The 56,571-nt window shown below is 66.9% G+C and carries 57 protein-coding genes and 3 pseudogenes (1 of these 60 cut by a window edge); 34 read left to right on the top strand and 26 right to left on the bottom strand.

The features are described from left to right. Window positions 1-5 carry the start of a GbsR/MarR family transcriptional regulator gene (locus IEY60_RS13870; protein ID WP_189028008.1) on the bottom strand. Its footprint begins 463 nt before the window's first position, so only the first 5 of its 468 coding nucleotides appear in the window; it begins with the start codon at window positions 3-5; the stop codon falls past the left edge of the window. 73 nt (window positions 6-78) lie between these two features. Between IEY60_RS13870 and IEY60_RS13865 the strand changes: the two genes are divergently transcribed. After that, a complete protein-coding gene (locus IEY60_RS13865; protein WP_189028006.1) occupies window positions 79-987 on the top strand; it encodes an ABC transporter ATP-binding protein in 909 nt (302 codons plus the stop codon). A 9-nt stretch (window positions 988-996) separates the two neighbouring features. Beyond that, complete coding sequence (locus IEY60_RS13860; protein WP_189028004.1) at window positions 997-1,833, top strand: ABC transporter permease; 837 nt, start codon at window positions 997-999, stop codon at window positions 1,831-1,833. A 380-nt stretch (window positions 1,834-2,213) separates the two neighbouring features. Here the strand turns inward: IEY60_RS13860 and IEY60_RS36515 are convergent, their stop codons facing one another. Further along, entirely contained in the window at window positions 2,214-2,813 is a 600-nt protein-coding gene (locus tag IEY60_RS36515; RefSeq protein WP_373291714.1) for an NAD-binding protein, read from the bottom strand. Here IEY60_RS36515 and IEY60_RS13850 point away from each other — a divergent pair. Together IEY60_RS13850 and IEY60_RS13845 are read left to right on the top strand one after the other, a co-directional pair. Further along, a complete protein-coding gene (locus tag IEY60_RS13850) occupies window positions 2,748-4,133 on the top strand; it encodes a TrkH family potassium uptake protein (protein ID WP_189028000.1) in 1,386 nt (461 codons plus the stop codon). The genes IEY60_RS36515 and IEY60_RS13850 overlap by 66 nt on opposite strands. Further along, window positions 4,123-4,797, top strand: a complete 675-nt coding sequence (locus IEY60_RS13845; protein ID WP_229739814.1) for a potassium channel family protein — start codon at window positions 4,123-4,125, stop codon at window positions 4,795-4,797. Before IEY60_RS13850 ends, IEY60_RS13845 begins: the two co-directional genes overlap by 11 nt. Here IEY60_RS13845 and IEY60_RS13840 read toward each other — a convergent pair. Both IEY60_RS13840 and IEY60_RS13835 read right to left on the bottom strand, forming a co-directional pair. Further along, window positions 4,745-5,185: an alpha/beta hydrolase family protein gene (locus tag IEY60_RS13840; protein ID WP_189027998.1), complete on the bottom strand. Its 441-nt coding sequence runs from the start codon at window positions 5,183-5,185 to the stop codon at window positions 4,745-4,747. The genes IEY60_RS13845 and IEY60_RS13840 overlap by 53 nt on opposite strands. Before the next feature lie 104 nt (window positions 5,186-5,289). Then, the gene (locus IEY60_RS13835) at window positions 5,290-7,392 is read right to left on the bottom strand and encodes an acyltransferase family protein (RefSeq protein ID WP_189027996.1); all 2,103 of its coding nucleotides are present in this window, start codon (window positions 7,390-7,392) and stop codon (window positions 5,290-5,292) included. Window positions 7,393-7,704: 312 nt separating this feature from the next. Here IEY60_RS13835 and nhaA point away from each other — a divergent pair, with 312 nt between their 5' ends. From nhaA to IEY60_RS13820, 3 genes are read left to right on the top strand one after another with little or no spacing between them, the layout of a single operon-like run. Beyond that, entirely contained in the window at window positions 7,705-9,012 is a 1,308-nt protein-coding gene (gene nhaA / locus IEY60_RS13830; RefSeq protein WP_189027994.1) for a Na+/H+ antiporter NhaA, read from the top strand. Between the two features lie 50 nt (window positions 9,013-9,062). Next, window positions 9,063-9,614: a TerD family protein gene (locus IEY60_RS13825; protein WP_189027992.1), complete on the top strand. Its 552-nt coding sequence runs from the start codon at window positions 9,063-9,065 to the stop codon at window positions 9,612-9,614. Continuing rightward, entirely contained in the window at window positions 9,614-10,948 is a 1,335-nt protein-coding gene (locus IEY60_RS13820) for a glycosyltransferase family 87 protein (protein ID WP_189027990.1), read from the top strand. The genes IEY60_RS13825 and IEY60_RS13820 overlap by 1 nt, the downstream gene beginning before the upstream one ends. 877 nt (window positions 10,949-11,825) lie before the next feature. Here IEY60_RS13820 and IEY60_RS13815 read toward each other — a convergent pair. The 7 genes and pseudogenes from IEY60_RS13815 to IEY60_RS13790 all read right to left on the bottom strand — a co-directional run bounded on the left by IEY60_RS13815 (window position 11,826) and on the right by IEY60_RS13790 (window position 17,456). Continuing rightward, window positions 11,826-12,086: a DUF1918 domain-containing protein gene (locus IEY60_RS13815; protein ID WP_189027988.1), complete on the bottom strand. Its 261-nt coding sequence runs from the start codon at window positions 12,084-12,086 to the stop codon at window positions 11,826-11,828. Window positions 12,087-12,408: 322 nt separating this feature from the next. Further along, window positions 12,409-13,005, bottom strand: a complete 597-nt coding sequence (locus tag IEY60_RS13810; RefSeq protein WP_444543797.1) for an Rv1733c family protein — start codon at window positions 13,003-13,005, stop codon at window positions 12,409-12,411. 562 nt (window positions 13,006-13,567) lie between these two features. After that, a complete protein-coding gene (locus IEY60_RS13805) occupies window positions 13,568-13,990 on the bottom strand; it encodes an Hsp20/alpha crystallin family protein (RefSeq protein WP_189027984.1) in 423 nt (140 codons plus the stop codon). A 217-nt stretch (window positions 13,991-14,207) separates the two neighbouring features. Continuing rightward, window positions 14,208-14,876, bottom strand: a complete 669-nt coding sequence (locus IEY60_RS13800) for a sigma 54 modulation/S30EA ribosomal C-terminal domain-containing protein (RefSeq protein ID WP_229739813.1) — start codon at window positions 14,874-14,876, stop codon at window positions 14,208-14,210. A gap of 332 nt (window positions 14,877-15,208) precedes the next feature. Then, window positions 15,209-15,427, bottom strand: a pseudogene (locus IEY60_RS35745) (WS/DGAT domain-containing protein); the annotation flags it as partial. A 175-nt stretch (window positions 15,428-15,602) separates the two neighbouring features. After that, window positions 15,603-15,860, bottom strand: a pseudogene (locus tag IEY60_RS35740) (wax ester/triacylglycerol synthase domain-containing protein); the annotation flags it as partial. Window positions 15,861-15,989: 129 nt separating this feature from the next. After that, window positions 15,990-17,456 carry a serine hydrolase domain-containing protein gene (locus IEY60_RS13790; protein ID WP_229739812.1) on the bottom strand — a complete coding sequence of 489 codons (1,467 nt, stop codon included), beginning with the start codon at window positions 17,454-17,456 and terminating at the stop codon, window positions 15,990-15,992. A 395-nt stretch (window positions 17,457-17,851) separates the two neighbouring features. Between IEY60_RS13790 and IEY60_RS13785 the strand changes: the two genes are divergently transcribed. The 4 genes from IEY60_RS13785 (at window position 17,852) to IEY60_RS13770 (ending at window position 20,632) form a co-directional block, all read left to right on the top strand. Further along, the gene (locus tag IEY60_RS13785; RefSeq protein ID WP_229739811.1) at window positions 17,852-18,526 is read left to right on the top strand and encodes a sigma 54 modulation/S30EA ribosomal C-terminal domain-containing protein; all 675 of its coding nucleotides are present in this window, start codon (window positions 17,852-17,854) and stop codon (window positions 18,524-18,526) included. Continuing rightward, window positions 18,523-18,990 carry a pyridoxamine 5'-phosphate oxidase family protein gene (locus IEY60_RS13780; protein ID WP_189027976.1) on the top strand — a complete coding sequence of 156 codons (468 nt, stop codon included), beginning with the start codon at window positions 18,523-18,525 and terminating at the stop codon, window positions 18,988-18,990. The genes IEY60_RS13785 and IEY60_RS13780 overlap by 4 nt, the downstream gene beginning before the upstream one ends. Further along, window positions 18,965-19,930, top strand: coding sequence for an acyl-ACP desaturase (locus IEY60_RS13775; protein WP_189027974.1), 966 nt, complete (start codon window positions 18,965-18,967; stop codon window positions 19,928-19,930). The genes IEY60_RS13780 and IEY60_RS13775 overlap by 26 nt, the downstream gene beginning before the upstream one ends. Before the next feature lie 465 nt (window positions 19,931-20,395). Further along, complete coding sequence (locus IEY60_RS13770; protein ID WP_189027972.1) at window positions 20,396-20,632, top strand: efflux permease Rv1217c-related protein; 237 nt, start codon at window positions 20,396-20,398, stop codon at window positions 20,630-20,632. A gap of 155 nt (window positions 20,633-20,787) precedes the next feature. Here IEY60_RS13770 and IEY60_RS13765 read toward each other — a convergent pair whose 3' ends face one another. Beyond that, a complete protein-coding gene (locus tag IEY60_RS13765) occupies window positions 20,788-21,867 on the bottom strand; it encodes a hypothetical protein (RefSeq protein ID WP_189027970.1) in 1,080 nt (359 codons plus the stop codon). 90 nt (window positions 21,868-21,957) lie between these two features. Between IEY60_RS13765 and IEY60_RS13760 the strand changes: the two genes are divergently transcribed. Then, window positions 21,958-22,554, top strand: coding sequence for a 1-phosphofructokinase family hexose kinase (locus IEY60_RS13760; RefSeq protein ID WP_189027969.1), 597 nt, complete (start codon window positions 21,958-21,960; stop codon window positions 22,552-22,554). Between the two features lie 62 nt (window positions 22,555-22,616). On the opposite strand, the gene IEY60_RS13755 is transcribed toward IEY60_RS13760, so the two are convergent. After that, window positions 22,617-23,630 (bottom strand): Acg family FMN-binding oxidoreductase, encoded by a 1,014-nt coding sequence (locus tag IEY60_RS13755; RefSeq protein ID WP_189027967.1) that lies wholly within the window; start codon window positions 23,628-23,630, stop codon window positions 22,617-22,619. A gap of 308 nt (window positions 23,631-23,938) precedes the next feature. Beyond that, window positions 23,939-24,607: a DUF2267 domain-containing protein gene (locus tag IEY60_RS13750; RefSeq protein WP_229739810.1), complete on the bottom strand. Its 669-nt coding sequence runs from the start codon at window positions 24,605-24,607 to the stop codon at window positions 23,939-23,941. Between the two features lie 140 nt (window positions 24,608-24,747). Here IEY60_RS13750 and IEY60_RS36385 point away from each other — a divergent pair, with 140 nt between their 5' ends. The 6 genes from IEY60_RS36385 (at window position 24,748) to IEY60_RS13720 (ending at window position 32,280) form a co-directional block, all read left to right on the top strand. Further along, window positions 24,748-25,224, top strand: a complete 477-nt coding sequence (locus IEY60_RS36385; protein WP_308426101.1) for a VOC family protein — start codon at window positions 24,748-24,750, stop codon at window positions 25,222-25,224. A 403-nt stretch (window positions 25,225-25,627) separates the two neighbouring features. Continuing rightward, complete coding sequence (ppsA, locus tag IEY60_RS13740) at window positions 25,628-27,925, top strand: phosphoenolpyruvate synthase (RefSeq protein WP_189027961.1); 2,298 nt, start codon at window positions 25,628-25,630, stop codon at window positions 27,923-27,925. A 42-nt stretch (window positions 27,926-27,967) separates the two neighbouring features. Beyond that, window positions 27,968-28,714 carry an SDR family NAD(P)-dependent oxidoreductase gene (locus IEY60_RS13735; protein WP_189027959.1) on the top strand — a complete coding sequence of 249 codons (747 nt, stop codon included), beginning with the start codon at window positions 27,968-27,970 and terminating at the stop codon, window positions 28,712-28,714. Then, window positions 28,711-30,243, top strand: coding sequence for a bifunctional aminoglycoside phosphotransferase/ATP-binding protein (locus IEY60_RS13730; RefSeq protein WP_189027957.1), 1,533 nt, complete (start codon window positions 28,711-28,713; stop codon window positions 30,241-30,243). The genes IEY60_RS13735 and IEY60_RS13730 overlap by 4 nt, the downstream gene beginning before the upstream one ends. A 30-nt stretch (window positions 30,244-30,273) precedes the next feature. Further along, window positions 30,274-31,197: a universal stress protein gene (locus IEY60_RS13725; protein ID WP_189027955.1), complete on the top strand. Its 924-nt coding sequence runs from the start codon at window positions 30,274-30,276 to the stop codon at window positions 31,195-31,197. A gap of 84 nt (window positions 31,198-31,281) precedes the next feature. Then, a complete protein-coding gene (locus IEY60_RS13720) occupies window positions 31,282-32,280 on the top strand; it encodes an Acg family FMN-binding oxidoreductase (RefSeq protein ID WP_189027953.1) in 999 nt (332 codons plus the stop codon). Between the two features lie 73 nt (window positions 32,281-32,353). Here the strand turns inward: IEY60_RS13720 and IEY60_RS35735 are convergent, their stop codons facing one another. Further along, entirely contained in the window at window positions 32,354-32,935 is a 582-nt protein-coding gene (locus IEY60_RS35735; RefSeq protein WP_229739809.1) for a universal stress protein, read from the bottom strand. A gap of 172 nt (window positions 32,936-33,107) precedes the next feature. Between IEY60_RS35735 and IEY60_RS13710 the strand changes: the two genes are divergently transcribed. From IEY60_RS13710 to IEY60_RS13695, 4 genes are all read left to right on the top strand, one after another. Next, window positions 33,108-33,347, top strand: a complete 240-nt coding sequence (locus IEY60_RS13710; protein ID WP_189027951.1) for a hypothetical protein — start codon at window positions 33,108-33,110, stop codon at window positions 33,345-33,347. Further along, window positions 33,347-33,874 carry a flavodoxin family protein gene (locus IEY60_RS13705; protein ID WP_189029351.1) on the top strand — a complete coding sequence of 176 codons (528 nt, stop codon included), beginning with the start codon at window positions 33,347-33,349 and terminating at the stop codon, window positions 33,872-33,874. Before IEY60_RS13710 ends, IEY60_RS13705 begins: the two co-directional genes overlap by 1 nt. A 100-nt stretch (window positions 33,875-33,974) precedes the next feature. After that, complete coding sequence (locus IEY60_RS13700) at window positions 33,975-34,619, top strand: response regulator (RefSeq protein WP_189027949.1); 645 nt, start codon at window positions 33,975-33,977, stop codon at window positions 34,617-34,619. Window positions 34,620-34,658: 39 nt separating this feature from the next. Then, complete coding sequence (locus IEY60_RS13695) at window positions 34,659-36,398, top strand: sensor histidine kinase (RefSeq protein WP_189027947.1); 1,740 nt, start codon at window positions 34,659-34,661, stop codon at window positions 36,396-36,398. A gap of 3 nt (window positions 36,399-36,401) precedes the next feature. Here IEY60_RS13695 and IEY60_RS13690 read toward each other — a convergent pair whose 3' ends face one another. Then, window positions 36,402-37,355 carry a CHAD domain-containing protein gene (locus tag IEY60_RS13690; RefSeq protein ID WP_189027945.1) on the bottom strand — a complete coding sequence of 318 codons (954 nt, stop codon included), beginning with the start codon at window positions 37,353-37,355 and terminating at the stop codon, window positions 36,402-36,404. A 203-nt stretch (window positions 37,356-37,558) separates the two neighbouring features. On the opposite strand from IEY60_RS13690, the gene IEY60_RS13685 reads away from it, so the two are divergent. From IEY60_RS13685 to IEY60_RS13665, 5 genes are all read left to right on the top strand, one after another. Further along, window positions 37,559-38,422 carry a universal stress protein gene (locus IEY60_RS13685; protein ID WP_189027943.1) on the top strand — a complete coding sequence of 288 codons (864 nt, stop codon included), beginning with the start codon at window positions 37,559-37,561 and terminating at the stop codon, window positions 38,420-38,422. 18 nt (window positions 38,423-38,440) lie between these two features. Beyond that, window positions 38,441-39,295, top strand: a complete 855-nt coding sequence (locus IEY60_RS13680; protein WP_189027941.1) for a universal stress protein — start codon at window positions 38,441-38,443, stop codon at window positions 39,293-39,295. A gap of 614 nt (window positions 39,296-39,909) precedes the next feature. Then, a complete protein-coding gene (locus IEY60_RS13675; protein ID WP_189027939.1) occupies window positions 39,910-40,830 on the top strand; it encodes a universal stress protein in 921 nt (306 codons plus the stop codon). A gap of 209 nt (window positions 40,831-41,039) precedes the next feature. Continuing rightward, entirely contained in the window at window positions 41,040-41,489 is a 450-nt protein-coding gene (locus IEY60_RS13670; RefSeq protein WP_189027937.1) for a CBS domain-containing protein, read from the top strand. Window positions 41,490-41,580: 91 nt separating this feature from the next. After that, window positions 41,581-42,450 (top strand): universal stress protein, encoded by an 870-nt coding sequence (locus IEY60_RS13665; protein ID WP_229739808.1) that lies wholly within the window; start codon window positions 41,581-41,583, stop codon window positions 42,448-42,450. Here the strand turns inward: IEY60_RS13665 and IEY60_RS13660 are convergent. Then, window positions 42,422-42,805, bottom strand: coding sequence for an ImmA/IrrE family metallo-endopeptidase (locus tag IEY60_RS13660; RefSeq protein WP_189027922.1), 384 nt, complete (start codon window positions 42,803-42,805; stop codon window positions 42,422-42,424). The two genes, IEY60_RS13665 and IEY60_RS13660, sit on opposite strands and share 29 nt — an antisense overlap. Window positions 42,806-42,873: 68 nt before the next feature. Between IEY60_RS13660 and IEY60_RS35730 the strand changes: the two are divergent. Together IEY60_RS35730 and IEY60_RS13655 are read left to right on the top strand one after the other, a co-directional pair. Beyond that, window positions 42,874-43,013: pseudogene (locus IEY60_RS35730) on the top strand (transcriptional regulator); the annotation flags it as partial. Window positions 43,014-43,187: 174 nt separating this feature from the next. Next, complete coding sequence (locus tag IEY60_RS13655; RefSeq protein ID WP_229739807.1) at window positions 43,188-43,757, top strand: pyridoxamine 5'-phosphate oxidase family protein; 570 nt, start codon at window positions 43,188-43,190, stop codon at window positions 43,755-43,757. 549 nt (window positions 43,758-44,306) lie between these two features. Here IEY60_RS13655 and IEY60_RS13650 read toward each other — a convergent pair. Continuing rightward, on the bottom strand, window positions 44,307-44,648 hold the full coding sequence (locus IEY60_RS13650; protein ID WP_189027920.1) for a hypothetical protein: 342 nt from the start codon (window positions 44,646-44,648) through the stop codon (window positions 44,307-44,309). Window positions 44,649-44,664: 16 nt separating this feature from the next. Between IEY60_RS13650 and IEY60_RS13645 the strand changes: the two genes are divergently transcribed. Continuing rightward, entirely contained in the window at window positions 44,665-45,180 is a 516-nt protein-coding gene (locus IEY60_RS13645; RefSeq protein ID WP_189027917.1) for a trypsin-like serine protease, read from the top strand. A gap of 133 nt (window positions 45,181-45,313) precedes the next feature. On the opposite strand, the gene IEY60_RS13640 is transcribed toward IEY60_RS13645, so the two are convergent. Continuing rightward, complete coding sequence (locus IEY60_RS13640; RefSeq protein ID WP_189027911.1) at window positions 45,314-45,571, bottom strand: SHOCT domain-containing protein; 258 nt, start codon at window positions 45,569-45,571, stop codon at window positions 45,314-45,316. 253 nt (window positions 45,572-45,824) lie between these two features. Here IEY60_RS13640 and IEY60_RS13635 point away from each other — a divergent pair, with 253 nt between their 5' ends. The 3 genes from IEY60_RS13635 to IEY60_RS13625 all read left to right on the top strand — a co-directional run bounded on the left by IEY60_RS13635 (window position 45,825) and on the right by IEY60_RS13625 (window position 48,345). Continuing rightward, window positions 45,825-46,079, top strand: coding sequence for a hypothetical protein (locus tag IEY60_RS13635; RefSeq protein ID WP_189027909.1), 255 nt, complete (start codon window positions 45,825-45,827; stop codon window positions 46,077-46,079). A gap of 1,198 nt (window positions 46,080-47,277) precedes the next feature. Further along, on the top strand, window positions 47,278-47,844 hold the full coding sequence (locus tag IEY60_RS13630; protein ID WP_189027906.1) for a hemerythrin domain-containing protein: 567 nt from the start codon (window positions 47,278-47,280) through the stop codon (window positions 47,842-47,844). A gap of 87 nt (window positions 47,845-47,931) precedes the next feature. Continuing rightward, the gene (locus IEY60_RS13625; protein WP_189027904.1) at window positions 47,932-48,345 is read left to right on the top strand and encodes a cupin domain-containing protein; all 414 of its coding nucleotides are present in this window, start codon (window positions 47,932-47,934) and stop codon (window positions 48,343-48,345) included. Between the two features lie 32 nt (window positions 48,346-48,377). On the opposite strand, the gene IEY60_RS13620 is transcribed toward IEY60_RS13625, so the two are convergent. After that, on the bottom strand, window positions 48,378-48,980 hold the full coding sequence (locus tag IEY60_RS13620; protein WP_189027900.1) for a chloramphenicol phosphotransferase CPT family protein: 603 nt from the start codon (window positions 48,978-48,980) through the stop codon (window positions 48,378-48,380). A 60-nt stretch (window positions 48,981-49,040) separates the two neighbouring features. Here IEY60_RS13620 and IEY60_RS13615 point away from each other — a divergent pair, with 60 nt between their 5' ends. Further along, entirely contained in the window at window positions 49,041-49,718 is a 678-nt protein-coding gene (locus IEY60_RS13615; RefSeq protein ID WP_229739806.1) for a P-loop nucleotide/nucleoside kinase family protein, read from the top strand. Window positions 49,719-49,896: 178 nt separating this feature from the next. Here IEY60_RS13615 and IEY60_RS13610 read toward each other — a convergent pair whose 3' ends face one another. The 6 genes from IEY60_RS13610 to IEY60_RS13585 all read right to left on the bottom strand — a co-directional run bounded on the left by IEY60_RS13610 (window position 49,897) and on the right by IEY60_RS13585 (window position 56,530). Then, the gene (locus tag IEY60_RS13610) at window positions 49,897-50,757 is read right to left on the bottom strand and encodes an MspA family porin (protein ID WP_189027898.1); all 861 of its coding nucleotides are present in this window, start codon (window positions 50,755-50,757) and stop codon (window positions 49,897-49,899) included. 85 nt (window positions 50,758-50,842) lie between these two features. Beyond that, window positions 50,843-52,912 carry an ATP-binding protein gene (locus IEY60_RS13605; protein WP_189027896.1) on the bottom strand — a complete coding sequence of 690 codons (2,070 nt, stop codon included), beginning with the start codon at window positions 52,910-52,912 and terminating at the stop codon, window positions 50,843-50,845. Then, window positions 52,905-54,248 carry an FAD-dependent oxidoreductase gene (locus IEY60_RS13600; RefSeq protein WP_229739805.1) on the bottom strand — a complete coding sequence of 448 codons (1,344 nt, stop codon included), beginning with the start codon at window positions 54,246-54,248 and terminating at the stop codon, window positions 52,905-52,907. Before IEY60_RS13600 ends, IEY60_RS13605 begins: the two co-directional genes overlap by 8 nt. A gap of 609 nt (window positions 54,249-54,857) precedes the next feature. Beyond that, a complete protein-coding gene (locus tag IEY60_RS13595; RefSeq protein ID WP_229739804.1) occupies window positions 54,858-55,211 on the bottom strand; it encodes a MerR family transcriptional regulator in 354 nt (117 codons plus the stop codon). 757 nt (window positions 55,212-55,968) lie between these two features. Further along, window positions 55,969-56,352: a cold-shock protein gene (locus tag IEY60_RS36510; RefSeq protein ID WP_268241472.1), complete on the bottom strand. Its 384-nt coding sequence runs from the start codon at window positions 56,350-56,352 to the stop codon at window positions 55,969-55,971. Next, on the bottom strand, window positions 56,318-56,530 hold the full coding sequence (locus IEY60_RS13585; protein ID WP_189027890.1) for a hypothetical protein: 213 nt from the start codon (window positions 56,528-56,530) through the stop codon (window positions 56,318-56,320). Before IEY60_RS13585 ends, IEY60_RS36510 begins: the two co-directional genes overlap by 35 nt. Window positions 56,531-56,571: the final 41 nt, after the last annotated feature.

The raw sequence follows: 56,571 nt of genomic DNA, 5'->3' as shown, positions 1-56,571 counted from the left end.
TCCATGCCCACATAGTACAGACAACTCCAAGCGTTCTGAATATTCACAGATCTCTGAAATCTTGATAGTGTTCGAGACATGAGCAACGCCATCGAAATCCGGGAACTCACCAAGACCTACGGCACACGGCGAGGGCTCACCGGCCTTACCCTCGACGTCCGATCCGGGGAGGTGTTCGGCTACCTCGGACCCAACGGAGCAGGCAAGTCGACCACCATCCGGCTCCTCCTGGATCTGATCCGCCCCACCGCCGGAACAGCGTCGGTCCTCGGACTCGATCCCAGGGAGAACGGCGTCGCCATGCGACGCCGCATCGGCTATCTGGCAGGCGATTTCGTCGTCGACGGGCGGCAGAAGGTTCGAGATTGCCTACGCTTCCTGGCCGACCTGCGCGGTGGGGTACCCCAGCCACGAATCGACGAGCTCACCGAACGCCTCGGGCTCGACCCCACCACCACGATCAAGAGCCTGTCCAAAGGCAACCGGCAGAAAGTCGGCCTGGTACAGGCTTTCATGCACACCCCCGAACTGCTGATCCTGGACGAACCGACCTCGGGCCTGGACCCCCTGGTGCAGCAGACCTTCCTCGACTTGGTCACCGAGGCGGCCGACAACGGCCAGACGGTCTTCATGTCCAGCCACATCATGGACGAGGTCGAAGCCGTCGCCGACCGCGTCGGCATTCTGCGTGACGGGGCGCTGGTCGCCCTCGACACCGTCGCCGACCTGCGCGCCGCCGCGATCCGGCACATCGAAATCGGCTTCGCCGACCCTGTCGCGATCGAGGAGTTCCGCGCGGTCCCCGGCTTGATCGACCCGCGCCTGGACGAGACGGGCTCGGTCCTGCGTGCCGGACTGTCGGGATCACCGGATGCCGTCGTCAAAGCCGCCGCCCGCCACACCGTACTCACGTTGACCATCACCGAACCTCACCTCGACGAGATCTTCCACAGCCACTACGCCGCGGCCCGCCAGCCCGCAGCCTGAGAGGAACATATGTCTGCCACCGCCGCGATCGGGCCCATGATCGAACCCGCCGTCGCCACCGCCCGCACCGTCGTCTTCACCAAAACCCTGCGCGACTCCCGCCGCAGCCTGCTCGGCTGGACCGTCGGCATCACCGTCGCCGCGGCCGCCTACGCCAGCTTCTACCCGCAGATGGCCGCCAACGGCGCCGCCCAGGCCGAGAACCTTCCCGAAGGGCTGCGCGATGCCTTGAACATGAACGACATCTCTTCTGCCGCGGGCTACCTCGGATCTACCGTGTTCGGGCTCATCGTGCCCCTGCTGGCGATGTTCTTCGGCGCCGCCGTCGGCGCCAGGGTCTCGGCCGCCGACGAAGAATCCGGCACCCTCGATCTGCTGCTCGCCCACCCGCTCACCCGTACCTCACTCATCGCGGAGCGCTTCGCCGCCCTCATCGCCGCCGCGACCGGAATCGGGGTCGTCGTGTTGCTGACCATGCTCGCCATCCGCAGCTCCGCCGACCTCACCACGGTCGGTGTCGGTCAATTCGCCGCGCAGTGTGTCCACCTGGTCCTGCTGACCGTCTGCTTCGGCGCGCTGGCCACCACGATCGGAGCTGTCACCGGCCACCGCGCCACCGTCTTCGCGCTCACAGCGGTCGTCGGAGTCTCGACCTGGGCCGCACACAGCTTCGCCGACACGATCGGACTCGGCTGGACCGCCTACCTGTCCCCGTTCCACTACTACATCGACAGCGAACCCCTCCGAAACGGCATCAGCGTCAGCGGCGCCGCCGCTCTGGCCGCCGCGTCGCTCATCCTGGTCGCCGCCGGGACCTACCGATTCAATCAGCGCGACCTCGGCTGAGCACAAACACGCCCAGGAAAGCCTGCCGTCTCCCCCGCAACCCTGCACCGCTGACGATCGTCTGGAAGTTTCTCACCGTCACGACTACGTCGCCCTGCGCGGGGGATCGGCCAATCTTGCGACCCGGCGCCCACAATTTTGACGGAATCCATACAGCCGCGTGTGAACAGGTCCGCGATCATCACAATTAGGCTGGCCTATCGTGATTTCTCATCCAGCGTCGAGAGCCTCTCACCCAGACTCACAAGACTCACAGGCGCGATTCGAGCGCTCTCGGCCGGCTGGTACCAGACCTGGCGATACCCGAGTCCGCTCGGCGTTACTCGCTCACGGTGTGCTCTGGGCACCCACTACGAGTGGCCGACACCGTTGGGCGATCCTTACCGCCCATCACGCCTCGGCCCCCACGAGAGGCTGAGCACCATCACGCGATCCGAACAGAGCACCGACTCCCGGGCAACCGGATCTCGCCACAGCAGCCGACCGTCACGTCGGGCGGCGAGAACCAGCGGGGAACAGTCCGTCAGCGTACGTCCACATTCACCAGCTCGTGGAGGTCGTTCCGCGACGACGACCTCGGGCCGACTTCGCAGGAACCCGGCTATCCGACTCGGCAGATCCGGTTGGACGAGGGCGCGGCCGAGTAAGCGCCCGCACAGCCGACTGGCGATCACGACCTGGTCGGCGCCGAGGCATTGCGCGACCGGTTCCCAGGCGGGGTCATGGACAGCCGTGCAGACGGTCGTGGCCTGGTTCAATCCCCGCACGATCGAGGTGACTCGGACCGCGACCTCGTCGTTTCCCACCGCTACCACCACGCTGTCTGCAGTCTCGATAACGCTAACAGCACTGGTCCGCGATCGCGAGGAAAGCAAGATCAGCTGGCGAGCCGCGCCGATATCCAGGGGCCGGGGATGGTGAAGCGCTCTCGCATCAATTCGAAGGAGATAGTCGGGCGCCTCCTGCCCAGCCCTCGGCATCCGGCCCGATTGGTCGTGTTCGGCTTCGGCGCCGCGACGCTGGCCGGGACACTGCTGCTGATGCTGCCTGTGGCCGCCGAATCCCGGACCGTGACCGCGCCCATCACAGCGCTGTTCACCGCGGTCTCCGCGGTGTGCGTCACCGGGCTCGTCGTCGTCGACACAGAAAGCCACTGGTCGCTGTTCGGTGAGCTGGTCGTCCTCGGCTTGATCCAGATCGGTGGCCTCGGAATCATGACCCTGGCCTCGCTGCTCGGGTTGCTGGTGGCCCGGCGCATGGGCCTGCGGATGCAGCTGATCGCCCAGTCCGAAACGAAGACGCTGCGTCTCGGGGAAAGCCGTCGCGTCGTGATCGGTGTCATCCGGATGAGCCTGGCGGTCGAGGCCGTCACCGCGCTCATACTGAGCCTGCGTTTCGTCTTCGGCTACGACCAAGGCGGGTGGCGTGGGGTCTATCTCGGGGTCTTCCACGCGATCTCGGCATACAACAACGCCGGCTTCGGGCTCTACCAGGACAGCCTGGTGGGATTCGCGACCGATCCGTGGATCATCGTTCCCATCACCGCCGCCCTGGTCATCGGCGGACTCGGGTTCCCGGTCGTCTTCGAAGTCACCCGCTCGCTTCGCCGTCGCGGGCGGCACCGGCACTGGTCACTGCACACCAGGCTCACGCTCATCACCTACTTCGCGCTCGGTGTCGTCGGCATCGTCGCAGTGACCGCGTTCGAGTGGTCCAACCCAGGCACACTCGGCCCACTCGGAGCGGTGCACAAGCTCCTCGTCGGCGGCTTCCACGGATTGTCACCCCGCACCGCGGGATTCAATTCGGTCGACGTCGGCGCGATGCACTCCTCGACCCTGCTGGTCAACGATGTGCTGATGTTCATCGGTGGCGGCAGCGCGGGTACCGCGGGCGGGATCAAGGTCACCACTTTCGCCTTGCTGGCGTTCGTCATCGTCGCCGAGGTCCGCGGTGAGCCGACCGTGCATGTCCTCGACCGTCGCCTGGCCGCCCCCGTGCAACGACAGGCGATCACGGTCGCGCTGCTGGGCGTCGGCGCTGTCGTCGTCGGCACACTCACCCTGCTGACGATCACCGGGATGGACCTCGATGCCGTGCTGTTCGAAGTCGTCTCGGCGTTCGGCACCGTCGGGCTGTCCACCGGTATCACCGCCGACATTCCTGATCCCGGACTGATCGTGCTCATCGCACTCATGTTCTTGGGCCGCCTCGGCCCCATCACCCTGGCCACCGCGCTCGCCCTGCGTGAGCGCGGCCGTCGCTACGAACTCCCGGAGGAGCGTCCCATTGTTGGGTAGAACGCCACGCAAACACGGCACCCGCGTCGTCGTCATCGGCCTCGGCCGTTTCGGCAGCGCACTGGCCCGCGAACTCGTCACCCACGGCTCCGAAGTTCTCGCCATCGACTCCAATCCTCATCTGGTGCAACAGTATTCCGACGAACTCACCCACGTCGCGGTCGCGGACACCACCGACATGGATGCCCTCGAACAGCTCGGTGTGCCGGACTTCCCGCACGCCGTGGTCGGTATCGGCTCCAACATGGAGGCCAGCATCCTGACCACCTCGCTCCTGTCGGATTGCCGGATCCCCAAGATCTGGGCCAAGGCGACCAGCCGCCAGCACGGGCAGATCCTCGAACGCGTCGGCGCCCACCATGTCGTGCTCCCCGAACACGACATGGGCGAACGCGTCGCGCACCTGGTGACCGGCCGGATGATCGATTACATCGAGTTCGACGCCGACTACGCCATGGCCAAGACCACCGCACCTCGCTCCGCGGTCGGCAAGACCCTCACCGACAGCGGGCTGCGCCAGCACTTCGACATCACCGTCGTCGGCATCAAACATCAGGGCGGCGAATTCACCTACGCCACAGCGAATTCCGTCATAGCCGAAGGCGATCAGCTCATCGTCTCGGGCCGCATCGAAGAAGTAGAACGCTTCGCCGACATGACATGACTACCGCGCGGCGCGCGGCACAGTGGCCCCCGCCGTCGCCGCCGACACGACGGTTATCGATGTTCCACACCGCGACACCGTCCGCCGCCAATGCCTGTGCGTGCGCGTCGAACTGGGCGAGGGTGCGGTTCTGCGCCCACCCGCCGCCGTGGATCAGCACGACCACCGGCAGGCGGGTGTGCGGTGTGGGCGGCAGATACAGGTCGCCGAAGGTGTCGGGCGCGTCCCCGTAGGCGATCCGCACCGGTGTTCGCGGCACCGCCGTGCCCTCGGCGGCGATCACCGTCTCGGCCGGAGCCGACAACTCCGCGGCGCGAACGCCCAGCCCGGCCGTGACGACGCCCAGCAGCGCGGCGACGATCACCCAGCGATTCCCGACACGTCCCACCCGCTGGTCTCCTTCCCTGCCTGGCCTGACCCGCACCGTACCGTCTCCCGCCAGCACCTCGCGGCGACCCGCGCGCCGCTGCCGGACTCTCGCGTCGCCCGGTCTCACCACCAGCCGAGAATCGGCTGCAGCGCACGGCCCAGCGGCCCGGCCAACGACCGCGAGTAGCTCGCGGTGAGGTGGTGTTCGTCGTGGTAGATCAGGATGTTTCCCTCGGCCACCGAGCAGACGGTGGGTTCGCAGACCGCGTCGGTCAGATCGATCGGGAAGACGCTCGGAAACGCCGAACTCGGTTCGAGAGCCGGGTTGACCGGAGCGAGCGCGTCTTCGCGACGCATGCCGCAACTGATGCGGTCACCGCCGCCGGCCAGGCAATCGGCGGCCTTGTATCGCACGGTTCCGCGGCGCAGCCACGGCGTATCGCGGACGGCGACCACGTTGAGTCCGCGATCCGAGAGCGCCGACCACACGGCGAGGTAGTCCTCGGGAGTCTCGTCGCCGCCCTCGTCGCGAGGCCGGGTGCCGGTGGTGAACACCCAGTCGGCGCGGTCGACCCCGAGGCGGTCGATCACCTCGGCGGACCAGTCCCGGCAGTCCGGATTCGGCTCGCCCTTGTACAGCGCGTCCGCGGCCATCGTGAGCGGACAACCCATCTTCAGATACACCTGAACGCGGAACGCATGCTCCTCGGCGAGGACTTGCAGAGCGGGCAGCCAGTGCTCGGCGTGGGAGCTGCCGACGAGCGCGAGGGTTCGCTCGGCGTCGGGATCGCCGTAGGTGCAGGTGATGACCTCGCGGGTGTCCCAGTCCGCGATGCACCCGTCCCCCGTGGGCGGCGGGACGTCGGCGGATGCGTCGAACACCGTCGGCCGGAGCGGTTCCGCCGGTGTTGGCGCTCCCGAGGCCAGTGCCTCGGCGCCGGGGTATTTTTCCGGATCCAGCACCTCGGCCGCCGAAGCCGGACTGACGCGCAGCGCACTCTGCCAGCCGACGGTGACCGCGATCGTGGCCGCGAGCAGCAGCCCCACCACCGCCCAGACCGCGCGGGTTCCCTTGTCGCCGGGTTCTTTTCGATCGGCGCCCGCACCACGTCGCAACGGTAGTTCGACCCACCGGTGGGTCAGCCACGCCAGCACGAGCGAGATGCCGATCACCGCGCTCCCCCCGGCGATGCCCGCGTGCGGGTTTCCGCGTTCGGCGAGGAAGAAGATCAGGATCGGCCAGTGCCACAGGTAGAGCGGATAGGCGAGGTCGCCGAGCCACCGCATGGCGGGATGGGCCAGGATCCGGTTCGGCCACGGTCGGTCACCGGGTGACAGGTGGGCGGCCGAGAGGATCACCGCCGCGGCGGCCGCGACCGGCAGCAGCGCGGCGGGGCCGGGAAACCGATTGGCGCCGTCGACGATGAGCCAGCCGCAAAGCACCACGCCCGCGACCCCCGCCGCCGCCAGCGCGCCACGGATCCGGCGAGCGAGGACGACATACGGTGCGATGACGGCGAGTCCGGCCCCGGCCAGCAGCTCCCAGCCGCGGGCGAGAGTGTCGTAATAGTTCCATCCCTGGTGCGTCGCGGTGCCGGAAGCCGCATAGCCGAACGAGGCGAGTCCGGCCGCGACCACGACCACACCGAGCACCAGGCGGGTTCGGTCGGGCCTCGCGAACCTGGCGCACAACCAGGCGATCACCACGACGGTGATCAGGACGGCGACGTAGAACTGGCCCTGCACCGACATCGACCACAGGTGCTGGAGCGGGCTGACCGACGGGTCGGCGGCGAGATAGTCCGACCACGTCATGGCAAGCTGCCAGTTCTGGACATAGAACATCGACGCCAGTACCTGCGCAGCCGTGGAAGACCACTGTGTATACGGCTGCCACACGATCGTCGCCGCGACGACTGCCGCGAGCACCACCGCCATCGCCGGACCCAGCCGCCGGGCAGTACGACGGACAACCGTCCATGCCCACGGCACGTGCGCACGCTCGGCTCGCCGCAGCACCAGACCGGTGAAGAAGAATCCCGACAACACCAGAAAGACATCCACGCCGCCGGAGACCCGGCCGAACCACACATGGAACACGACAACCAACGCGATCGCCAGCCCGCGCAAACCGTCGAGGTCATCGCGGTACGCCGACCCGGCAGCGGTTGTGGACCGCGTCGCGGGGAGCCCGTGTCCGGTTTGGTGCACCGTTTCGACGTTCATGCCGGTCACCCCTGACGATTCCTCGTCGGCCGGGTCGGTTCGAACACGAGCGAACCCAGGTTTCGGGAAACGGGCAATGACCAGGACATGACTAGTCTCCTACCACAACCAACGGGTTCTCCTCAGTTTGCGGTGAGTGTGGTCTTTGCGGCATCTTTACGGGTAGGTGCGCCGGGAAGTCTGGTCGGCAATCCGGCTCGAAGTCCGTCGAGTCGGATTCGATCGGCGACGGGTACCTACCTTGCGACTACCGCTCATCTGTCTTCCCACGGCTGAACAGATCGCCGTCCGCACACTGCAGGCGCCGACCCGATGACGCCGGCCACGCGGCGCACCGTCCTCACCCGCGGTAGCTGGCCAGAATCGCGACGCATCGCCTCGATCCTGCGCCGCGAAACCGTCGGCGGTGTGCTGCTGATGGTCGCCGCCGTCACCGCGCTGGTGTGGGCCAACACACCGTGGGCCGACGCCTATCAGACACTTCGCGACTTCCATCTCGGCCCCTCCGCGCTGCATCTGAACCTGACGCTGAGTGAGTGGGCCGCCGACGGCCTGCTGGCCATCTTCTTCTTCGTCGTCGGCCTCGAACTCAAACGCGAATTCGTGGCCGGGGACCTGCGAGATCCTCGCCGCGCCGCACTGCCCGTTGTCGCGGCGGTCGGCGGTATGGCAGCCCCGGCCGTCATCTACGTCCTGGTCAACCGAGGTGGCACCGCGGGTGCGCTTGACGGCTGGGCTATTCCGACCGCCACCGACATCGCTTTCGCGCTAGCGGTCCTCGCGGTGATCAACACTCATCTGCCCGCCGCGTTGCGTACGTTCCTGCTCACCCTCGCTGTCGTCGACGACCTGCTCGCGGTCACCGTCATCGCTGTCTTCTACACCAGCCGACTCGACCTGCCGTTCCTGGCTCTTGCCGTCGTGCCGATCGGGCTGTTCGCTCTCGCGGTGCAGCGCCGGATCAGTTCGCCCTGGCTGCTGGTGCCGTTGGCGCTGATCGCCTGGTGGCTGGTGCACCTGTCCGGCGTCCACGCCACCGTCGCCGGTGTCCTGCTCGGGTTCACCGTCCCGGTCCTGGCCGCACGCGGCGAGGACCGGGACGAGCACGGTCTGGCCGAACGGTTCGAACACCGGATCCGGCCGCTCTCGGCCGGATTCGCGGTTCCGGTGTTCGCGTTCTTCGCCGCCGGAGTCACCATCGGCGGGCTGAACGGACTCGACGACTCACTCGGGGACCGGGTAACCATCGGCATCATCGCGGGCCTGGTCGCGGGCAAGTTGATCGGTATCACCGCCACGACCTACCTCACAGCGAAACTCACTCGTGCCGAACTCGATTCGGAATTGTCGTGGATCGATGTCGCCGGTGTCGCCCTGCTCGGCGGGATCGGGTTCACCGTCTCCTTGCTCGTCGGCGAACTCGCTTTCGCCGGTGACCACCTGCGCGGCGACCACGTCCGCATCGGCGTGCTGTTCGGCACCGTCACCGCCGCGATCTTGGCGACCATCGTGCTGCGCGCCCGCAACCGCGTCTACCGCGCCCTCGCCGACATCGAAACCCGCGATGACGACGGCGACGGCATTCCCGACGTCTACCAGCGCCCGCCGTCGTCGAGCTGACCACGACCCAACCGTCCCGTTCTACCGATCGCTCGACGAGGAGCAACCGCATGACTGGCGCACTCCCCCATCCCGGCCACAGCTCGCTTCGGCATGTCACCATGGGCTTGGGCTGGGATCCCGTCCGTGCGACGGGGCTGTTCGGTCGCCGTAGCAAGGACATCGATCTGAACGCCGCGGCGCTGTCGTTCGTCGGTGAGCGTTTCACTGATGTCGCCTTCCACGAACAGCTGACCTCCCGCGACACAGCGATGCGCCATCTCGGCGACAGCGTGACCGGTGACGGCGACGGCGACAACGAGGTCATCGTCGTCGACCTGACCCGGCTCGACCCCGACGTCACCACCGTCGTGTTCATCGTGACCTGCTACTCCGGGCAAGGGTTCGACCAGATCGAGAACGGCTTCTGTCGGGTCACCGATAATGTCACCGGCCGCGAGCTGGCCCGCATCGAGCTGGCCAGCGCCCGCTCCCACACCGGGCTCGTGCTCGGCAAACTCCATCGCCCCCAGGGTGATTGGATCTTCACCTGGATCGGAGAACCGATCTGGGCCCAGCACGTGGTCAACGCGATCCCCCAGCTCAACGGTCACCTCGCCTGATGCTGCGCAAGCTCTTCGATCCGGGGGACCTCACCGCGAGCCAGGTCGTGAAACTGGTGATGTGGCCGCTGGCCCTCGTCACCGCCGCCGACATGGTGTTCTACAAGGCGTTGCCGGGTCACCACACCAACGACTTCAAGCCGGTCTACACCGCGCTCGATGCCTTCCTGCACCACGCGCCGGTCTACACCGCGAATCTGTCCTCGGTAGACCCGCACTACCTATACCCGCCCGGCGGCACCCTGCTGCTGGCTCCGATGGGACTGTTCGACGAGGCGACCGGACGTACCGTTTTCCTGCTCCTCAACCTGTTCGCTGCGATCCTGGCAGTGCATCTGCTTTTGCGCATGTTCGGCTACACGTCGCGGTCGCCGCTCGCCCCGGTCGCCTACTTTGCGTTGTTCCTGTCCGAGGCGCTCGTCAACACGTTGACCTTCGGCAATGTCAACGGGATCTTCTTCCTCGCCGAGGTCGGCTTCCTGGCCTTGCTCCTGCAGCGGCGAAACGTTCCCGCCGGGATAGTCCTCGGGCTGACGATCGCGATCAAACCGATCCTGGCGCCCCTGCTGTTGCTACCTGCCGTGCGCCGACAATGGTCCACCGTCACGATCTCCCTGGCGCTGCCGATAGCCGCTACCGCCATCGCCTGGCCACTGGCAGCCGATCCCGACCGCTATTTCGTGCACAACCTGCCCTACAGCCTGCAGGTACGTGACTACTACAACTCCTCGATCTCCGGTTTCGCGGCATACTACGACGTACACCCGGTCGCGACGCTGCTGGTACGTGGACTCCTGGCGATCACTGTCGCGATCAGCCTCTGGCTACTGTGGCGCTACTACCGACACCAGGAACTGTTCTTCGTCACCACCGCGACAGGTGTCCTACTCACTGGCGAATTCACGCTGAGTTCCCTTGGCCAGCAGTACTACTCGATGTTCCTGTTCCCGTTCCTGTTCACCGTCGTCGTCAAGAGTTCGGTGCTGCGGAACTGGCCTGCGTGGCTGGCGATCTTCGGGTTCGCCAGCTACGAGACCTGGCTGCTGTTCCGCTGGCCCGCTTTCGGACGCAACCTCGAATACTCGCGCGCCACCTTCGGCTGGGCCTTGCTGCTGATCGTCGTGTGCTGCGTTCTGACCGACAGATACCTGGCAGCACGACGTGAACAGCGGCTCGCACACGGAATCGACCCGGCCCACCTCGCTCCCGACTTCCCCACTCCGGACCGCCGCCCCATCGACATAAGACCAGCAGTCCCACCGCAGCCACGGTCGACACAGCCGAAAGGATCGGATCAGAACCCGATCCCCGGGCAGGTCGTGGAGGCCAAGTGAAGCCGACTCGGCCGTGCACGCCCACTTGCCGAACTGTTGACTGCGTCGGTCGGAGATCCGCTCCCGCGAATACCTCATCCTGTTCCTCGTCGTCGCCGCGATACCGGCGCAGCGAGGCCGTCGACAGATGATCGCCCCGGCGTGCGCGGGCATGCGATGGGCACCGGCCGGGCTGCTCACCGCGACCGCAGTCTCGGTCCTCGCCGTCACCGACGGCGCGGTCGGCCGGAATAGGGCGCACCGCTCGGACCGGCAGTCGGTACAGACGGTGGCGCCCCAAAACAGATCTCCAGGCGTCTGAGGACCGGCTGGCGGTGTATTGGTCAGCAGCGGTGTTCAGTGCAGCGCCGACAGCCTCGACCATCAGACCCCTGGGTGCACTGCCGAACGTTGGTCAGGGATTCGGCGAATTCGGTTGCAGCTGCAACTCGCCCGTCTGGACCTCCGGTTCGGACGTCGTCAGGGCGCGGTGAACTGGGCTGCCGAGATCAACACCCGCCGGAACATCGACGCGCACCGTACTCCGGTTCCAAGACGTACTTTTCGCCGGTGGTCGCTACATACGGGTCACTCGTGGTGACACCGGAGCGGGAACGGTCGACCCCGGCTACCCGGTCAGTCGATCACCTTCGATGTCCAATGGGCTCGACTCGCAGGTCACCGAACTGGGTCTTTGCGCCGGAGCGGGGTTCCACGATCGTCGGAGGATCGGTGTCGACGTTCGTCGTGACGTCGCGGCCCCATTTCGTACCGCCTGAGCCCTTGGGATCAACCAAGGGTCCCGACGATCCCCGGCCGCCCGTGCGTCGTGGACGCATACGCGCTGAGCAGCGACGTTCTAGACGGCGCCGTACAGTCGGTGCGGCGTGTGCCCTGATCAGACCAGGTGACTCGGCTGATGCTGCATCGAGGAAAACCGCCCGGCCGCCACCTCTTCCTGTGCCCGCAATTCAGACCCGGTGAGCACATAAGCGTCCGGTCCGGGGAATGTCAACGCGCGATGCCCATCGTCGCTCCAGTGCACCAAATACGGCGGAGACCCGTCTGGCGAATGCACCTCCTCGATGAGCCCCCGACGGACCGCGCCCCCTACGGTCCGGTTCTCGACTACCAGCCAGTCGCCTGGTTTCGCATGCATGATCCGCCTCCTCGCCTGGTGCTGCCCCTGTCACTGTCCATCCTCCTCGTCCGGCCTCCCTCCGCAAGAGGGCCGTTCGTCCCGCTACCGACGGGCAACCGGCCATAAGTGGCCCACAAACCAGACCTGCTGACCGGCCGTCGATGACGTAGCCGCGGTGCGGCTCGCCCCCCGAATCGTCGAGCACGCCTTGCGGCGCCGATACCGGCGACTCGATGCGGGGCCCTTTGAACTGCGGGCGACGCGCCGACATGGAACGCCCATCCGTCGAATCGGGCAGGTCGAGGCGGCCGGTCACCACGACCGGGGCGGCTCGTCGTGTTCACCGTTCGCCCTGGGTGGGTCGGCGCATCGCCAACAATTCCCGATCCCATTCGACGCCCCGGCGATAGGCCACGATCCGATCGGTGAGCACAACCAGACACCATGTGGACAGCGCGGCGCCGACCAAGACTACCGCCGCCACCCCGATACCGTTCATCACCGCCGCGGCAGGAGATCGGGGCGCACCGACCGCCTTGCCCGACTCGTCGAGCCAGACCGTGATCCGTTCGCCCTGTGCGACGGTGCGGGAGACCGGCACGGTCTCTTCGACCGGCCCGGAGGCGCTTTCCCACCGGACCGGTGCTTGCCGCAGGTGCGCCGCGGTGTACACGGGACGCTCCAACACCAGCGCCTCGACCGACCTGGCTTGGGCGTGTTCGGCTCGGATCAGAGCGGCGTCGTCGGTGTAGGCGGTGGTGCCCAGCGCTCCGGCCACCGGAACCGAGACCAGCATCACCAGCGCGGCGATCAGCCGCACCGCTGAGGCCAGTCGATCCGGCCATCGCATCAGCGGGCTGGTGCTCCAGGGACCGCACCGCCACCACCGCAGGATCTTAGCGAACACAGCATCGGTTCGGAACGTGGACGATGTCATCGCGATCACCTCTTCCAGCCGGATCACGGTTCGCCATCGAGCATCGTCGCGTTCACGGCGACCAGGCAGGGGCGAAGGTCATTGCCAGGCCGGGCAAATCGTCCTCGATCGGCCCGACCGTCGCAGTGGTATCCACGACCGGACAGCAATGGCACCGTTTTCCGCCCCGCACAGACAGCAAGATCATCAGGCTTTGCCCCCGAGCACCCCGCGCAGGCCAATATTGCTCCGCGGGCCAACGGCTCGTCAGGATGCAGCAGCGTGCTGTCCTCGGCTGCGATGCCTCGATGGTGGTCATCGTGGGTCGATTCCTCTGCGCCGCCGCGTGATCGGTCGCGGCGCGTCGGCGAGCAGGTTTTCGGTGAACCACACCGCGGCGAGGTACGCGGCTCGTCGTGTCGGCTGGACATCCAGGGGCGACCGGCCGGGTGCCATCAGGCGGGTCAGGACCGAGCGGACTACACCTGAGATCGGTGGGATTCCGCGCGGTGGTGAGGCTTTGCGGTTCGGACCCGGTGCGGACTCGGTGGACACGCACCAGATCCGTTGTCGCACACCGCGCTCAGTCCTCGGTCTTGACTTCGATCTTCTTGGCGGCAGCTTCGGATTCGGCAACCGGGACGCTGACGGTCAGGATCCCTTTCGAATACGACGCCTCGACGCTGTCGGCGTCAGCACCTTGGGGCAAGCTGACCGACCGATAGAACGAGCCGTAGGTGAACTCGGAACGCCCCTTGCTCTGGTGCTGTTCGGAGCGCTCGGCCTTGATCGTGAGTTGCCGGCCCTGGACGCTGACCTCGACGTCCTTGTCGGGGTCGACCCCGGGGATTTCCGCTCGCACGACATAGCGGCCGTTTTCGATGCTGTCCTCTACCGCCAGCAGATGAGTCCCGGTCGAGGACCCCAATCCGGCGTGGGCGAGGACATGCCACAGCGTGTTGAAATCGGGCACAAGGCCCTGGCGGTGAGCGGGAAGAATGCTCATAGTTTCCTCCTCGTAGCATCAGGTGGTCGGGACCCCTCGATTCCACCCGGCTCACGCTGCGGCCGACAGGGCATCGGGTAATCAGTGGCGACGACGGTGGTCACTTGATCAGCGACCAAAAGCCCCTGCACCCGCGGCTTCGGCTTCACGCTCCTGAGCACCGTCGAGGAAGAACACAAACGGCCGACCCGTCAGCTCGAGGCGTTCGGCGGCGCCTTCAGCGCCCAGTACCGGCGGCGGTATGGGACTGATCGCGATCGACACCATCGATCACGGCCTCGGGCTGTGGCTGAAGCTGAGCCAGCCGCAAACCGGTCTGCCCAGCTCGATACAGCACACTGTCTTGCCCGCTGCCCGACCCGGTGAACAGATGGAACTCGTAGTCCAGCAACGCCATATCGTTGGCCGCTTCGTCACAGGTTTCGCTGGCCAGCGGGAAGGACTTGCGACGCCAGATCTCACGGTCCTCGATCGGACGAGGGAAATACGGCAGCCGAGGACACGGCGTGGCGCCGTGATGCCACACGCGTGGTTCGGCGCTGAAGTGGTTGCCCCGCAACGGTTCCCAGCGCCACGACAACCGTTGCGGGCGGCCCGGCAACCGGGCGGCGAGCGGATCGATGGCTTCACGCGTGGACGCCGCCTTCACCTGAGCGCGCAGCGCACGTCCGCCGATGTTCACATTCGCCTGGGCCACGATCGGGTCCGCGACCGCCGGATCCAGGTGCCCCACCAGCCACACCCGTGCCGACAGTACGGGCTCGCTCGCGTATTCCAATGCCCAACTGATCTTCTCGCGTGCGTAGTCGGTCGCGGCGGCCGATACGTGACGTCCCACCGAGATCTGCAGATTCGTGTTCGCCAGTTCCACAGCCTCTGCGAGCACCGGCCACGCCGAACAGAGCCTCCACCGCGGCGATCACGACCAGAATGCCGAGTAGCGGGATAGTGGTGGCGCCGCTGTCGCTGTTGAAATCGATGCCGCCGCCGGTCATGGCCAACGCCACCGGATAGTGCGGAACCCAACCGTCGGGCGGTGGGGCGGGCAGCAGTTCTCCGATTTACGGTGTCGACGACTATCTCGCGGTGGCACTTCTCGACCGGCGATCGCCATCTACCCGTGTATCGGTCGTGTCGGGCGGCGGCTACTCGATCGAACACCTCGCGCTTGTTCAGGGTCAGCTGTCGGCGCGGGCCCGGCACGTTCGTCGCCAGTGCGGCGACGCTGTGTTGCGGGAAGTGTCCGGCCAGTCGGAAGGCCCACGCCCCGACTGCGAAGGGCAACGCTTCTGCCATTTCCAGCATCGACTTCTCGGCTTGGGCTTCGCCCCTCGCGCGGTGATGAGACACCCGTTGGTGGATGGCGCAGAGCCGCTCGACCGGGTCGGCCAGCTCCACCGGCAGATACGGAAGCAGCGCCGAAATGCGGTTGTCCATCACGAACTTGGCGTCGGTGGGCCGCGTGGACACCGGAACCAGAATGCGTACCTTCTCCGCTGTCGGCTTCTCGCCGCGCTCGTGCAGAATCGCGCGGTAGGCGCCGGTGACCGCGGCCAGTGCCACCGTCGACCATGCTGTGATGGGCTTTCACGATCAACGCCCAGCGGTTACTGCTCAGCTGCTCGACGACGACGCATTGCCACAACGGATGGTCACGGTCGAGCCGTTGTTCCAGCTCGGTCGCGATGAGCTCGTGCAGCGTCGACTCGTCGCCGGGTGCAGGCAACGCGGTCCAGCGAATGTGGTGTGCCAGATCGAGTCGTTGCTGCAGCCACGCGATGAACTCGGCGCGTGTCGGCGCCGGTCCTTCCACGATCGCAGCGGCACCGATTCCCAGGCTGATGTGCCGGTCGGTGTCCTCCAACTCCATAAAGCCCCAATCCAGGGGATGCAGCTCACTCATGGGTCGACCTCGCAGTAGACGTGACAGCCAGGCGGTCGTGCCGTGCAGGGAAATGGTGGGGCGTTGCCACTGGCTCAATGCTCGCGTGTGAGGGTGTCAACCGAGTCCCTCGGGGATTCCGTCCGGGCGATGGTGTGGAGGGCGGCGCGTCAGTGTGATGGGGATCAGGTCGAAATGCAGGCGCATCGCGGCGGTCGCCGGGTCCCGCGCGAACACGATCCGGCCCGTGCCGATGCCGAAGTGGGTGAGGTCGACTCGGAAGACCCATGGATCGGTGGGATCGTCGGGATGGAGCGGCAACCCGCGCAGCAGGCGTGGCACAGGAGTCAACAGGCGCAGCACCGGCCTGCCGGCCTGGATCCGGACCTGCGCTCCCGCGCCGATCATGGAACGGGCTCGAAGATCGGTCAGAGCGGCAGCCAGGTAGTAGTTGCCGCAGATTTCGTTCCAGATCGGCGGGTGGTGAGCGACATCGGTCCGCAGGGTGACGGTGCGGACGCCGAGCAGCTCGTTCATGAGCGCGGAGATCTCGGCAGGCAGCCACAGCATCGCGCGGTGTGCACCGTTGGTGCACGCGAAGATCGCGAGCTTGTCGTCGGGCGCTACCCATATCTGGGAGTCGAACCCGGGAAGTATGCCCTGGTGTTCGACGATTCGGTGCCCGCCGGCGCGCCCCCGGAAGAAGGCCAATCCCATCCCCGGTATGCGAGGGTCGGGTTGATACTGCGCGTGGAACATCGCTGCCAGGGTGTCCGGTTCGAGTACCGTGCCGAATTCGTTGGTCCCACCGCCGGCGAGTGCTGCCAGGTAGCGGGCCATGTCGCGGGGTGTCGAGTAGGCCGAGGCAGCTCCGGTGGTCACCATCTCTCGAAGTGGGATGGCGCGGGGCCCACGGCTGCGAAGACGATAGCCCACTGCCAAGCGGGCACGCATGCTCGGTGTGAGTTCGAGGTCGGTATCGCTCATGCCCAGTGGCCGGAAGACGTTCTCGCGCAGGTACTGTGCCAGCGGGATGCCGGTCACGTCGGCGATGATCTGGCCCAGGGCGGCGAACCCATGGTTGGAATAGGTCCAGCGCGTGCCGGGCTCGGCAGACACCGCCAAGCCGGGCCGGTAGTACTGCGACAGCGACGGTACCGGTCGGCCCGGCCCCACGCTTTCCCCGAAATCCGGGCACAGCACTCGTGCGGGATGGGCTGTCTCGCCGATCCCGGCGGTGTGGGTCAGCAAGTGACGCACGGTAGCAGGTCGAAACCGCGGGTCGGCGGGCACGAGCGGAAAAGCGCGCAAATATCGCTCGGCCGCAGTGTCGAGGTCGATGCGGCCGCGTTCCACAAGCTGCATCACCCCGATCGCGGTGAACGTCTTGGTGATCGAGGCGACCCGAAGCACTGTGTGAAACGACATCGGTCGGCGCGCGCCCAGATCCGCGAGACCATGCCCGCAGAACAACTCCAACTCCCCCTCCCGCACAATCGCCACCGCTGATCCGACCATCGCCCGCCGAGCCGACAGCTCATCGACCCGCACCGCCACGCTGCTGTCGTTCTCGACAATCGACACCGTCATTCCCTTCGACGAGCTGACTCGTCGCACCAGCGTGGGCCCTGCGGCCCGGGTCTGGCAGGAGGCCATCGCACTCCGTCCGATAGACCAACGTCCCACATATCGCCGGGGCTGAGTCACCTCGCTCGCTGCCGAAGGTCCTCCCACGATGTGTCCTTCAGCCCTACGGACTACCGGTGAGGCGATGGTGATGTAAACGCAGACAGAACACACCGATATCGATGACATGAAAGTGGGGGACGGGTCGCGTGGCAGCCACCGAACAGCCCTTACCTGATCTGGATTCGGGACTGACGGTAACCACTCACGGTCCGGTCGACCCCACCACGACCGCACGCGCGGCACGCCAGATCGCTCACGCACTGCGCAGACACTCCATCGGAAGCGGACGTGTGCGACTCACCGCCGAATCCGATGCCGACGCGCACCTGCTGATCCAGGTGAACACCCATCGGCACGACGAGCCGGTCCGAGTGCAGATCAGCGGCGCGCGCGATTTCGCCGGGGCCATCGCCGCCGAGCGGCTGGACCGTCTGCTCACGCGACTGCACCCCGAGAACGCGGCGTCGCGGAGTTGGCCCGATCCGTCACGTCCGGTCCTCGCCGCGGTGACCGAGCTCGGTCGGATCGTCCGGCGCAAACGCTGTGAGCTGGCCACGACCAGTGTCGAGACCGCGGTGCGGGTCATGGACGCGATGGACTATGACGCGCATTTGTTCACCGACGCCGAGACCGGCGAGGACGCGATCGTCTACTGGGCGGGCCCACTGGGTGTGCGGCTTGCACGCCAGCATCGGATGCAGCTTCCAGCGGCATTGCACGCCATGGCGATCACCGTCAATTCCCATGCCCCACTGCAGCTCACCGACCTCGAGGCCGCGGATCGCCTGTGCTCCTATGGATTACCGATGCTGTTCTACTCCGACGCCCATGACCGGCGGGGGCGGCTGTTGTACCGCCGCTACGACGGCGACCTGGGCCTCGTCGAGCCGATGTCGCCGACCTCTGCTCAGGACGGCATGTCCATAGCTGCCTGCGACACCGCACAGGCGGGCTCGGACTCGTGAAAGACACCACACCCGACCGGCGCATCGTCGACCTCGACCGTGCCACCGCCCTGGAGCTGCTCGCCTCGGCACCGTTCGGCCGGATCGTGTTCATGCGCGATGCGTTGCCGGCCGTGCGACCTGTCAATCACCTGATCGAGCACGACGACACCGTCATCGTGCGTACCGGGGTCACCTCGAAGCTGACCACCGCGGTCGGGGGCAACTCCGCGGTGGTGGTCACCTACGAAGCCGACGACATCGACCCCGTCGACCGTCTCGGATGGTCGGTCACGGTGACCGGGCTCGCGCGCCCGGTCACCGACGCCGATCGGATCGCCCGCTACGAGCGCATTCTGACCCCATGGGTCGACAAGACCATGGATTCGGTCATCGAAATCGAGACCACCATCGTCGCCGGTATTCGTCTCATCGACTGCGGAAGGACAGACCACCACAATGCACCGCGATCTGACACAACGTGAGATCCTCACCGAGCTGGAACCGGTCGCCGAAAGCTGCCTCAACAGCCATCTGCGCATGAGCAAGCAATGGCAGCCCCACGACTACATCCCCTGGGACCAGGGTCGCAACTTCGCGATGCTCGGCGGAACGGACTGGGATCCCGAGCAGTCCACACTCAGCGAAGTCGCCAAGGCGGCCATGATCACCAACCTGCTCACCGAGGACAACCTGCCCTCCTATCACCGCGAGATTTCTCAGAACTTCTCCCCCGACGGCGCCTGGGGCACCTGGGTCGGTCGGTGGACCGCCGAGGAGATGCGACACAGCACCGTCATCCGGGACTACCTCGTCGTCACCCGTGGCGTGGACCCGGTCAGGCTCGAATCAGCGCGAATGAGACACATGAGCAACGGATTCACCGCTGGAACAGCCGAATCCGAAAACGACAGCGGTGCGGGTCTGCTGTATTCGGTCGCTTATGTCAGTTTCCAGGAACTGGCCACCCGCGTCACCCACCGCAACACGGGCAAGGTGTGCCGCGACGACATCGCCGACAAGATGCTGCAACGAATCGCCGCTGATGAGAACCTGCACATGATCTTCTACCGCAGCGTTTGTGCCGCGGCTTTGGACTTGATCCCCGACCAGACGATCGAAGCGATCGACACCATCGTTTGTAACTTCCAGATGCCCGGTGCGGGTATGCCCGACTTCCGCCGTCACGGCGTGCTGATGGCCAAGCACGGGGTCTACGACCTGCGTCAGCATCTGGAAGAGGTCTTGAATCCGGTTCTGCGGCAATGGCGCATCTTCGAGCGCAGCGATTTCACTGCCCGCGGCGAGCAAGCCAGAGAACACCTGGCCGGCTTCCTCGACGACCTGGAGCAGCAGAAGATCCCCAGGTTCGAGGAGCACCGCGATCGGGCGCTGGCCCGCGACAGAGCCCGCGCCCGCGCCTGAACGAACCCTCGGGTGAAGCAAACGTTTCCTGCGCGGGTGCGATGTGCACGTCGAATCAACGTCCGACGTCGCGGCGCCTGATCCCAGCCCAGCCGAACACACCAAACCCGCCGCCACCGCGAGCAGGACAACACCGGCGACTGGATCGAAGTCCTCTCGCGGCACGAGTGCGCTGTGTCGCAACGGCGAGGCCCCGCCAAACCATCCGGGCAGCTCGAACGCATCGATGAACAACAACGCCACAACGACCTAGGCGTAGTACGCCCACCCGAGCGCCCGCTGCGACATTCGGCGCCCAACCGAGTTTCGCCGTGTGCGTGCTCGATGTCGTGCACCTCGGCGCGCGCACCGCGCGATTCAGGTCGTCGCAGATGAATTCGGCGATGTCCCGGGTCGAACCTTGCGCGGTCGCAAACAGGACCGCGACGCGGGGTGCAGGTGTTGTGGTCACGGTGTCAGCCTCGCGTGGGCGCCCTTGTGCGCGGCGGCGCCTACGGATCCTTCGCCGACAGCATCGAGCAATTCCTGGCCGACAACCCCGAGATCGCGGCCTATCTGGGAGGTCGAGCCGATGACGCGGTCGATTCCTACCACGCGTTCACCCTCGCGATCGTCGCGCTGCTGGCCGGGGCCTGCGGCGTGGCGGGTGTGCTGCGTGCACGCTCGGAAGAGACCACGGGGGGCGGAGATGATCCGACCTGACCGGAATCGGCACCGTCGGGCTCGGCCCCGCACTGCGTGGACCGATCGGCCGGTGGGTCGGGCGTCAGATCCCCCGCAGGATCGCTGCCGCGCTGACCGCGCTGCTGCACCCCGCGACTACGCCGCCGCCGAGGCCTTGGTTCTGGTAGCAGTGCTCACCGCGTATTCTTCGGCGCGGCCGGTGCAGCGCTCGTCGTGGCAAGGATTGCGACGAGGAACCAGCCGGTCACCGCGGCCATCACCGCGGCCATCACCAAACCACCGGCGATGCCGATCACGACAACGAGCCCGAAGGGCTGTCCGGGCTGCCAGAGGGGGCTGGTGAGCGCGACAAACGCTGCCAGCCCACCAAGCCAGCCCGCCGCCGTGGCCGCGATCCATCGGTACGCTCGAGTCACCAACGGCCGCAACACGATCCATTGCGCGATCCCGATCGACAACAACAGTGACACCGCGCCCAGTATCGTCAACGGCACCGACACCGCCGCCGGGCCATGCGCCACGCTGTCCCCGACCGTCATGGCGACCAGCGCTATCGACCAGGCCACCATACTGCCCAGTACCGTCGCGGTGATCCAGCTCCGCCCACGCAGCCCCGGCACGACCGGAACCAGAACCCGCGCTTGGGCGGCACCGAGGACCGTCCCCTCCCAGAGCCCCGCCGCGAGCAACGCAGCGGCCGCGGTGGCGGGCGCGGCGTCGCGCACCAAGACTCCGACGAGTGCCGGAGCCGTGAAACCCACGGCCTCGCCTGCCGTCACGGTCATCGTCCACCGCCGCCACAGCCCGTCGCGCGGGCTCTGGTGGCGCAGCCCGCTGGTGTCTTTCGTGTGCGGGGGCAGCTCGATCACCACGAGCGGATCGGCCACCGGAACCTCACAGTGGGTCAGGATCTGCTGGTAGTACGCCGCGAGCTCCTCGTGCTCGAGGGTCCCCGGATACGCCACATGCGCCATACCGTTGACCCACCGGCCGTCACGGCGGATCGAGGCCGGGTGTGGTGTCGTGAAATTGCGCCACCAGGTCTTGGACTCCGCGCGCGCGACCCGCACCACAACGGTGTCGCCGATGCGCGCACACGCCACCGGCAACGCGATGCGGCGCCCGGAACGCCGACCTTGGTAGCGCAGCTCAGCGACGTTGGGCATCAGCTGCGCCAGCACAGGCACACACAGCGCCGACACCAGCAAGAATGCACCGACTCCAGGGGTCCGGTACTTCGTCGAGACGGTCATATCTGGGATCATCACCTCGCCCGACGTTCTCGCACCAGAAGCCGAAGACCCCGTCCTGAGGGCATTTCGGCCACCAGCAACACCGGTGCCGTGGCGCAGGCGACCAACGGCGAAGCCTCAGCCGGGCAGCAGCAATGTCTCGACACGATCGGCCGAACCGCCCGGCACTGCGACTATTTCGTCCTCTCCGGCAGTGCGACGCCCGGCCTCGATGCGGGATTCAGCGCCGCGGTGGCACGCGCCGTCGGTGCCGCCGGCGGCGAGCTCATCGCTGACATCGCCGGCACTCAGTTGACGGCGATGCTGGCAGAGCGTGTGTTCCTGCTCCGCCTGGACCGTGTCGAGGCCGCTGCCCTGATCGGATACCCGATCACCACCTACGCCGATGCGGGCGCGGCCAACAGCCTTCTGCGCGAGCGCGGTGCCTGCGACCACGCGATCACCACCGTCGGCGCGCTCGCCCGGCGCCGCGACAGAGCTTCGACATCGGGAAACGGGGTCTGCGCCCCCGCCCTGACAGCAACCGCCGCACACACCGGCGCCAGCCGTCGATCATCGGCCGGGCTCTACTGGTCACCGCCGACATCGGCTGTACTCGGGATCATGGTGCGCGTTCTGGGCCATCACCTGGAGCACAGCCAGATCCGGCACCCCGGACAGATCCCGTTTCCGTCTCGGATTCCGTGACGGAACGGGTCCTCGTGGTGGAGTCGTTGTCGATGCGGCGGGCGGTCGGCGGTGTCGAGCCGTCACCGGTCTTGCCGATGTACTCCAGAAGCGTCGCTGGACGTGTCGAGATCGAGGATGCTGTCGATCGGGCGGCGAGGAGTCCGCGGGGGCGGTGGCGTTCGTGCGGCGCCGATCCGCGCCAGCACTTGCGGGTGGGGGTGCCCGACGAGATCGGCGACCATCGCCCGGGACGAAGGAAGTTCCACGACATGGGAGACGGTGCATGTCGACAGGCCCTGCACAGTGCACTCGACCAGCACCGCAGACAGTGCGTATCCGCAGTCGAGCAACTCCGCGGCCGAATCGCCCTCGGTGGACAGGACCACGATCCTGGCCCCGTCGTCGACGTCCTCACCGACCGGTTCAGCTGTCCCGACCGGGAATTCCCGGCCGAGGGGAACCTGGCCTCGGTCGGCAGCCGAGGGCCGAGCCGCGGCGGGGACTCCGGCGTTGCCCTGATCCGGGCCTGCGGTCCACCAGGTCAGTTCGGAACCGTATTGGGGGTCGTAGCGGCGCAGACGTGCCGTCAATTCCGAGATCCTGCGAAGTTCACCGGCCCCGTTCTCGTCGAGAAACGTCACGTTCGTGTGGGACCTGCCTACGAGAAACTCCAGGACCTGCGGCGTCGTGGCCCACTCAGGTGGCGGGTCCATGGGCATCCGGTCGCTGTAGCGTGCCTCGACCGCTTGACCGAGCAGCTGTTCGGGTTCGCTGGGTGTGTGCGGGTGTCGAGGCTCCAGCGAGGCGAGGTGCGCGCGAACGGTCGGGTTGGGGAAGCGCGACACCCGGGTCTCCCAGCCCGCCGCGGCCCAGGCGATGTCGGCATGATGCAGCATCACCCCACAGCCGAGGATGGCTTCGCGGTTGAACATGTCGGTGGCGGGCAGCAGCCGCTGCGCATCCACATACAGCGCCGCGCTCGATCCGTCCCAGCGCCAGCGCCACGGCTGACTGTTGTGCAGTGACGGCGCCCGCGCCGCGCGCTCGAAAACTGCACGCACGGTGGCAAGGTCAGGGTGTTGCTGGATCGTCATCGCAAAACCTCGTCGTCGCAGGGGCAACAGGTCATCGACCGGCCGTCACGGTGTCGGGCGGGCCAACTCGCAGCGGAGAAGACAGCGATCGCGACCTGCCGACAGCCCGCGTCATATGCCACAACGTTGCCGAACAGCTCAGGCCATCGCGATCGCATCGGTCATCCCAGAATAAGGCGACACCCGCGACATCGATGTCGGGCGCCGACCTGTCGTGAGGCCGATATTCGTTGGAGCCGATCACTGAAAAGGCGCATCCGCCGGTATCTTGCAGGTTCTGGCGTGGACAGTGTGCACAGCTGGGACGGTCATGCCGGTCGGCGGTTCGCGCCGAAGCCACCGGCGAGCAACAGGTCGTGCGCGCGACGCGCGGCCTCGGCGGTGCGGGTGGAGTCGGTGGAGTCGGTAGGCAACTGCTCGAGCCCATGGGCAAGTGCTACGACAGCCTCGGTCAGCGTCGTCATGTGTTGCTCGAGCTGGGTGAGACGGTCAGGTGCCAGCTGATCGGGCGCGCCGATGTCGTCGGGCAGGCGAAGCTCGCCCGCGATATCGGATGTCACCCCGTACAGGAGGCGATACAGCGTGATCGGCATCCCGGCGAAGATCCGGGCGAGCAGCCCGGGGGAGAACTGTTCGTCGAGTGCGTAGGTCACCGCCGCCACAACGGCGGGAACCTCGGCGGTGTCGATCCCGGCCTCGCGGGCGAATTGGGCGTAGAACTCACGCAGGTTGTGCCGCACGGGGACATGGCTGGGCACCCAGTTCTCGTAATAGATCCCGCGCAGCAATTCGGGTAGTTGCGCTGACAGGTGTGCCGAACTGTCGACCCCGATCCGGTCACGCACCGTGTGCAGCCATGCGCGCAGTGCACGCAGCGCGAACCGGCGGTCGTCGGTGTCGAGAGTGTCGGCCACCGCACGCAGCCACACGTGGCCGGCGTGGACCGTCGGGGCCAGCGGATCATGGTTGGTCGACATGGTTTCTCCTGGTCGTCGAAGCGGACACATCGATTCGACCAGGCCGCGGAGACGGCGACCAGGGCACACCGGCCCCATGGCCGGTGTCGTTGGTCGTCACCTCGGCTACGCTCCGGCGCCGTGCTCGAGGGCAGCCTCAGATGCCGGCCTTCCAGAGTTCGCAATGGCGTACCGAAGCGTCGCCGATCCGGGATTGTCGCCACGGCAGTCCCTTTTCCCGACCCGTCGGCGTCCACCTTGACTACCGGCCCGCCGAGCTCAAGACTGTCCCGGGCAACCCGCTCAGCTGCGTGAGCCGTTCGCCAGGATTGCCACGCGGCTGTGCAGGAAGCCCCATGTTGCGTTCGACCGGCAGGAATCTTCCCACAACGACCGGTAACACGCCTGCCTTGACCGGCGAAAGTCGCAACCGCCGTTTCGCTTTCGGTGATTCACACGATCTCCCGCACGTGAAAGGTGGCACACGTCATCGCCGCGGAATTCGCCTTCGAGTCGACGATCTTGACCAGGCTGAGCCCCGGCTACTCGAGTTGGGCGCGACGAACCAACCTGCCGAGCACCGATGGCGAGTGCTCATCGACCCAGCTGGGCACCCATTCTGCTTGACCCGAGCCTGAATTCACCCATCTGCCTCAACATCAGGAGGCAATCCACCCGACCCACCGTCTCAGGCGTCTGCGGCGCAGCAGCTCAGCGTCATCGTGATGCCTCATCTTCGATGAGACGCTGGTGGCCCGATGCGGACATCCGGATCCGAGCAGCGTCGCCATCATGGTTGCGCCACCCCGCGGGCGCGAATCTCACGGCCGGGCCCGCGACTGCCAGATGGGTCCTCGGCCCACAGCGTGGCGACGGCGCTGAGACCAGCTTTGCTCGGACGCCCACCGCCCACGAGCCGGGTGGGGTACTCATCGGGGCCTTATGCCCGCCCCCACCGGGACCTTCGACCGTATCGGGGTGTGCGCATGCCGACGGAGGCTGGAAGCAGACACGAATCCGAGCGGGAACGAGGAAACCGAGATGGGCGAATTCGTCACCGAGTTCAGTGGATTGCGCCTCGCCGACGCCGACCGCGCCGGTGGTAAGGGCGCCAACCTCGGCGAACTCGTCGCCGCGGGTATGCCGGTACCCCCTGGTTTCGTGATTTTGGCTTCCTGCTACGAACACGCACTGACCGACAGCCCGGCAGGAGCGGAGCTGGCTCGACTCCACACTCGGGCCCTGGCGGCGAGCAACGACGCTGCGCTGCTCGCCGAGTTGTGCGAGAAGATGACCGCGATCGTGGCCGCCACCGAACTCGACGAGCTGGTTCGCGGGCCCATCCTGGCTGCCTACCGCGCGCTCGGCGAGGACGTCTCGGTCGCGGTGCGTTCCTCGGCGATCGGGGAAGACAGCGCGAGTGCGTCCTTCGCCGGGATGAACGTGACCCGCACCAATGTCGTCGGCCAGGACGCGCTGTTGCGGGCCGTCATCGCCTGTTGGTCTTCGCTGTTCACACCGCGAGTGCTGACCTACCGGGCCCGCCGCGGGATGCACCGGGCCCCGGTCATGGCAGTCGTCGTGCAGACCATGATCGCTGCCCGATGCTCCGGCGTCGCGTTCACCGCCGACCCCACCACCCGCCGCCGGGATCGCGTCGTCGTCGAGGCTGCGCGCGGACTGGGCGAGGTCGTCGTGTCCGGGGCTGTCGAACCAGACACCTACCTGCTCGACACGGCGGGCCCGACATTGCTGGACACCCGTCGCGGGCGACAGCAGTACGCCATCGTGTCCGGCCCTGATGGCGACCAACGCATCGAACTCGACGCCACCGACACCGCGGTCCTGACCGACGAGCAAGTTCACGCGGTCGCACGGTTGGCGCTGGCGGTACAGGCCCACCACCACGGCATCCCCCAAGACATCGAATGGGCCTTCGACGAGCACGACCTGTGGATCGTGCAAGCGCGTCCGATCACCACCCCGACCGAAGCCACCACAATCCAGCACACCGACTCAACCGGTCGCGAGGCATTGATCCGGGGTATCGGCGCCGCACCGGGGCTGGCCTCGGGATCGGTGCGAGTGCTGGCCTCACCCGACCAAGGCCACCTGCTGGACCAGGGCGAGGTCCTCGTCGCACCGATGACGAACCCAGACTGGCTACCGACGCTGTCGCGGGCCGCGGCCGTGGTCACCGACAGCGGCGGTATGACCTGCCATGCCGCCATCGTGGCTCGCGAACTCGGGATCCCCTGCATCGTCGGCGCCCGCCACGCCACCACCACCCTGGTCGAGGGCACCATGGTGACCGTCGACGGATCCACCGGACAGGTGAGCCTCGGCGCTCGGGCCACCCCCGCACAACCGAGCATCACCACCGACACTCGTCGGCCCGCACCCGCCACCGAACCGACCGCCACCAAGATCTATGTCAACCTCGCCACCCCCGACACCGCAGCACGGGTAGCCACCGACGACGTCGACGGGGTCGGGCTCCTGCGCGCGGAGACCCTTCTGGCTCGCGCGCTCGAAGGTCGTCACCCCCGGGATCTGATCGCCCGGGGCGAACAGCAGTTGTTCGTCGACCGGCTCAGCGGATCACTGCGCCGCATCGCCGAGCCGTTCGGCGCACGGCCGGTGATCTACCGCACCACCGACTTCCGCAGCAACGAATTCCGTGCGTTACGCGGCGGCGAAAGCTACGAACCCGTCGAACACAATCCGATGATCGGCTACCGAGGCTGCTACCGCTACATCCGCGAACCCGACCTGTTCGCCGCCGAACTGGCCGCCCTGGCCGCAGCCCGCCGGCACAGCCCCAATCTGCACGTGATGATCCCGTTCGTGCGTACCCGCTGGGAGCTGGAGGCATGCCTGGAACTCATCGAGGCCAGCGAGCTGGGACACCAGCGTGGCCTGCACCGGTGGGTGATGGCAGAAGTGCCCTCGGTGATGCACTGGCTGCCCGAATACGTCGGCCTGGGCATCGACGGGGTCTCCATCGGCAGCAACGACCTCACCCAGCTGATGCTGGGTGTCGATCGTGACTCCGAACAGTGCGCCGAGCTGTTCGACGAATCCGATCCGGCTGTGCTCGACGCGATCTCGCGCATCGTTGGCACCGCCCGGCGCCTTGGCATCACCTCCTCCCTGTGTGGCCAGGCACCGTCGAACCGGCCCGCTTTCGCCGAACATCTGGTGCGTATGGGCATCACGTCGGTGTCGGTGACACCGGACGCGGTCGCCGCGACGCGGCGGGCTGTCGCCTCCGCCGAACGCCGGATCCTGCTCGACCACGCACTCACCGACCCCGCCACTCCCGCGCACCGGGGCTGACCACGCCCTATTTCGCACACATGACAGGAAGGTTCGGTCATCATGACTACTGATCTCCACGGACGCAGCGTCGTCGTGACCGGCGGCGCGCGCGGCATCGGCGCGGCTGTCGCGCACACCCTCGTCCAGGCCGGTGCGGGCGTCGTCGTCGCGGACCTGCTCGAACACGAAGGACGCGACACCGCCTCCGCCCTGGGACCCCAGGCGATGTTCTGTCACCTCGACGTCACCGACGAGAGCGAATGGCGGCGGGTACTCGATGACGCCGAAGCGAACTTCGGGCCGCTGGCGGCGTTGATCAACAATGCAGGCATCGTCGATTTCGGTGGTGTGGAGTCCGAATCGCCCTCGCAGTTCCGTCACGTCCTGGATGTGAACCTCGTGGGCTCCTGGCTGGGCATGCACCTGGCCGCGCCGCGGCTGCGGGCCGCCGGCGACGGTGTCATCGTCAACGTGTCCTCCACCGCGGGACTTATCGGCTACTCCGGCGTCGCCGGCTACGTCGCCAGCAAGTGGGGGTTGCGCGGGCTGACCAAAGCGGCTGCGCTCGAGCTCGGCGCGGCCGGAATCCGGGTCTGTTCGGTGCATCCAGGACCGATCCGCACCCCGATGACCGCCGACATGGATTCCGGTGTCGTCGCCGGCCAGCCTTTTGCGCGTTTCGGCGAGCCGGAAGAAGTCGCGGCGATGGTCGGGTTCATCGTCACCGAAGCCACTTTCTCCACCGGCTCGGAATTCGTCCTCGACGGCGGTGCGACTGCGGGTGCCTCGCTGGTACTGCCCTCATGACACCAGCACCCGGGCCGGCCAGTTCCCCACCCGCGGCGCAGGTGCACGAAACCCACACCGGGGTGGTGCTGCTGTGCGGGGACCGCGCATACAAGGTGAAGAAGTCGCTGCGCACCGACTTCCTCGACTTCACCACACCGGCCCTGCGCGAACGTGCCTGTGCCCGCGAGCTCACGCTCAACGCGCGACTGGCACCTGATGTCTACCTCGGGGTCGCGCACCTGAGCGACCCCGAGGGCGGACCTGCCGAACCGGTCCTGATCATGCGCCGCATGCCCGAGCACCGACGGTTGTCGGCGCTGCTCACCGCAGAAGCCGTGCCCGTGACCGATCTGGCGGCGCTGATCGATCTGCTGGTCGAGTTCCACAACGGCGCACAACACGGCCCCGATATCGACCGGGCAGGCACCTGCAGCGCTGTGCGCGGCCGGTGGCGCTCGCTGTTGGACCCGCTGCGTGCAGGGTCGGCCGACCTCGTCGATCGCGCGCTGCTCGACCGGATCGATCGCCGCGCGATGCGCTACCTCGAGGGCCGGGCCCCGCTGTTGGAGGCCAGGATCGCCCACGGGTGCATCCTCGACGGGCACGGAGACCTGCTGGCCGAAGACATCTTCGACCTTCCCGACGGTTTCCGGGTGCTCGACTGTTTGGACTTCGACGATCGACTGCGCTTTGTCGACCGGCTCGACGACATCGCCTTCCTCGCCATGGATTTCGAATTCCTGGGCCATCCCGAGCGCGCCGACCAGCTTGTCGCGGACTACCTTCGCGCGGCCGATGATCCCGCACCGGCGTCGCTGCGAGATCACTACATCGCCTACCGGGCCACGGTCCGGGCGAAGGTGGATATGATCCGCGCTGGTCAAGGCGATCGGACCGCCGGTCAACGCCTGCGCAGACACCTCGAAATCGCCGCGGACCGCCTCGACCGCGGTGCAGTACGCCTGGCCCTGATCGGGGGGCTGCCGGGGACCGGCAAATCCACTGTCGCCGTGGCACTGGCAGCCAGGACCGGTGCCGTGGTGCTGTCCAGCGACCACGTGCGCAAGGAACTGGCCCAAGCCGGGGAGATCGACGGCGACATCGGCCGATTCGGAGCCGGACGATATTCCGCGGCCAACCGGGCCCGGGTCTACGACGAACTCCTCGACCACGCACGCGAACTGCTCGCCGGCGGTGTCTCGGTGATCCTCGATGCGAGCTGGACCGATCCCGGCGACCGTCGCCGCGCCGAGGCACTGGCGACCGAGCTCGCCGCCGAACTGGTCGCGCTGCAGTGCCGGTGCCCCACCGAAGTGGCCCACCAACGGATCCGGCAACGCCACGGCCACAGCCACGAATCGGACGCGACCGTCGACGTCGCCGACGCGATGGCCGCCAGCGACACCGAGTGGCCCGACGCTGACACCGTAGACACCGGCGGCACGCTCGCCGACTCCGTCGCCGCCGCCGCGAGAACCTGGCACGGTGGCGCAAGGGCCTGCCCGCGCGCCGCACCCGAGGACATCGCGATCGCCCACCCAGCGTGAACAAGTTCACCGGAGCCAAGGAGAACGACCATGCCTTCCCACAGTCAGAGCCTGCCCAGCGACAGCCCCCACCGCACCGCCGCGGCCGCGGTCGTCGTCGGCACCGACGGATCCGACGGCTCGGTCACCGCCGTGCGCTGGGCCGCCCGCCTCGCCGCCGACCGCGACCGCGCGCTACACATCGTGCACTGCACCGACCCGATCGCCGACAGAACACCGCGCAGCGCCTACGACGCGTTCATCTACGCCACGATGCAAGACATCCGCCTCGCCGCCGAGCACATGCTGGCCACCGCCCGCGAGGACGCCCTGGCCGTCGCACCCTCTCTCACAGTGACCACCGAACTCGCACCCGGCAATCCCGCCCGAACACTCATCGACGCCTCGGCGCACGCGCATCTGGTCGTCCTGGGCGCCGCGGCCTCGGCCGGGGCGCTCGCCCACCTGGGTTCGACGCTGCTCGCGGTGACCTCGCACGCGCACGGCGCGGTCGTCATCGTGCGCGGCCCCGAACCCGATCGCCGCAGCGGTCCCGTCGTCGTCGGTGTCGACGGCAGCAGCGTCGGTGAGCCTGCCGTCGGCGCAGCGTTCGCCGAAGCCTCCCTGCGTGCCGCCGAGCTGGTCGCCGTCCACGCGTGGAGCGATCTGACGCAGGGACAATTCGGCGGCACCAGCTACCTCGAGATGCCGATCGACGACTTCGCCGTCGCCGAGGAAGCGCTGCTGGCCGAACGCCTCGCCGGGTGGACCGAACAATTCCCTGACGTCGTCGTGCGCCGGGAAATCGACGTCTACGGGCCGCGCGAACGGTTGGCCCACTGGTCGAAGACCGCGCAACTGCTCGTCGTCGGCAGCCGCGGCCGCGGCGGATTCCGTGGTCTGCTGCTCGGGTCGACCAGCAACTGGCTGGTCCAACACGCCGACTGCCCGGTCATGGTCGTGCACCACGACTGACCCACCGATCAGGGCATATGGTCCCCGCCGAAGGTGTGCAAAGACCGTCTCGGCACACCCTCGGCGAAGATCACACTGGCAGATATGAGCGATGAACCAGTCCCCCGAGCCCCGGACCTTCCCACGGTCCGGGCGGTGATCGAGCTCGGGTGCCGGGCCCCGTCGGTCCACAACACCCAGCCGTGGCGGTGGGTGCTCGACGGCACCCGGCTGCACCTGTTGCGCGACACCGAACGCCACCTCGACGCCGCCGACCCGCACGGCCGCCAAGCGGTGATCAGCTGCGGGGCCGTGCTGCACCACGTGCAGACGGCGTTCGCATCGCATTGCTGGCACACCGAGGTCGTGCGGTTGCCCGACCCCGCCCGCCCCGACCTACTGGCCACCCTCGAGTTCCAGCCCTGGCCCCATCCACCGGTCGGAATGTTCCGACGCGCCGAAGCGATCCAACGTCGCTACACCGACCGACTCCCGATGGCCGAACCGTTCGGGTGGGCTTCAGTGCGCCTGGTCCTCGACACGCTCGTGCAGGACCACGACCTCACCCTCGACGTGCTCGACGAGGACGCCCGCGCACGCCTTGCCCTAGCTTCCGAGCAGTCTGGCGCCCTGCGCACCTACGATCCGCAGTACCAGGCCGAGATCGTCTGGTGGACAGGCCATCTCGATACTGCCCAAGGCGTTCCGCCGTCGGCGTTGGTCTCCGACTCCGAACGCGCCCGGGTCGGCATCGCCCGCGACTTCCCGACACCGGGCCCGTCGGCACGGCGCGGCGAACTACGCGACCGCGCCCACCTCGCCGTGCTCACCGCGACCGACGAATCCCCGATGACGTGGCTGCACACCGGCGAAGCACTCTCGGCGCTGCTGCTCGAATGCACCGCCTCCGGGCTGTCGACGTGCGCGCTGACCCACATCACCGAACTGGTCTCCGGACGGCGCCTGCTGAGCAGCCTGATCGGTCACCCCGGCGTGCCGCAGGTGATCGTGCGGATCGGGTTCGCTCCCGAGCAGGACCAACCACCGCTCACCCCGCGTCGCCCACTCACCGATGTCTTCACCGAGAAGCGAGCCTCACCCTGACACATACCCTTCAGCACCACGCACCGGATGGAGGCGAGGGATGGTCGGGCATCGCCCACAACCCGCAGGAGGGTCAACGACTGCGGCTCGGCGTCGACGAACCGGGATCACCAGGCCGCGGCGACCGGTGCGCGACCGCCGTCGGCGACAGCAGGGTCGGGCGGCCCTGCGAGGTGCTCGGCTCGGCCGGCCGCCGACACAACCGACGTAGCTGTCCATGCGCCCGAGGCAAGCAGATATCGTGGACGACGCCCCAATTGTGTTGGGGACCATGACATCGCAGGTCGAGCAGCGATCGGACCCGGCGGTTGGCGACGACGATGCGCCGCACCGGCACGTCCGGGTACTGCTCGGCAAACCCGGCCAGGGTCTCGGCCAGGTCGGCCTCGGCCGACACCCGACCGACTTCCCAGCCGAAGGCAGGCAGATCCAGCGCGCCGGCATCGCTGAACGCAGGCAACGCGACCAACTCCACCTTGCGCCGAGAGGCCTCGTCGAAAGCGAGTTTCACCGCGGGCATGCTGTTGGCGCTGCCGTCGACGCCGACCAGTACCGGCATCGCCGCCGAGACCGGATCTATCGCGGCGATGCCGTGGATCACCGCCGCCGGGCAATGCGCATGCTGGGCCGCGGCCCGGCGTCCGAACGCAGCCACCCACACTGATATCGCTGGAATTGCCGCAAGCCCGGCAGTGCGCGCATCAACACTGTTCCAGTGCACCACCGGTACAAGATGGCCGTATGTCACCGGATCGGGACGCTGGTCCTCGACCTGCGGGACCTTCTACCCTGCCCCCGACCTGGGCTGAAACGCCACGCTTGGGAGCATGATCTCGACCTACCGGCAGCGACTCGACCCCCGTCGATCCGTGCTGTACCTGACCGCCGGGTTGCTGGCGACATGGGCGTTCGCAGGGGCGCTCGGACTGATCACCGGGGCTCTGGTCCTGGACCCGGAGGCCCAGGACCGGCAGCCCTGGCAGAGCCCGATCCTGGCCGGAGTGTCTTTGGCGCTGGTGGTCGGCCTGCACCGCACCAATCTCACGACGCTGAAACGAGAACGATGATGCGAGCACAGATCGTCTACGAATCCATGTTCGGCAACACCGCCGCGGTCGCCGAAGCCATCGCCGACGGCCTGCGACCACATTTCGAGGTGACGATGTGCCCGGTCGCCGAGGCCGCCGGCCGCCCGGCGCCGCAGGTCGACCTGCTCGTCGTGGGTGCCCCCACCCACGCCTTCGGGCTCAGCCGTGCCGCTACCCGCCAAGACGCAGCAGGCCAGACCGACTCCCCCGTCGAGATCGAGATCGGGATCCGCGAATGGCTCGATGCGGCACTGCCCGTGCCGTCACCGCGTCTGGCCGCCGCCTTCGGCACAAAGATCGCCCACCCGCCGTGGCTGCCGGGGTCGGCGGCGAAAGGCATCGGCAAACGCCTGCGCCACTTGGGGTATCACCTTGCTGCGGCACCCGCAGATTTCCATGTAGAGGACATGACCGGTCCGCTGCGCGCCGGCGAGCTCGAGCGCGCCACCGCATGGGCTGCACAGCTGGCCACGACCGAACCGACCCTGCCGAGGACACCGCGATGATCATGACGAGCCGTGATGCCCGATTTGTCGCCCCAGCCCCGGCGGCCGGGGACAATTGGCAATACTGTCGACTACACATCCACGGACGGAAGGAACCGCGATGACCAAGGTGTTCCTGGTCGACGACCACGAGATCGTCCGGCGCGGCGTGGGTGACCTGATAGCGCTCGAACCCGATCTCGATGTCGTCGGCGAGGCAGGGACCTGCGCGCAAGCCCTGGCACGCATCCCCGCCCTGCGTCCCGACGTCGCGGTGCTCGATGTCCGCCTGCCCGATGGCAACGGAATCGAGTTGTGCCGCGAACTGCTCTCGACCGTGCCCGACTTACGGTGCCTGATCTTGACCTCGTTCACCGACGAGCAGGCCATGCTCGATGCGATCCTGGCCGGTGCCAGCGGCTATGTCGTCAAAGACATCCGGAGCCTGGAGCTCATCAACGCCGTGCGTGAGGTCGGCGAGGGCAAATCGTTGCTCGACAACCGCGCCGCCGCGGCGCTGATGGCCAAGCTGCGCTCCGAAGCCGAGGAAAAGACCGGCCCGCTGGCCACATTGACCGAACAGGAACGCACCCTGCTCTCCTTGCTGGGCGAGGGCTTGACCAACCGGCAGATCGCCGCGCGCATGTTCCTGGCGGAGAAGACGGTCAAGAACTACGTGTCGCGACTGCTGACCAAGCTCGGCGTCGAGCGGCGGACCCAGGCCGCGGTCATGGCCGCCGACCTCGGCTCGACGCAGCACCGATGACCGCAGGCACCACCGAGTCGTCCATGCGAGAATCGCCGCATGGACGACTCGTCGGCCGTCGGCGGCCTTCCGCCGGTAGCCCATACCCTGTCTCAACTGCGATTGCGTGAACTGCTGAGCGAGGTGCAGGACAGGATCGCCCAGATCGTCGATGTTCGTGACCGGATGGACCGGTTGATCGAAGCGATGCTCGTGGTGACCGCCGGGCTCGACCTAGACAACACGCTGCGCACCATCGTCCACGCCGCCATCGAACTCGTCGACGCCCGCTACGGTGCGCTCGGTGTGCGTGAAACCGACCTCGACAGCACCGAGCTCGCCGAATTCGTCTACGAGGGCATCGACGACCGGACCCGGGTGCTCATCGGGGATCTGCCCCGCGGGCACGGCGTGCTCGGCCTGCTCATCGCCGAACCCAAACCCCTTCGGCTGGCCAACCTTTCCGATCACCCGTCCTCGGTGGGATTCCCCGCCAACCATCCGCCGATGCGGACCTTCCTCGGGGTGCCGGTACAAGTGCGCGAGGAAGTCTTCGGCAACCTGTATCTGACCGAGAAGGCCGGCGGCCAGGAATTCACCGACGACGACGAAGTGGTGGTGCGGGCACTGGCCGCGGCCGCGGGTATCGCGATCGAAAACGCCCGCCTCTACGAGCAGTCCCGCGTGCGCCAGCAGTGGCTCGAGGCAATCCGCGACGTGGCGACCGAACTGCTCGCCGGTAGCCCCTCCGGTGATGTGCTCGGACTCGTCGCCCAACGCGGCCACAGCCTGACCGGCTCGGCATGCACCTACCTCGCACTGCCCGAGGACCCCGACATCCCCCACGAGGAAATCACCGAACTCGTCGTCGTCGCCGCGGCAGGCGCCGACGCCGAGAACCTGATCGGCACGCACATCCCGCTCGACGACCCGCACTCGGCCGAAGCGTTCCGCGCCGGACGGACAGTCTCGGGCGAGGAATGCCCCGCCAGCAACCCGATCTTCGAATCCTTCACCGACGTCGGTGCGGTACTCACCTTGCCACTGCGCGCGAACGGCGCAGTGACCGGCGTTTTGACATCGGTGTTTCCCGCCGGTGCACGGCGCCTCGACACGGTTGATCAGGCACTGATGACCACCTATGCCGACCAGGCGGCGGTGGCGCTGCACCTGGCCGATACCCAACGACGGATGCGTGAACTCGACGTCTACGCCGACCGCGATCGCATCGCCCGCGGCCTGCACGATCACGTCATCCAACGGCTCTTCGCCGTCGGTCTGTCCCTGCAGGGCACAATGCAGCGGGCCAGGACCAGCGAGATCCGTGGCCGCCTCGACGAAACCATCGACGACATCCAAGCCATCGTCCAAGACATCCGCTACTCGATCTTCGATCTACAGAACAGGGCGTCGACCGACTCGCCGACCTACCGGAAACGACTGCACGCCATCATCACCGAGATGACCGCCGAGACCGGCCTGCGCACCACCGTCCGGCTGGCCGGCCCGGTCACCGTGCTCGAACCGCCGTTGTCCGACCACGTCGAAGCGGTGCTGCGGGAGGCGGTGAGCAACGTCGTGCGCCACGCCAAAGCCGACACCGTCGCTGTCGAGCTGGTGGTCGGCGACGAGGTCTCGATCGAGGTCACCGACAACGGAATCGGTATCGCGCCCGAGGCCACGCGCCGCAGCGGTCTGGCCAACCTCGCCGCCCGCGCCTCTGATATGGGCGGCACCTTCTCCATCACAGCCGGCGAGCGCGGCGGCACAACCTTGGTTTGGTCGGCGCCACTGAACTGAGCCTCACTCGGCCGCCGAACCCAGGTGCACATCGGCCATCACCCGGGCACCACGCAGTGCCTGCCAGTACGCCGAGGGCAACGCCGCCGAGTACTGCGCGGCCCGATCGATTTCGCGCTGCAGCAGCAGTCCATAGGTGAATGTCGACTCCCCGGCGTTCTCGGCTTCCCTGGCGATCTGCATCAGATGATGCTTGGCCACGGCCGCGTCTTGGTGGCCGCCGAGCAGGTCTTGCACCGCTGCCAGGCCCTGGCATGCTTGCGCGTTGCGCGCCGGAGCGACATCATCGACGCTTTCCAGGTAATAGCGGGTTCGGCGGATCGCCTTGCGCAACCCGTGCATCGCCGCATCGCGTGTATCCTCGCCGCGCGCCGACTCCACGGCACGCATTCGCGACCTGACCCGCTCGAGCAGCGCCTCGAGCACCGCCGTGTTGTCGACGTCGTCGATCCCTGGCACCACAGTGCTGCGCAGCAATCGTTCCTCGGCCATCAGATCTTCGACCATGGCGGGGAATCGTGGCGAGGCGAGAAGCTCTCGACCCGCGATCCACGCCGGGCGGGTCCGGTCGGCGAAGTATCCGCTGATCCGGGCACGCACCGGACCGCGCACATAGCGAGGTCGCAGCAGATCCGCTGCGGCGAGCAGCCAGGCCGCCTGTGTCCGGAGTTCGTGTGCGGAACCAACAGTGATGCCGAACCATCGCAACTCCTCGATGAGCCGGTGTACCTCGGGTTGGGTGCGAGCGGTCTTCCGGTGCGCGGCCAGCGCGCCCCGGGCCCGTCGGGCGGCCACGACCATGTCGGCGACCGCGTCCGGGTCATCGTGGGCGCCGGCCGCGATCTGCCCGTCCAGGATCGTCTCGCGCTGCCGGTGCAGGTATCGAGCCAGCAAAGTGCTCGCCGATGCGGGCTCGGTGACGCTGTCGGCATCGGCGGCCTTGGGAATCTCGGTCATCGCAAAGACCTACCTCGTGATTGGGATCTGTTTCCTCCACCTTGCGCTTGCCGCGCTCGTGACCACAGGGCCGTTGGCCTCGCACGGTCCCCGATTCGGGTCGGGCACGGCAACGACCTAGGACCCCTGGCAGCGGGCACTCCGACCCTGCCGTCGTGTCCGGTTCGGGGCGCACAGTGGCAGCAAACAGAAAGGCACGCACCATGTCCCCTTCTCGAAATCCGAACCAGCCGGTCGTGGTAGGCGTCGATGAATCCGAACAGTCACGCATCGCGCTGCGCTGGGCCGCGCACTACGCGACACGTCATCGAGTGCCGCTGCACATCGTCTACGCCATCGATGTCCCCGTCGATTTCGGGCCCGGGGTGACGGCCCCGATCTACGACGCCGAACGCCTGCGCAGCCATGGCGAGTCGGTCGTCGGTTCGGCCGCAGCCCAGGCCGCCGAACTCACCGACGTCGCGATCTCGACTGCCGCGGTGGAGGGCACGCCGGTCGCGGTGCTGCGCCACCGCAGCAAATCCGCGCTGCTGCTGGTCGTGGGCAGCCGGGGCCTGGGCGCGCTGCGGCGCACCCTGCTCGGCTCGGTCAGTACCTCGCTGGCCCGCCACGCCGAATGCCCGGTCGCGGTGATCCCGGAGACCGAACTCTCCAGCCGCAACGCGGTGGTGGTCGGCGTCGACGGCTCGCTGTGCAGCTCCCACGCGATCGCGATCGCCTTCGACGAGGCCGCCCGGCGCGGAGCCCGCCTGACTGCAGTGCACGTCTGGTCGGAGTTCTTCCGGTACGAGGCCCGGGCCACGATGCAGACCGAAGCCGAGGCGGTGCTGGCCGAAAGCCTCGCCGGCTACGCCGAGAAGTATCCCGAGGTCGCCGTCGACCGCGTCGTCGTGCAGGACCGGCCCGCCGCAGCCCTTCTCGCCGTAGCCGAAGGCGCCCAGCTGATCGTGGTCGGCAGCCACGGGCGTGGCGGATTCGCCGGGATGACCCTGGGGTCGGTCGCCCAGGCCGTGCTCCACGGTGCCGAATGCCCGCTGATCATCGCCCGGCCCGAGCCCACCACCTGACCAGTGAGGCCGACCACCATGCCATCACCTTCTGCCCGGCCCGTCGTCGTCGGCGTCGACAGCTCCGAATCAGTACTGACCGCGGTCCGGTGGGCAGCGCATACAGCGCACCTGCGCAGCGCCCCGCTGCATCTGGTCCACGCGATGAGTTCAGGATGGGACCTGGGCCGCGGCGTCGTCGCACTGCATAACCCGGCGATGCACAAAGACGGCCGAGCCGCCCTGGCCGTAGCGACCAGCGTCGCGGTCGAGTCGGCACCTGGGCTCGCGGTGCACACCGATCTGGTCAGTCCCTCACCCATTTCGGCGTTACGCCGACGTGCTCGCGAGGCCGAACTGCTGGTCGTGGGAACTCGAGGGCTGGGGGCATTCGAGCGTGCCCTGCTCGGTTCCGTCAGCCGCGCGCTCGCCCGCCACCCGGTCTGCCCGCTCGCTGTCGTGCCGACCGCGAACCATCTCACCGGCAAGCACCTGCCGGTGTTGGTCGGCATCGACGGCTCACCCGCCAGTGGCCGCGCTCTCGAGGTCGCGATCGAAGAGGCATCGCGACGCCGCGTCGAACTCGATGCAATCTACATCTGGTCAGAACCCGAACCGGGGATCCCGCACGCCGACATGCCTGAGCACGCCCACCGGATGCTGTCTCAAGCGCTCACCGGCTACCGCGAGAAGTACCCCGAGGTCGCGATCACCGCGCACGTCGCCGAAGGCGACCCGGCGCAGCGGCTGCTGGAGGAATCACGCCACGCCCAGCTGATCGTCCTGGGCCGTCACGGCCGCGGCCGCTTGACCGGGCACGTCCTCGGCTCGGTCAGCCGAACGGTCCTCTACGCCACGCAAATCCCCCTCATCCTCGTCGGCCTACGAATCTGAAAGGACCACCACGCCGCGCCATCTCCGAAGGGTCGGCAGGTTCCGCCAGCTGTCGCCGTCGAGCGCGTGATCATCCTGGGCCTGCCTTCCGATGTCGATTACCTCGACGTCCTCGTCGAGGTCTGCGAGCTCGGCGACAGTCCCCGTCCAGGGCTCCCAGCCGTCTCTGAGTCGAATGGGTCGAACATGGTGCCGATCCTGCCTCGTCGGGCGTGATGTCGAGCCCGATACCGCGCCCGGTGTCCCGACGGTCGGTGATGACGCCGGTGTGGATGACGCAACGCCGTGTCGGTCGGTCCAGCCGACCGGATCACCGCGGCCGAGATACGGCATCGGCAGGGCGTGAGGCGCGTCTGCGACCGTGGCCCCACGTCGGCTCGGTGTCTCCCCAGCCAGCCAGCGGGCGGTCCAGCCATTTGGACCGGCGCGGATGGTTGAGGCCGTAGGCGACTGAGCCGAGGACGCCTCCCTGCCCGCCGGTCGAGGCAGGTCGATGGCGCAGTCGGCCGCCACGCCGGAATCGGAGTCGACGCCCGCACGCTGTGCCAATGGTCCCGGTCGTTCGGGTCCAGATGCCCTGCCGGTGGTGATCTGCAACGACGACGCTGACAGGTATGAGTCAGATCACCATTGAGGGGGACGACCGGCGTTTGACCGCGCCACCACCCGTCGTCGCAGGCGTCGACGGCTCCCCCACGGCCATCCGCGCGGCCCAGTGGGCCGCGATAGTCGCCGCCGCCCGGCAGGCACCGCTGCTGCTGGTCCATGTCGTCGGACGTCATCGCTTCGCACCGACAAACACCGAAGTGCTCGACAACGCCCGCCAGGCAGTGGTCCATCGGTGGGCACAGACTGCACAGACTCCCGCGCCGGCGATCACCACGCTCACCCTGCGTGGCGACCCGGCGACCAGACTGATCGGCCTGTCGGCGACCGCGTCCGAAGTGGTCCTGGGCAGTGTGGGCGCAGGCTCGCTCGCACGAGCGAAACTCGGGTCGGTGGCGACGACGGTGGCGGCGTCATCACACAGCCCCGTCGCGGTGATCCGCCCCCTGCACAGCGGGGCCGCGGCGGTGGGGCCGATCGTGGTCATCACCGAACCCACCGACAAGGGCGCGTCCCAGGCACTGTCGGCGGGGTTGCGCACCGCTGCCGAGCGCCGCGGCGACGTGGTGGTTGTCAACATCACCCGACCGAGTACGCGGGCGTCGACGCCGGGGACCGACGATGAGATCGGGGTACTGCTGGCCGAGCGTCGCAACCGGTTTCCCTCGGTGAAAACCCGGCTGGTCACCTATTTCGGTCACCCGCGCACCGCGGTGGAGAAGTTCAGCGCCACAGCGCAATTGGTGGTCGTTTCCCGGGGCCGCAGACAGCTCTGGCCACACCTGCACGGTGCCGCGCACACGGCGCTGTATCACGCCCGCAGCGCGGTTGTGGTGGTCCCCGAGCAGGTCGGGATGCCGACCGTAATCGGGCGCTCCCACCGACATCACCGACTCGAGATCGCTGACGATGCCACCGCCAACCGATAGCCACGCGCACCTCCTTGCTCCTAGGCCGTCGAGCAACACACGAACTTGCCCTGCGGGTATCTCCCGCCACCAGGCACCAGGTCCTGCCCACGTCAGGGGCCCGCAGCTATCTGAAGTGCCTTCGACGTGGTGACCATATGCCCTCGTGGACAACGGGCTGCAGGTCGAATGATTGATTCACGGACGACACCGAAACCAGGAGGTGCACCATGACAACGACCGACGCGGTAATGCACGCTGACGTCGCCTTCATCACCGTGCGCGACACGATGGAGACCGCCGCCAGACGGATGCACCAACTCGATATCGGCGCTCTGCCGATCTGCGACGGCGAAGGGCATCCGGTCGGTATCGTCACCGACCGCGACATCGTCATCAAAGTCATCGCGCTCGGCGAGAACCCCAAGACCACCACCGCCGGCGAACTCGCCCAAGGTGAGGCGCTACTGACCATCGATGTCGGCGTCGACATCGAGCAGGCCCTGGCAGTGATGGAGCAGAGTCAAATTCGCCGGCTACCGGTCACCGACGAGGGAAAGCTGGTGGGCATCATCACCGAAGCCGACCTCGCCCGCCGGCTACCCGATCAGACGGTCGGCGAGTTCGTCGACGCGATCTGCGCCCAACACCTGCCCTCGACAACCACCGGCGAATCCTGACAAGCCAGACACCTCCGCCACACGACAGTCGAAGGAACCGCTCATGACTGCCCCCAGCGTGGACCCGCAATCGCCGACAGCGGCACCGGTTGTGGTCGGCATCGACGGCTCTCGAGCCGGCGGGCTGGCTGTGCGATGGGCAGCCGAGACCGCTGCCGCGGCAGGACGGCGCCTGCGCATCGTGCACGCTGCCGATCTGACTGCCGCGCACATCCTGCTGGATCCATACGAGTTGCCCATGGCCTCGGTGACAGATGCCATGCACACCTTCAGTGCCGACTGCCTGGCCGCGGCGCGGCAGCAGGCACAGGCCATCGATCCCGCCCTGATCATCGAAACCGAAGTCGTGGACGGCACCCCAGCCCAGGTGCTGATCAACGAAACCGACACCGCGCACCTGACCGCAGTCGGCGCGTTGGGGCTCAGTGGCGGCGGGCTGTTCGGTTCCACGGTGCTCGCCGTCGCTGCGTATGCGCACGGTCAGGTGGTGATCGTGCGTGACTGCGGCTCCGAACAGCCAACCCGACACCTCGGGCCTGTGGTCGTCGGAATCGACGAAAGCGAGTACAGCCGCACCGCTTTGGCAGCTGCCTTTGCCGAAGCCAACCAGCGTGACGCCGAACTCGTCGTGGTCCACTGTTGGAGTGACCTTCGGTTCGACTGGTTCGCCGGACTACCCGACGTTCTCGCGGATCGCACCGCGCAAGCCGATGCGCAAGAGTTGATCAGCGCGCAGCTGACCGGCTGGACGGAGAAGTACCCGGAGGTGCCGGTCGTTCGGAATATCTACGTGGCGGGCCCATCCCATCATTTGATCGAGTGGTCCAAATCGGCGCAGCTTGTCGTCGTGGGCAACCGCGGCCGTGGCGGTTTCCCCGGGCTCCAGCTCGGCTCCACCAGCAACGCGGTGATCCAGTGCGCCCACTGCCCGGTCATGGTCGTCCATCCGCGGTCCGGGTGAACCGGCCGCCGGCACGGTCGGCCAGTAGCTTCTCGATCGCGGCCACGTCCTCGGCTCGCCCATACCGTTCGGCGCGCAACTGTTCACCGGGAACGAGGAACTCCGCCGCAAACGCATTGGCACGGATCTCCCGCGGTGTTGTGGAGCCGGCAACGCTCTCATCGATCAACACATTCTCGCTGTCTTCGGCGAAGATATGCCCGAGTTCATAACCGAGGGTGAATCTTTGGCGGGTGGGAGGCAACTTGCTGTTGATCAGCGCAAGCCTGAAGTCGCCTCGGACGACACTGAGTCCGTCTATGCCTGCGGGAAGTTCTGCGACTGCCACATCAATCCAGGTGGTCGCGTTCACCATCGGACACCGGGCGCACAGTCGCACCCAAGGCCAGTGCCCGCTCGGTCAGCAATCCGAGATACCCGCATGCACGACGCGGACGCGGAGGTGGCCTGGCCATGACCGAACTCGGTCACACCGGCTCGGTCGGATGGCTCGCGCGGCGTCTCGAAGGTGAGACGAATGCGACGGCGCCAATCCGCGCCCGCTGCGGTCGGGTTGCTTGCTGTGGGCGCGGACTGCAAGCAGCGCGGTTACAGCTGTCCGAAGGTGCAGGACACCGGCGGGTCCGCAAGTTCGGGGCGGTTAGATTAGGGCTGGGCACGATGGTGGTCCCCGGGAAGGCTCGAGAGCCAAGGTGACTGTCGCGGGCGGCCGCACATATTACGGTCGTCGAGTTCCCGTGAAGACTGTGGCGATCGTCCCGATCAGGGACGCCACCGGCCCGACACGGACGGACAGGCGCATTGGCGGGCAAACGAATACCCACGACAGGAAGGCGCAGACGATGGGAAGCGACGACCCGAGCGTCAAAGAACTCGCTGTCAACGAATGCTGGGCGCTACTCCGTACCGGGGAGGTAGGCCGCCTCGCCGTGTGGGTGGACGACCATCCGGATATCTTCCCCCTCAACTACGCAGTCGATCACGGAACCATTGTGTTTCGATCCGCACGAGGCACCAAGATGTCCGCCGCGTTGTCGGATGCGCCCGTCGCGCTGGAAGTCGACGGCTACATCTCTGAGTCTCACGAAGCCTGGAGTGTGGTGCTCAAGGGACGTGCCGAAGGGATCCGTGAGATCGGTGATCTGATGGACACCGTGGATCTCCCCCTGTATCCGTGGCAGGCCGGGGCGAAGAATTTCTTCATCCGACTCATACCCACCATGGTGACCGGTCGCCGGTTTCCCGTTGTCGACCCGGCCGCTTGGCAGACCCCCTTCTCGAATGTGCGACGGTCTCCTTCGGAGTAAGACACCTTTGCTGCGGTACTGCCCTCGCGCAGATTGAAGATGTGCACGAGTCCGAGCGATCCGCCGATCCGCCCGAGCAGCGACGCTCCGGCGGTACCGCGGCATCGCCACGGATAAGGGCACAAGGACCTTTTCTGAGGTGGTTTACGCCGACAGTCGCGGTGAGCAGAGGGGATAGTCCTGAGCAGAGTCGGAAGAGCGTCGATACCCAGTCGACTGGACTGGGCGGCGGCATGTTCGCCGGCGCGCACGGCGCGCCGACCATACAGCAGCGCCCTCGAGGCCTCGCACCAGATCGAATCCTCGAACACGATGCGACCGCTGGGCGGTGGATGTGTCGGAGCCAAGGCTTGGTCCACCGCGATACGTCGGATGCGGTTGTGCTGCAGAGGTCGCGGTGACCGGTCCAGCTGGGCCTGTGCCGACGAGGGCATCGAATCGGCCGCGTCACCCCCTGGTTTTCGGGCGGTGCCGTCGATGAGCCGCGACAAGCCCAATGCCAGAGGGATTCCGGTGGATCTGGCCATGTCGGTGAGGAATCGTGCCGTTTCAGGGGCTTCGGCGAGGTAGGCGATGGTGGAGCGGTCGTGGGTGCCGGTGTTGCCGGTCTCGGCCGCGAAGAACGGCGGCAGGGTGCCATGTGAGGGGCGTGAGCGAAGCCGGGTCAGGGACCGCAGGCTGGGTGGGAGATTTCGCGCGCGGCGGTTCGTTGGTGAGTTTGCCGCGGTCGATATCGGTGCGCAGCACATTGAGGAAGGCCGCGGTCCCCGGCGTGGCGACCATGAGGTTGACGGCCTCACCGCGAGGAGACAGGGTGCGCTGCATCGTGATCGGCTCCAGGTGCCCGACGGTGTAGGCGGCGCCGTGCCGGTGACCGGGTAGATAAGGCATGCCCGATCCATGGCCGATGGCGATTCGGGATTTTGGCAAATTCAGGCCAGCCAGTCAGCTGCCTTTGTTCGGTGAAGGGTTTGTGACCTCGGGCGACGATTCCACCCTCGCACAGAACGACGGGTACTTGTGGCTTTCGACACCCCTCGGCACTCCCCTGCTGATCCCTGCCTATGGCTCGATCACCGTTCAGATAACCGGGATCGACGAGCACGGCGATGTCCGCAGCGGGACCGGACTCACCTTGGTTCCCTGGCATGTGCTGACAAGCGCTCACGTAACCCAAGACACGGCGGAAACAGCCTTTCGGGAGAGTTGCTTCCTGTACTCCGCAGTGACACGTCCGGGCAACAGCGGCGGGCCTATCGTCGCCGGCGACGGCCGAGTGATCGGGATCGTTGCCCATGACACGTTCGACAAGGCCCGAGGCGAACAAGCCCGCTTCTTCCGCGGCATTCCCGCGAACAAGGTTGTCGGCGCACTGGCCGACCTCGGATTTGCACACCTGACAACGCTCGAGGACTGGTCCTGATAGCGAGCGGCCGTCGACAGGTGGCTGATCGAGTGTTTCGATCCGGCCTGACTCGTGCCCGCCTCCGATCACCGCGGCTGAGCTGAGCACCGAACCCGGGCTGTCTTTCCGTGGCCGTCGCCGAGCCGCCGGATCACTGTGGTGCGGTGGTACGCAGGACAGCCAGCCGATCCGCGTACTCCTGGGCATCGATCTCACCGCGCGCGAAACGCTCTGCCAGTACATGTTCGGCGCCAGGCGGGGCAGGACGCAGGCCCCGGTCGCTGTCGGTTCGGAACAGGTACCGCAGTGCGAGTGCGAATCCTGTGATCAACAGCCCCCAGAACAGGACCATTCCGAAACCCATCCACACATACCCCCAACCACTGACGTCGTGGTCATACCAGTGCATCGCCGCCTCCTTCTGCCTAACCGTGGGCCGCGGTTTCTTCTCGCCCCTGCCACCATGTCCCGAGCGGGCCTGCCGAGGAAAGGGCCGAACGCCACCGTCGGGGAGTACCAAGTGCTCCTCAGATGACCTTTGTCGGATCCACCCGGGACCAACGCCTCTCACAGCGGGAAACACGGTGAGCGACAGTGATTCGACGGACCGCCGAAACATCACCGGACGCGGTCCACTCGATCCGACACCGGAGGAAATCACCGTGAGCGACAGCACTGCCAGCGAGACGTTTCACAGCAAGCCCGGCGACAGCCTCGCCGACCCGTACAACATCCCCGGCATCTTGCTCTTCATGGCAGGAGTGGTCGGCCTCGCATCGACCCTCACCGCGGCGGGCTACGGCTACGGTGGCTGGACCGCGCTCGGCGCGGGAGCTACCGCGGTCTGCTTCATCGCCAGCATCACGGTGTTCGTCGTCGAACACGAAAGGCTGCGCAGGCTCGCCCGGCGCCGTTGACCCAAGAGCTGCAGGCGAAGCGCACAGCCGCCCGCCTGCACTTACCCGCACACGCAGCGAAACGCCGACAACGAACTGGCTTCGCCCGGCACGCCACTGCTGCATGCGCGCAGCGAATCCGATTCGACGGCAGACACCGAGCAGCACCTTGCGGGCGCCGAAAAAGCTGCGGCAGTTGACATCGGGTGATCACCCTTGCCCTCCACCCTCGATCCCGCAACACCGGGCAGGTCCTGGCATCGCGGCCGACAGCGCTATCGCCCTCGATAAACTCACCGTCGCCGAGATTCTCACATCTGTTGCCGCGCCCAGCGATGCTGTCGTGCCATGAACACGACCCTGTGGCAGTGGCTCATCGTGTTCGCCGTCGTGTTCGTGGTGAACCCGATGCCGGCGTTCGGCCCAGCCAACGCACTGCTGCTGGTGTTCTTCAAGCTGAACTGGCACCTGGACCCGGTCGCTGTGGTGGTCCTCGGCGCTTTCAGTTCCCGGGCGGGCCGCTATGTGCTCGCCGCTGCAACCAATCGGCGCGCAGGCCGTCTCAGTGCACAACGCAGGGCCAATCCGGCGGCTGCCGGCGGCTATCTCACCGGTTCCGGTCCGCAGATTCGCCGTGCTCGCGGTGTTCTAGGTGCTCCCCTGCCCGTCGGCGCAGTTGTTCGAAGCGGCCGGGCTCATGGGTCTTCGCCTGCAACGGTGTCGGGTAGCCGCATTCGTGCCAGCAGAATCCGCACTCTGGGCAGTCACCTGCGATGTCCCATTGATGTCGATGAGGGGTGGTGTCGTCTTCGAGGCTTAGTTCACCGACCCAGTCCGATCAGCAACTCCGTCACTCGAACCATTTCGCCGGGAGTCGCTTCGGGGCCGCCGGTAACGACTGGAGAAGCGGCACTACCGTGGCCGGGGCTTCTCCAGCTACACGCCTAACGATGACTTCTGCCTCCTCGAGTCGCACAAGCAGTTCCTCGAGGGCGTCGGTGCAAGTTCAAATACTGTGCATCCGCGTTCTGGCACTGAGACCGGGCGGCAACGACATCGGTGTGCTGGTGATCCGCTCGCTGCGGCCTGCCGGCCCAAACTTGTCGAGGTGGTCCTGACCGGAAACAACGCGGCGGTGCGTTATCGTCGGCTTGTCGACGAACACGCCCGTTGCCCCGGCGTCGCATGCTGACCTGACGAGCCGTTTCAGGAAGGAATCGTGGATATCACCCAGCTGATCCTTGATGACCACCACGAGCAGCGGCGGCTGTTCGCGATCTTGGAACAGATCAACCGGACCGATACCGATGCGCTTTCCTCGATCTGGGACAGGCTCGCCTCGTTCCTGGAACTCCACGCGCAGGCCGAGGAGGAGATCTTCTACCCGGCCTTGCTGCACGCCGGAATCGCGGCCCGACGCAAGGGCGCGGTAGAGAACGAGGCGCTCGACGCCATCCACGACCACAACGACATCAGGGACGCGGTGGCCGCGGTGGCGCATCATCAGGTTGGCACCGATGACTGGTACGAGGCCGTCGCGTCGGCCAATCTCGCCAACAGCGACCACATGGCGGAGGAAGAACGCGAAGGTCTCACCGAGTTCCGCCGACTGGCCGGCGTTCCGCAGCGCCACGAATTGGCTGTCACCTTCGCCGCCTACGAAGCACGCCACTACACCGGTGTGCGGCCGGTCGACAAGGATCCCCTCGGCTACGTTCGCGCAGCGGAGAAGCGGGAGCCGCCGGCGAACGGATCGCTCGGTGTAGGCAGTCTGAGACAAGTCTGATCGTCGGGACCGCCTGCTAAAGTTCGCGTCAGGACTGCTCACGGCCACTTTCGGCAACCTGAGGGTATGTGATGACAGAGACGACCGATGCCGGTGCGCAAGGATCAAGCGCCCAGACGGCAAGGATCTTTCGGGCGCAGCGCCAGGAAAAACCCGTGGGGTCATGAGTCGATCTTCGCGGTTGTCGACGGCAAATACGTCGGGAAAGTTCTGCATACAGCACGGGCACGCGTTGAGTTTGCAGAAGCACCTGCAGAAGGAGGAGACATCCTCGTGCTCGCCGGCCGGGCGCGGGTCGACTACGGCCCCAACGAAACTGAGCTCACCAGCGAGGAACTCGGCCCAGACGAAGTGATCCACCTCCCCGCCGGCGCCGTATACCGGGTGACTGCGATGACCGACCTTGTCATGGTCGAGGCGTCGACAGCCGACCCGGGGTGGCGCGAGGACATCATCAGGTTCGACGACAAGTACGGTCGTCAGGGCGAAACGGCTCCCTGAAGCACGAACAGCGGTATCCGCACACCTACCTGTTACCCGAGTGGCGGCCTTTGTTGCCCCAGAACGACCCTGGCCAATTCAGCGGGCGTCCCGGTGGTCGTGTCGACGATCGTGTCGTAGGGGTAGCCATGATCGTGCACCGTAGGGAGATGGCCCCGTGCCAACCCGATTGTCTTGCCACGAACCAGTTCCCGCTGCTCGGCGACGGCCAACGGGCAGGTGACGCACACCAGCTGCACGTCCAGGTCGGCCAGCGCCTCCATCCACATCGGCAACAGATCCGGAGACAACAACATCTCGTCGACGACCAGGTGATCACCGCCACGAGCGAACTCGGCAGCCGCAGCGAACGCCGACCGCAGCATCCGCAATCCGACGTGTCCGTAGCGGATCACCAAGAGCGGGTGACCGTCCGCATCCTGCTCGCTCCGGTCATACCAGAATCCGTCACGACTGAGCGGACCATCGCGTCCGCCACCCCAATTCGGCGGAACCAGGCCGAACAAGGTGTCGATCCCCCAGTACACGAACGGGACGTCGCTTTCGTCCTGGATGGCCCGGGCCAATGTGGTCTTACCCGCGCTCGATATGCCATTGAGGAAGATGACTCGAGGAGGGAGTCCGCCGCCGCGCATCCACCCACGCTATCCGGTCACCAGAAGTGCGTCCTCCCATCGTTGCCTTCGGGTGAGATCGTGACACGCCGGCAATCCGGCTCATCGCCTACCGCCTTACCACGCCAGCCATCGGCAACAGCAGGTTCGACGACGATGTCTGACGTGCCAGAATGTTCTATGCCCAATCCCCCAGCGCGGCCGGTACTCTGCGTCGTCAGCGGACCTCCGGGATCGGGGAAGTCCACGCTCGCCCGCGCGCTCGCCGACGATATCGGCGTCCCCGCGATCATTCGCGATGAAATCAAACAGAGCATGGTCCTGGCCACTACACCAGCACGCGACACCGGGTATGACGATCTCGACATCCCCACCCTTCGCGCCTTCTTCGACGTCCTGACTGTGCTGGCCCGAGCCGGGGTCAGTGTCGTCGCAGAAGCTGCGTTCCAGGACAAACTCTGGCGCCCCAACCTGATGCCGTTGGCCGAATTCGCCGAGATTCGCATCATCCACTGCACGGCCCCGCAATCGGTCCTGCACGCCCGGATCGCCCACCGCGCCGCAACCGTTCCCCATCGCCGTGCCCACAACGATGGCGACCTACTCGCATCGATCGCCGCCGGGACACACACCACCGACGCGTTCGTACCGGTGCGGATGGACGTCGCGGAACTGACCGTCGACACCACCGACGGCTTCCGGCCCGGTCTCGTCGCGATAGCGAATTTCGTCTCTCAACCCGGCCGGGGCGCAGACTGACCTTCGCGACTGTCGCCGCACCGATGCGCCGCGCGGTCTCGACACCACCAATGCCGATTACTCATCGAGCAGGTTGACATCATCGATCAGGAGCAGGCCGGGTCATGCTCCCGTTCACCTCATCGTGCCCGTTGCTCCGTGGGCCAGGTTACGTCGCCCGCCGCGGTGCGGGGGCTCACTACAGTGTGGTGGGATCGCCGAACACCGCTCCGCTGTCGTCGACTTCGGGTGTTCTGGTTTGCACGTAGGTGTATTGGCGGATGGTGGCCGGGCCCGCGCAATTGTCGACTTTGATGTGGAAATCGCGGGTCACGATCCGCACGGTCTTGCCCGGAATGAGCGCCTTGCCATCCCCGATATCGACGTTGGTGATGTCGCCGGGTTGAAGTTCCAATTCCAGGAACAGACCCGGGTCCACTGCGATGGAGGGGATGATGCCGTTGAACTCCTGAAACTGTCGCGATTCGGACTCCTGTAGTTGCCCGGACTCCTGCGTATGGGACTGCACCGACTCGCCGGAACTCGACTGCTCGACGGTGTCCGACTGCGCCTGCTCCGTCGCCTGCCGCTGCACCTGCTCCGTCGCGGAGTTCTGCTGCGGCCCCTCGAGCCCGAATTCCGTGGTGGGATCGATGCCGGGGAGCACGACATCGATCCTGGCCGCACAGCCGACGGAGTATCCGGTCCTGAGCACGCCCTCGGCCTGCCCGTCGAGCCGTCCGTAGGCGACAGTGGAGACGAACGCTTCACGGCTGGTGGGGGCGCCGTTCAACGGCGCGATTCGATAGATGACTTCGTCATGTGTGCCGACGGTGAAACTGCCCATCTCCGACTCGAAAGTCTTCTCGTGCGGTGGCAGATTGACGGTGTCGGCATGCGCGGTCGTCGGCTGCGACAGTAGGGTCAGCGCTGAGGCGACGTAACTCATTCTCCGAATGATTCGCAACATGACCCCGGACACTAGTGAATCCGAAGCCGTTTTCCCTTCGTCGCGCGGGCGCGTGTCCCGACCGATGCGGCTTCTTATTCGCTCGTTCATGTGGCACCACACCGGTTCGGCAATGTGGTGAGGCGTCTACCGGCCGTGGAGACGCCGAATCCCAGTTGCGACGAGATTCATCGGATCATCGGTCGAGTGACTCGGCGCCATATAGCTCGATCTCCCACATCTTTTCGATGACCCGCTCCACCGCACGGGTGAGATGACGGCGGTAGGTGGAAAAGGGCAGTCCGAGTAGCTCGGCGGCACGTTCCTGGGTGGGCGCCGGTCGCAGGTAGGTGCGGTCGAGTACACGGTAGAGCTTTTCGCCGCGGGGATCGTCGCGCAAGGACTCGACGATCGTGGTGAGCAGCTCCCGTAGCGTGACGCCGGTGGCCGGACCATGCCGACCGCGCACAACCTTGGAGCGCAACAACGGGCTTCGCTCGAGTCGACCGCCTCGACCGAGTTCACGCAATGCCGACCGAACCGCTTCGGCGAACTCGGGCTGGGAGAGGACGAGTTCGGGCACCGGTGGCGCGGGTCGTGCAGTATCCATGCCGACGACGCGGTCATTGGTCAGGTCGAGCCATTCGGCGATACCCACGCGTCGCCAGTCGTGTGCGTAGACCGCGTAGCGTCGTCCGCCGACTTCGTATCCGGCTTCGTGCGCGCGATGGAAGCCGATGTGGTCCATGAATGGTTCCCATGCGTCGGAGTCCGCGAAGGCGCCGATGAATTCCCAGGTCAGATCAGGTTGCGACAGCCAGTTCTGGGTCGAGCGGGCCGTGACCACGTTGATCGTCGGCGACGGGCGCTGGTTCAGTTCCGCATCGACGAGGAACCGGCCCGCGTGCACCGGCTCGCCGGGCCGGGGTCGGCCGTACCTGGTCGCGTAGTCCCACATCGCGCGCGTGCCGGGGTCGGTGGCCAGGTCGGCTTCGGTCGCTTCGTGCAATGCCAGCCGACAGAAGTAGCCGATCGGCTCTGTGGCCGGACCCTGGACCACGACGAATTGTTCGGGCTGGCGGTCGAGCCAGAATTCGACCAACTCGGCCTGTTCGGGCCCCTGGTGCCGTTTCGTCATCGCCAAGATCGATTCCCGGAACTCTGCGCGGTATCGGTCGGGGAAGGCTCGACCGAAGCTCGACCAATCCCAATACGCTGAGATCGTCGGGTTGTGCCGGTGCAGAAACACCAGGTCCGCGACCGGCCGGCCACCGTGTTCGGCGGCGGTGTCGAGCGATTCGATGAGGTGCCCTCGTACGCGCCCGTGCACTTCGAGATAGGACTCCGGATCGCGCCAGCGCAGATCCGCGTCGAGGACGTCGCGAGCGATGTCGTGCGGAGCGAGCCCGAGTGGTCCGCGTTCGATGATCGAGAGCTCGCACAACCATCCGAATACTCCCGAGCAGTCGGGCTCGCCGAGCGCGGCCCGCAGCAGCGCCTCGGTGGTGAACCGTACGTGGGCGCACACCTCGAGCGCCGCCCTATGACGTCTGCTCGGCACGGATTCGACGAACCGCGCGAGCAGAGCCCGCACCGCGTCCGGCGCGTCGACCAACGTGGCAGGCAACTCGCCTGCGGTCTGGGCGAGCAGATCGACAAGGAGCGACAAGGCCAGCGGATGACCATGGGTGAGCGCCAGCATCCGTTCGTGCTTGTCTTCGGGTATCTCCGCGCCCCGGAGGTAGGTACGGGCGTCATCGGGTGCCAGATTCCGCAGCGAGACCACGCGCAGCAATTCCCGCCAGCCGGGGTCGTTCAACCACTCCCGGGCGGGTGGATGTCGACCGGCGATCACGACCAGGACGTTGGTCGCCAAGCCGGGCAGAAACGTCTCACGGAGCCAATCCTCCAACGGCGCAAGGCGTTCGAACGTATCGATGACCAGCACCGATGTCGCCTGGTCCGATCGGCGCTCAGGCTCGGCCATCGCTGCGTAGAACGCCGCGGGCGACGGCTCGATGGCGCGTCCGTCGACCCGCACCGTGCCGCGTCCGGCGTGCTCGGCCACCTCCAGCAATTCCGCGAGCAGTGTCGTCTTACCGACACCACCCGGCCCGTAGACGAACATCACCGAGAAGGACGGCTCGTCCGCATCGAGCGCCGACAGGAACAGCTCGACTTCACCCGCGCGTCCGACGAACCGACGCCGACGGGCCAGCCGGAGCCGGTCGGCGACTGTTCTCCGCTGCGCTGAGGGGCTATTCACCGGCCATGTGTATCAGCTCCGCATCCGCGACACGCTCCGATCGACCCATCCCGCGCAGAACCCGCGCGATGATCTCGGGCCGCATCAGCCGCGACGGATGGTCGAGCAACGCCGAGACCAGAAGGAACTGCGCGGCGACCACCGGATCGTGTCTGCCCACTTCGAGTAGGTGGCGGACGTACCGATTGACCAGCCGGATCTGGAGCGGCCGCGCACCTTCGACCAGTGGCTGCGTCAGATCCGCACCGACAGCCAACCGCCACGCGACATCCACCGGCGCGGCAGCAGCCCGGAAGAAGCGGCGTTCCACATCGTCACCGCCCACACACAGACAATCGCGCAGCGCGATGGCCTGCAGCGCCGCCACCGACATACCTTGGGCGTAGATGGGATTGAATCCACACATCGCATCCCCGAACACGATCAGCCCCTGCGGAAATCGACTCAACCGGTCGTAACGGCGTCGACGGTTGGCGTCGTAGCGGTAGGTCGCCACTGCTGACAGCGGCTCCGCGCGCCGCAGCGCGTCGACCACATGCGGCGGGGCGAACGCCGCGATGCCGTCGACCATCTCCTCGAAACTCGTAGCAGGGTGATGGCCCCGGTATCCCGTCGCGGTGAACAGCCAGGTGTCGTCCTCGGTCGCGAACAACGCCATTCCTCGCGGCCGGTCCGGAGCTGGACCGATCAACACCAACTTTTCCGGCTCGGTGCCGGGTTGCAGCCGCACGGACAGGCTGGAGTAGCCCATATGGACAGAAACCGATTCCTCGGCCGGCATTTCGTAGCCGAGTCCTCTCAGCCACGTCGGGGTTCGCGTACCGCGACCCATCGCGTCCACAACAAGATCGGCAGACAGGACCTCCTCCGCACTCCCCGCTGCCCGAGCCATGACGCGGACACCGATCACCCGCCGGCGTGTCCCGTCCGAAACCAGACCGACCACGTCGCTGCCATCGGCGATCCGCACCCTCGGCAACGCCCGAACCCGTTCCCGCACACACCCTTCCAGACGCGGTCTGGTCGGCAAGTAGGTCAGGACGCCCGGCTGCACGTCGGACGAGAGACGGTTGCCTGCGATCGAGAAATAGAACTCTGTGTAGTCCTCGACAACCTTGGCGCCGCCAGACACCAGGTCGGCAAGCAAACCCGGAAACAGCACCTCCAGTGCCTGTGATCCACTCGGCAGCAACGCGTGCACATGCTTGCCCTGCGGTACTCCCCTGCGCGGCTCGTATGCGGCGCCGAGCCGATCTCGTTCCACCACAGTGACCCGGTCGTAGGAATCAGCCAGCACTCGTGCCGCGAGCAACCCTGCCATGCTCGCGCCGAGCACTACCGCATGTTCACCTCTGCGAACCATCGCGCACCTCCTGAAGTTTCGGCGATGGTGCGAGCCTGCGGCACCCGATTGCTCGGTTACCAGCCCATTTCACTGCTCATCTATCGCTGAGCAAGCGCCCGCCCTCCAGAGATTCTCGTGTGCCCGATCCGGCTCGAGGCGGTGCCCGGCCGGCCAGCCATGCCAGGCGTCGATCGTCTCGGGCAGCCAGCCGCGCACGGCCTTGCCCACCGGTCGACCTTCCTCATCGACCTCGCCGGATCGTGAGGCGCTGATGGCAGCCGTCTACCTGAGCCGCGCACTCGCTATGACCGGCCGCCTGCAGGGCTTCTCGGGAAGCGGCGGGGTTGACTCGGCCGTCCGCGAACGCGGCGCGCCACCTCACCAGGGCAACAGCCACCGGCAGGATGATCGGACGTCGATTCTGCGCGAGGTCGGCAGCGGTGGCCACCTACGAAGATATTGCCGCGCCAGTAGTTTCATGCCGTCTAGATGTGGTGGTGGTCGTCGTCACCCCGGCGGACGCGCGTCAGGTCACCGTCGAGTAACCCATGGCCGCCTGGATCCGCCGCGTGACGGATCCAGGGCCGGACGACGGTGCCGTCAGGTGTCGTCGCGGTTGTCGAGTTCGCGCTGCAGGTCGGTGTTGATGCGTTGTGCCTCGGCGAGCTGATCCTCGAGGATCACGATCCGGCACGACGCTTCCAGAGCGTTGCCGGCATCGACGAGTCCGCGCACGCGCGCGGCGATACGCAGTTGGTAGCGCGAGTATCGGCGGTGCCCGCCCGCCGAGCGTTGCGGGGTCAGCAGCTGGGCGGCGTCGAGGCCGCGCAAGAAGGCCTGGGTGACGCCGAGGATCTCCGCGGCGCGTCCCATGCTGTAGGCGGGGTAGTCATCGTCGTCGAGTTTGTCCGCGGCGCTGGGGCCGTCGGCGGGATCGATGTTCAGGTGCTGCACGAGGCCTCTCGGGTTCAACGCCGGAAGGCCCCGGCGCGCTGGGCGCCGGGGCCGTGATTTACGACTGAGGGATTGATTTCACTTGCGTTCACCGGCCGTGGAGGCCGATCTGAGACACCGCATCCGACACTTCCCGGGATGCGGGACTGGTAAATGACTGCTCAGTGGCCACCACCTCCAAGATTGTCGGTTCTACCTGCGTTACTGCATGGGGTTCGCGGTCTTCGCCCCCTCCGGCGGTCCGGCCGAGTGCACCGGATTCTCTTCTCCGCCGGAGGGGACGGTCGAACTGTCTTCCCGGGCAGTTCGCCTGCCCGGCCATCTGATTTCTCAACCGGAACGACAGCGACTGTATACCCCTACATCGAGAATGTCTACACCCGACACAACAGATTTACTCCACTGCTCGAATTCGTTGCCGAACGGCCGAGGTGACGTTGCAGGCCGAACGCCAGACGCCCTGCGCTCTGTCGGCGGACACAGCCGCCATCCCCCGCGCGGGGGGTGAATGAATTCGGCACGCCCGGTCAGCGGACTGGCGCGGATCGCCATTGCGGCACAGTGCTCGGATGCGGCCACCGGCGAGAGCGCGTGATGCGGCGGGGGCACGCCGTCCATGATTTCGGTCCACCACGTGTCCAGAGGGCTGGGTTCGGGCCAGCAGATCACGCGCGGCTCGACAGCCGCGGACGTGCCCTGTCGGGCGGTGGCGTTTTCGGTGGGCATGGATCTACCTGACAGTTGATCGGGACAGGGGTCAGGCGGCCCGCGCGCGTCGGCAGCGGGTCCGGCGCGACCACGCGCGGTCCCATCGCAGCGGGGTCGGTTCGGTGGTGTCGGTGGCGGGTTCGTCGTAGGTCAGGATCCGGACGGCCTCGGGCCCGCGGCCGGTGTCGGTCATGGTGAAGACCACGCGTTGTCCGGCGTGAAGGGCCTTGTAGCCGGGTGCCTCGATGGCGGTGTAGTCGCAGAACACCGCGGGCCCGCCGTGGTCGGGGCTCAGGAATCCGAACCCTTTCTCGGCGTCGAACCAGTCGACACGGCCGGGCTGCCAGGATATGGAGCCGGTGGCGGTGTGCTGGTGCGGGTCCGGATCGGTGTGCGGGTCAGCAGGCGAGGCGGGACAAGTCGTCGTAGGCACAGGGAATGCTCCATGCTTGGTCGATACGGTCGGACAGGTCAGCGGTGTCGATGCCGTGCTCGGACTCGACGGCGTGCACCGCGAGACCCAGCTCGCGGTCGGCGGCGAAGACGAAGGTCTCCCGGTCTGCGCGGTCGGCCTGCGAGGCAGCCGGGCAGGAGCCGGTGGCCGAGCCCAACGTAGGGCTCGGCCACCGGACCGAAGGGAGTCGGATTGAGC

Source organism: Nocardia rhizosphaerihabitans, assembly GCF_014646295.1.
Lineage (GTDB): Bacteria > Actinomycetota > Actinomycetes > Mycobacteriales > Mycobacteriaceae > Nocardia > Nocardia rhizosphaerihabitans.
The sequence above is the reverse complement of the archived record's forward strand: the minus strand, read 5'-3'. Positions and strand labels throughout refer to the sequence as shown.

Bases quoted from the DNA above. Each gene is read 5' to 3' on its own strand.
- IEY60_RS13865 (WP_189028006.1), top strand. From the start codon at position 79: ATGAGCAACGCCATCGAAATCCGGGAACTCACCAAGACCTACGGCACA.
- IEY60_RS13860 (WP_189028004.1), top strand. From the start codon at position 997: ATGTCTGCCACCGCCGCGATCGGGCCCATGATCGAACCCGCCGTCGCC.
- IEY60_RS13850 (WP_189028000.1), top strand. From the start codon at position 2,748: ATGGTGAAGCGCTCTCGCATCAATTCGAAGGAGATAGTCGGGCGCCTC.
- IEY60_RS36515 (WP_373291714.1), bottom strand. From the start codon at position 2,813: ATGCCGAGGGCTGGGCAGGAGGCGCCCGACTATCTCCTTCGAATTGAT.
- IEY60_RS13835 (WP_189027996.1), bottom strand. From the start codon at position 7,392: ATGAACGTCGAAACGGTGCACCAAACCGGACACGGGCTCCCCGCGACG.
- nhaA (WP_189027994.1), top strand. From the start codon at position 7,705: ATGACGCCGGCCACGCGGCGCACCGTCCTCACCCGCGGTAGCTGGCCA.
- IEY60_RS13825 (WP_189027992.1), top strand. From the start codon at position 9,063: ATGACTGGCGCACTCCCCCATCCCGGCCACAGCTCGCTTCGGCATGTC.
- IEY60_RS13820 (WP_189027990.1), top strand. From the start codon at position 9,614: ATGCTGCGCAAGCTCTTCGATCCGGGGGACCTCACCGCGAGCCAGGTC.
- IEY60_RS13815 (WP_189027988.1), bottom strand. From the start codon at position 12,086: ATGCATGCGAAACCAGGCGACTGGCTGGTAGTCGAGAACCGGACCGTA.
- IEY60_RS13810 (WP_444543797.1), bottom strand. From the start codon at position 13,005: ATGACATCGTCCACGTTCCGAACCGATGCTGTGTTCGCTAAGATCCTG.
- IEY60_RS13805 (WP_189027984.1), bottom strand. From the start codon at position 13,990: ATGAGCATTCTTCCCGCTCACCGCCAGGGCCTTGTGCCCGATTTCAAC.
- IEY60_RS13775 (WP_189027974.1), top strand. From the start codon at position 18,965: ATGCACCGCGATCTGACACAACGTGAGATCCTCACCGAGCTGGAACCG.
- IEY60_RS13765 (WP_189027970.1), bottom strand. From the start codon at position 21,867: ATGACCGTCTCGACGAAGTACCGGACCCCTGGAGTCGGTGCATTCTTG.
- IEY60_RS13755 (WP_189027967.1), bottom strand. From the start codon at position 23,630: ATGACGATCCAGCAACACCCTGACCTTGCCACCGTGCGTGCAGTTTTC.
- IEY60_RS13750 (WP_229739810.1), bottom strand. From the start codon at position 24,607: ATGTCGACCAACCATGATCCGCTGGCCCCGACGGTCCACGCCGGCCAC.
- IEY60_RS36385 (WP_308426101.1), top strand. From the start codon at position 24,748: ATGCCGGCCTTCCAGAGTTCGCAATGGCGTACCGAAGCGTCGCCGATC.
- ppsA (WP_189027961.1), top strand. From the start codon at position 25,628: ATGGGCGAATTCGTCACCGAGTTCAGTGGATTGCGCCTCGCCGACGCC.
- IEY60_RS13735 (WP_189027959.1), top strand. From the start codon at position 27,968: ATGACTACTGATCTCCACGGACGCAGCGTCGTCGTGACCGGCGGCGCG.
- IEY60_RS13730 (WP_189027957.1), top strand. From the start codon at position 28,711: ATGACACCAGCACCCGGGCCGGCCAGTTCCCCACCCGCGGCGCAGGTG.
- IEY60_RS13725 (WP_189027955.1), top strand. From the start codon at position 30,274: ATGCCTTCCCACAGTCAGAGCCTGCCCAGCGACAGCCCCCACCGCACC.
- IEY60_RS13720 (WP_189027953.1), top strand. From the start codon at position 31,282: ATGAGCGATGAACCAGTCCCCCGAGCCCCGGACCTTCCCACGGTCCGG.
- IEY60_RS13710 (WP_189027951.1), top strand. From the start codon at position 33,108: ATGATCTCGACCTACCGGCAGCGACTCGACCCCCGTCGATCCGTGCTG.
- IEY60_RS13705 (WP_189029351.1), top strand. From the start codon at position 33,347: ATGCGAGCACAGATCGTCTACGAATCCATGTTCGGCAACACCGCCGCG.
- IEY60_RS13700 (WP_189027949.1), top strand. From the start codon at position 33,975: ATGACCAAGGTGTTCCTGGTCGACGACCACGAGATCGTCCGGCGCGGC.
- IEY60_RS13695 (WP_189027947.1), top strand. From the start codon at position 34,659: ATGGACGACTCGTCGGCCGTCGGCGGCCTTCCGCCGGTAGCCCATACC.
- IEY60_RS13690 (WP_189027945.1), bottom strand. From the start codon at position 37,355: ATGACCGAGATTCCCAAGGCCGCCGATGCCGACAGCGTCACCGAGCCC.
- IEY60_RS13685 (WP_189027943.1), top strand. From the start codon at position 37,559: ATGTCCCCTTCTCGAAATCCGAACCAGCCGGTCGTGGTAGGCGTCGAT.
- IEY60_RS13680 (WP_189027941.1), top strand. From the start codon at position 38,441: ATGCCATCACCTTCTGCCCGGCCCGTCGTCGTCGGCGTCGACAGCTCC.
- IEY60_RS13675 (WP_189027939.1), top strand. From the start codon at position 39,910: ATGAGTCAGATCACCATTGAGGGGGACGACCGGCGTTTGACCGCGCCA.
- IEY60_RS13670 (WP_189027937.1), top strand. From the start codon at position 41,040: ATGACAACGACCGACGCGGTAATGCACGCTGACGTCGCCTTCATCACC.
- IEY60_RS13660 (WP_189027922.1), bottom strand. From the start codon at position 42,805: ATGGTGAACGCGACCACCTGGATTGATGTGGCAGTCGCAGAACTTCCC.
- IEY60_RS13650 (WP_189027920.1), bottom strand. From the start codon at position 44,648: ATGCCTTATCTACCCGGTCACCGGCACGGCGCCGCCTACACCGTCGGG.
- IEY60_RS13645 (WP_189027917.1), top strand. From the start codon at position 44,665: ATGGCGATTCGGGATTTTGGCAAATTCAGGCCAGCCAGTCAGCTGCCT.
- IEY60_RS13640 (WP_189027911.1), bottom strand. From the start codon at position 45,571: ATGCACTGGTATGACCACGACGTCAGTGGTTGGGGGTATGTGTGGATG.
- IEY60_RS13625 (WP_189027904.1), top strand. From the start codon at position 47,932: ATGCCGGTGCGCAAGGATCAAGCGCCCAGACGGCAAGGATCTTTCGGG.
- IEY60_RS13620 (WP_189027900.1), bottom strand. From the start codon at position 48,980: ATGCGCGGCGGCGGACTCCCTCCTCGAGTCATCTTCCTCAATGGCATA.
- IEY60_RS13610 (WP_189027898.1), bottom strand. From the start codon at position 50,757: ATGAACGAGCGAATAAGAAGCCGCATCGGTCGGGACACGCGCCCGCGC.